The sequence below is a fragment of the Campylobacter sp. BCW_6873 genome (genome assembly GCF_001762365.1).
GTDB classification, from domain to species: Bacteria; Campylobacterota; Campylobacteria; order Campylobacterales; family Campylobacteraceae; genus Campylobacter_D; species Campylobacter_D jejuni.
Map to the genome: position 1 here is coordinate 1 of NZ_MJWS01000033.1, position 57671 is coordinate 57671.

General features: G+C 30.0%; 62 protein-coding genes, 1 tRNA gene and 1 pseudogene (1 of these 64 running past the window's edge). 40 read left to right on the plus strand and 24 right to left on the minus strand.

Annotated elements, in window-relative coordinates:
- The coding region (locus tag AJ932_RS01510) for an autotransporter outer membrane beta-barrel domain-containing protein (protein WP_148123012.1) at positions 1–939 on the plus strand (939 nt) is incomplete at its 5' end.
- A 317-nt stretch (positions 940–1256) separates the two neighbouring features.
- Here the strand turns inward: AJ932_RS01510 and rplT are convergent.
- Together rplT and rpmI are read right to left on the minus strand one after the other, a co-directional pair.
- Positions 1257–1610, minus strand: a complete 354-nt coding sequence (gene rplT, locus AJ932_RS01515; protein ID WP_002851731.1) for a 50S ribosomal protein L20 — start codon at positions 1608–1610, stop codon at positions 1257–1259.
- A 93-nt stretch (positions 1611–1703) separates the two neighbouring features.
- Positions 1704–1895: a 50S ribosomal protein L35 gene (gene rpmI, locus AJ932_RS01520; RefSeq protein ID WP_070233469.1), complete on the minus strand. Its 192-nt coding sequence runs from the start codon at positions 1893–1895 to the stop codon at positions 1704–1706.
- Positions 1896–2050: 155 nt separating this feature from the next.
- Between rpmI and AJ932_RS01525 the strand changes: the two genes are divergently transcribed.
- The 4 genes from AJ932_RS01525 to AJ932_RS01540 all read left to right on the plus strand — a co-directional run bounded on the left by AJ932_RS01525 (position 2051) and on the right by AJ932_RS01540 (position 6097).
- Entirely contained in the window at positions 2051–3217 is a 1167-nt protein-coding gene (locus AJ932_RS01525) for a hypothetical protein (protein ID WP_070233470.1), read from the plus strand.
- Positions 3218–3355: 138 nt separating this feature from the next.
- Positions 3356–3757 (plus strand): hemerythrin domain-containing protein, encoded by a 402-nt coding sequence (locus tag AJ932_RS01530; protein ID WP_070233471.1) that lies wholly within the window; start codon positions 3356–3358, stop codon positions 3755–3757.
- A gap of 177 nt (positions 3758–3934) precedes the next feature.
- A complete protein-coding gene (locus tag AJ932_RS01535) occupies positions 3935–5116 on the plus strand; it encodes a NifS family cysteine desulfurase (RefSeq protein WP_002858709.1) in 1182 nt (393 codons plus the stop codon).
- A 9-nt stretch (positions 5117–5125) separates the two neighbouring features.
- Positions 5126–6097, plus strand: coding sequence for an iron-sulfur cluster assembly scaffold protein (locus AJ932_RS01540; protein ID WP_070278518.1), 972 nt, complete (start codon positions 5126–5128; stop codon positions 6095–6097).
- Between the two features lie 23 nt (positions 6098–6120).
- Here the strand turns inward: AJ932_RS01540 and AJ932_RS01545 are convergent, their stop codons facing one another.
- Both AJ932_RS01545 and AJ932_RS01550 read right to left on the minus strand, forming a co-directional pair.
- Entirely contained in the window at positions 6121–8004 is a 1884-nt protein-coding gene (locus AJ932_RS01545) for a mechanosensitive ion channel family protein (protein WP_044794269.1), read from the minus strand.
- Positions 8001–8636 (minus strand): carbonic anhydrase, encoded by a 636-nt coding sequence (locus tag AJ932_RS01550; RefSeq protein ID WP_002851887.1) that lies wholly within the window; start codon positions 8634–8636, stop codon positions 8001–8003. The genes AJ932_RS01545 and AJ932_RS01550 overlap by 4 nt, the downstream gene beginning before the upstream one ends.
- A gap of 160 nt (positions 8637–8796) precedes the next feature.
- On the opposite strand from AJ932_RS01550, the gene AJ932_RS01555 reads away from it, so the two are divergent.
- The 7 genes from AJ932_RS01555 (at position 8797) to AJ932_RS01585 (ending at position 13956) form a co-directional block, all read left to right on the plus strand.
- The gene (locus tag AJ932_RS01555) at positions 8797–9492 is read left to right on the plus strand and encodes a Bax inhibitor-1/YccA family protein (protein ID WP_002851668.1); all 696 of its coding nucleotides are present in this window, start codon (positions 8797–8799) and stop codon (positions 9490–9492) included.
- Positions 9493–9595: 103 nt separating this feature from the next.
- Positions 9596–9964 (plus strand): preprotein translocase subunit SecG, encoded by a 369-nt coding sequence (secG, locus tag AJ932_RS01560; RefSeq protein WP_070233472.1) that lies wholly within the window; start codon positions 9596–9598, stop codon positions 9962–9964.
- Positions 9965–9973: 9 nt separating this feature from the next.
- Positions 9974–10537: a ribosome recycling factor gene (gene frr, locus AJ932_RS01565; protein ID WP_079460285.1), complete on the plus strand. Its 564-nt coding sequence runs from the start codon at positions 9974–9976 to the stop codon at positions 10535–10537.
- A 2-nt stretch (positions 10538–10539) separates the two neighbouring features.
- Complete coding sequence (gene pyrE, locus AJ932_RS01570; RefSeq protein WP_002854423.1) at positions 10540–11148, plus strand: orotate phosphoribosyltransferase; 609 nt, start codon at positions 10540–10542, stop codon at positions 11146–11148.
- The gene (locus tag AJ932_RS01575) at positions 11149–11559 is read left to right on the plus strand and encodes an RDD family protein (protein WP_002870659.1); all 411 of its coding nucleotides are present in this window, start codon (positions 11149–11151) and stop codon (positions 11557–11559) included. It abuts the gene before it with no gap.
- A 14-nt stretch (positions 11560–11573) separates the two neighbouring features.
- Positions 11574–12596 carry a ribonucleotide-diphosphate reductase subunit beta gene (locus AJ932_RS01580; protein ID WP_002870660.1) on the plus strand — a complete coding sequence of 341 codons (1023 nt, stop codon included), beginning with the start codon at positions 11574–11576 and terminating at the stop codon, positions 12594–12596.
- On the plus strand, positions 12583–13956 hold the full coding sequence (locus AJ932_RS01585) for a nicotinate phosphoribosyltransferase (RefSeq protein ID WP_074470018.1): 1374 nt from the start codon (positions 12583–12585) through the stop codon (positions 13954–13956). The genes AJ932_RS01580 and AJ932_RS01585 overlap by 14 nt, the downstream gene beginning before the upstream one ends.
- Here the strand turns inward: AJ932_RS01585 and AJ932_RS01590 are convergent.
- Positions 13925–14473: a gamma carbonic anhydrase family protein gene (locus AJ932_RS01590; RefSeq protein ID WP_002861022.1), complete on the minus strand. Its 549-nt coding sequence runs from the start codon at positions 14471–14473 to the stop codon at positions 13925–13927. The genes AJ932_RS01585 and AJ932_RS01590 overlap by 32 nt on opposite strands.
- A gap of 88 nt (positions 14474–14561) precedes the next feature.
- Between AJ932_RS01590 and AJ932_RS01595 the strand changes: the two genes are divergently transcribed.
- A complete protein-coding gene (locus tag AJ932_RS01595) occupies positions 14562–15191 on the plus strand; it encodes a protein-L-isoaspartate(D-aspartate) O-methyltransferase (protein WP_002861021.1) in 630 nt (209 codons plus the stop codon).
- Positions 15192–15210: 19 nt separating this feature from the next.
- Here the strand turns inward: AJ932_RS01595 and AJ932_RS01600 are convergent, their stop codons facing one another.
- From AJ932_RS01600 to AJ932_RS01645, 10 genes are all read right to left on the minus strand, one after another.
- Positions 15211–16398, minus strand: a complete 1188-nt coding sequence (locus AJ932_RS01600; RefSeq protein WP_083261778.1) for an aspartate aminotransferase family protein — start codon at positions 16396–16398, stop codon at positions 15211–15213.
- Between the two features lie 3 nt (positions 16399–16401).
- A complete protein-coding gene (gene argB / locus AJ932_RS01605) occupies positions 16402–17247 on the minus strand; it encodes an acetylglutamate kinase (RefSeq protein WP_079396354.1) in 846 nt (281 codons plus the stop codon).
- 3 nt (positions 17248–17250) lie between these two features.
- A complete protein-coding gene (locus tag AJ932_RS01610; RefSeq protein ID WP_070278516.1) occupies positions 17251–17697 on the minus strand; it encodes a GNAT family N-acetyltransferase in 447 nt (148 codons plus the stop codon).
- 9 nt (positions 17698–17706) lie between these two features.
- Complete coding sequence (gene argC / locus AJ932_RS01615; protein WP_070233474.1) at positions 17707–18735, minus strand: N-acetyl-gamma-glutamyl-phosphate reductase; 1029 nt, start codon at positions 18733–18735, stop codon at positions 17707–17709.
- 163 nt (positions 18736–18898) lie between these two features.
- Complete coding sequence (locus AJ932_RS01620) at positions 18899–19990, minus strand: DNA adenine methylase (RefSeq protein WP_070278514.1); 1092 nt, start codon at positions 19988–19990, stop codon at positions 18899–18901.
- 38 nt (positions 19991–20028) lie between these two features.
- Positions 20029–20547 carry a translation initiation factor IF-3 gene (infC, locus tag AJ932_RS01625; RefSeq protein WP_070233476.1) on the minus strand — a complete coding sequence of 173 codons (519 nt, stop codon included), beginning with the start codon at positions 20545–20547 and terminating at the stop codon, positions 20029–20031.
- Positions 20544–22352, minus strand: a complete 1809-nt coding sequence (thrS, locus tag AJ932_RS01630; protein WP_070233477.1) for a threonine--tRNA ligase — start codon at positions 22350–22352, stop codon at positions 20544–20546. Before thrS ends, infC begins: the two co-directional genes overlap by 4 nt.
- Positions 22353–22482: 130 nt before the next feature.
- Positions 22483–23286, minus strand: a complete 804-nt coding sequence (locus tag AJ932_RS01635) for an undecaprenyl-diphosphate phosphatase (protein ID WP_002860630.1) — start codon at positions 23284–23286, stop codon at positions 22483–22485.
- 73 nt (positions 23287–23359) lie between these two features.
- On the minus strand, positions 23360–25357 hold the full coding sequence (locus AJ932_RS01640; protein ID WP_074470014.1) for an OPT family oligopeptide transporter: 1998 nt from the start codon (positions 25355–25357) through the stop codon (positions 23360–23362).
- A 183-nt stretch (positions 25358–25540) separates the two neighbouring features.
- A complete protein-coding gene (locus tag AJ932_RS01645) occupies positions 25541–26887 on the minus strand; it encodes a CitMHS family transporter (RefSeq protein WP_070278512.1) in 1347 nt (448 codons plus the stop codon).
- A gap of 317 nt (positions 26888–27204) precedes the next feature.
- Here AJ932_RS01645 and AJ932_RS01650 point away from each other — a divergent pair, with 317 nt between their 5' ends.
- From AJ932_RS01650 to purF, 5 genes are all read left to right on the plus strand, one after another.
- Entirely contained in the window at positions 27205–27552 is a 348-nt protein-coding gene (locus tag AJ932_RS01650) for a hypothetical protein (RefSeq protein WP_002915799.1), read from the plus strand.
- Positions 27553–27686: 134 nt separating this feature from the next.
- A complete protein-coding gene (locus tag AJ932_RS01655) occupies positions 27687–28814 on the plus strand; it encodes a hypothetical protein (RefSeq protein WP_070278510.1) in 1128 nt (375 codons plus the stop codon).
- Positions 28814–29995, plus strand: a complete 1182-nt coding sequence (locus tag AJ932_RS01660) for a replication-associated recombination protein A (protein ID WP_002861008.1) — start codon at positions 28814–28816, stop codon at positions 29993–29995. The genes AJ932_RS01655 and AJ932_RS01660 overlap by 1 nt, the downstream gene beginning before the upstream one ends.
- Before the next feature lie 62 nt (positions 29996–30057).
- On the plus strand, positions 30058–30786 hold the full coding sequence (dapB, locus tag AJ932_RS01665; RefSeq protein ID WP_002861007.1) for a 4-hydroxy-tetrahydrodipicolinate reductase: 729 nt from the start codon (positions 30058–30060) through the stop codon (positions 30784–30786).
- A 1-nt stretch (position 30787) separates the two neighbouring features.
- Positions 30788–32125, plus strand: a complete 1338-nt coding sequence (gene purF / locus AJ932_RS01670) for an amidophosphoribosyltransferase (RefSeq protein ID WP_070233480.1) — start codon at positions 30788–30790, stop codon at positions 32123–32125.
- Positions 32126–32127: 2 nt separating this feature from the next.
- On the opposite strand, the gene fliI is transcribed toward purF, so the two are convergent.
- Together fliI and folE are read right to left on the minus strand one after the other, a co-directional pair.
- Entirely contained in the window at positions 32128–33513 is a 1386-nt protein-coding gene (gene fliI, locus AJ932_RS01675) for a flagellar protein export ATPase FliI (protein ID WP_002854283.1), read from the minus strand.
- Positions 33513–34085 (minus strand): GTP cyclohydrolase I FolE, encoded by a 573-nt coding sequence (gene folE / locus AJ932_RS01680; RefSeq protein ID WP_002880936.1) that lies wholly within the window; start codon positions 34083–34085, stop codon positions 33513–33515. Before folE ends, fliI begins: the two co-directional genes overlap by 1 nt.
- A 143-nt stretch (positions 34086–34228) precedes the next feature.
- Between folE and tig the strand changes: the two genes are divergently transcribed.
- The 10 genes from tig to AJ932_RS01730 all read left to right on the plus strand — a co-directional run bounded on the left by tig (position 34229) and on the right by AJ932_RS01730 (position 43010).
- The gene (gene tig / locus AJ932_RS01685) at positions 34229–35563 is read left to right on the plus strand and encodes a trigger factor (RefSeq protein ID WP_070233492.1); all 1335 of its coding nucleotides are present in this window, start codon (positions 34229–34231) and stop codon (positions 35561–35563) included.
- The gene (clpP, locus tag AJ932_RS01690; protein WP_002861003.1) at positions 35563–36147 is read left to right on the plus strand and encodes an ATP-dependent Clp endopeptidase proteolytic subunit ClpP; all 585 of its coding nucleotides are present in this window, start codon (positions 35563–35565) and stop codon (positions 36145–36147) included. Before tig ends, clpP begins: the two co-directional genes overlap by 1 nt.
- A gap of 35 nt (positions 36148–36182) precedes the next feature.
- Positions 36183–36710 carry a peptide deformylase gene (gene def / locus AJ932_RS01695; protein ID WP_002861002.1) on the plus strand — a complete coding sequence of 176 codons (528 nt, stop codon included), beginning with the start codon at positions 36183–36185 and terminating at the stop codon, positions 36708–36710.
- The gene (locus tag AJ932_RS01700) at positions 36707–38212 is read left to right on the plus strand and encodes a YifB family Mg chelatase-like AAA ATPase (RefSeq protein ID WP_070233481.1); all 1506 of its coding nucleotides are present in this window, start codon (positions 36707–36709) and stop codon (positions 38210–38212) included. The genes def and AJ932_RS01700 overlap by 4 nt, the downstream gene beginning before the upstream one ends.
- Before the next feature lies 1 nt (position 38213).
- A complete protein-coding gene (locus AJ932_RS01705; RefSeq protein ID WP_002826913.1) occupies positions 38214–38912 on the plus strand; it encodes an NYN domain-containing protein in 699 nt (232 codons plus the stop codon).
- Positions 38896–40266 carry a bifunctional ADP-dependent NAD(P)H-hydrate dehydratase/NAD(P)H-hydrate epimerase gene (locus AJ932_RS01710; RefSeq protein WP_070276464.1) on the plus strand — a complete coding sequence of 457 codons (1371 nt, stop codon included), beginning with the start codon at positions 38896–38898 and terminating at the stop codon, positions 40264–40266. The genes AJ932_RS01705 and AJ932_RS01710 overlap by 17 nt, the downstream gene beginning before the upstream one ends.
- Positions 40257–40823 (plus strand): phosphoribosylglycinamide formyltransferase, encoded by a 567-nt coding sequence (gene purN / locus AJ932_RS01715; RefSeq protein WP_002854200.1) that lies wholly within the window; start codon positions 40257–40259, stop codon positions 40821–40823. The genes AJ932_RS01710 and purN overlap by 10 nt, the downstream gene beginning before the upstream one ends.
- A 71-nt stretch (positions 40824–40894) precedes the next feature.
- Entirely contained in the window at positions 40895–41614 is a 720-nt protein-coding gene (locus AJ932_RS01720; RefSeq protein WP_002851673.1) for a TerC family protein, read from the plus strand.
- The gene (locus AJ932_RS01725; protein ID WP_002854471.1) at positions 41607–41816 is read left to right on the plus strand and encodes an alkylphosphonate utilization protein; all 210 of its coding nucleotides are present in this window, start codon (positions 41607–41609) and stop codon (positions 41814–41816) included. Before AJ932_RS01720 ends, AJ932_RS01725 begins: the two co-directional genes overlap by 8 nt.
- A gap of 9 nt (positions 41817–41825) precedes the next feature.
- Positions 41826–43010: a metallophosphoesterase gene (locus AJ932_RS01730; protein ID WP_002854511.1), complete on the plus strand. Its 1185-nt coding sequence runs from the start codon at positions 41826–41828 to the stop codon at positions 43008–43010.
- A 12-nt stretch (positions 43011–43022) separates the two neighbouring features.
- Here the strand turns inward: AJ932_RS01730 and AJ932_RS01735 are convergent, their stop codons facing one another.
- Together AJ932_RS01735 and AJ932_RS01740 are read right to left on the minus strand one after the other, a co-directional pair.
- Positions 43023–44381, minus strand: coding sequence for a hemolysin family protein (locus tag AJ932_RS01735; RefSeq protein ID WP_002880941.1), 1359 nt, complete (start codon positions 44379–44381; stop codon positions 43023–43025).
- A 98-nt stretch (positions 44382–44479) separates the two neighbouring features.
- The gene (locus tag AJ932_RS01740) at positions 44480–45679 is read right to left on the minus strand and encodes a putative transporter (RefSeq protein WP_070210606.1); all 1200 of its coding nucleotides are present in this window, start codon (positions 45677–45679) and stop codon (positions 44480–44482) included.
- 209 nt (positions 45680–45888) lie between these two features.
- Here AJ932_RS01740 and AJ932_RS01745 point away from each other — a divergent pair.
- From AJ932_RS01745 to AJ932_RS01765, 5 genes and pseudogenes are all read left to right on the plus strand, one after another.
- Positions 45889–46004 (plus strand): annotated as a pseudogene (locus AJ932_RS01745) (hypothetical protein).
- A complete protein-coding gene (locus tag AJ932_RS01750; RefSeq protein ID WP_070278508.1) occupies positions 46001–47005 on the plus strand; it encodes a Fe(3+) ABC transporter substrate-binding protein in 1005 nt (334 codons plus the stop codon). Before AJ932_RS01745 ends, AJ932_RS01750 begins: the two are co-directional and overlap by 4 nt.
- Positions 47005–48621, plus strand: a complete 1617-nt coding sequence (locus tag AJ932_RS01755) for an ABC transporter permease (RefSeq protein WP_070278506.1) — start codon at positions 47005–47007, stop codon at positions 48619–48621. The genes AJ932_RS01750 and AJ932_RS01755 overlap by 1 nt, the downstream gene beginning before the upstream one ends.
- Complete coding sequence (locus AJ932_RS01760) at positions 48605–49513, plus strand: ABC transporter ATP-binding protein (protein WP_083261777.1); 909 nt, start codon at positions 48605–48607, stop codon at positions 49511–49513. The genes AJ932_RS01755 and AJ932_RS01760 overlap by 17 nt, the downstream gene beginning before the upstream one ends.
- A gap of 35 nt (positions 49514–49548) precedes the next feature.
- The gene (locus AJ932_RS01765; RefSeq protein WP_070278505.1) at positions 49549–50754 is read left to right on the plus strand and encodes a saccharopine dehydrogenase family protein; all 1206 of its coding nucleotides are present in this window, start codon (positions 49549–49551) and stop codon (positions 50752–50754) included.
- A gap of 12 nt (positions 50755–50766) precedes the next feature.
- Here AJ932_RS01765 and AJ932_RS10730 read toward each other — a convergent pair whose 3' ends face one another.
- The 3 genes from AJ932_RS10730 to sodB all read right to left on the minus strand — a co-directional run bounded on the left by AJ932_RS10730 (position 50767) and on the right by sodB (position 52189).
- A complete protein-coding gene (locus tag AJ932_RS10730) occupies positions 50767–51129 on the minus strand; it encodes a hypothetical protein (protein WP_002870694.1) in 363 nt (120 codons plus the stop codon).
- 109 nt (positions 51130–51238) lie between these two features.
- A complete protein-coding gene (locus AJ932_RS10735; RefSeq protein ID WP_002857297.1) occupies positions 51239–51457 on the minus strand; it encodes a hypothetical protein in 219 nt (72 codons plus the stop codon).
- A 69-nt stretch (positions 51458–51526) separates the two neighbouring features.
- Positions 51527–52189, minus strand: coding sequence for a superoxide dismutase [Fe] (gene sodB / locus AJ932_RS01780; protein WP_002851662.1), 663 nt, complete (start codon positions 52187–52189; stop codon positions 51527–51529).
- 267 nt (positions 52190–52456) lie between these two features.
- Between sodB and AJ932_RS01785 the strand changes: the two genes are divergently transcribed.
- Entirely contained in the window at positions 52457–52639 is a 183-nt protein-coding gene (locus AJ932_RS01785) for a hypothetical protein (protein ID WP_070210602.1), read from the plus strand.
- A gap of 134 nt (positions 52640–52773) precedes the next feature.
- Here AJ932_RS01785 and AJ932_RS01790 read toward each other — a convergent pair.
- Positions 52774–52848 (minus strand) — tRNA-Glu (locus tag AJ932_RS01790).
- Positions 52849–52995: 147 nt separating this feature from the next.
- Between AJ932_RS01790 and AJ932_RS01795 the strand changes: the two genes are divergently transcribed.
- Positions 52996–53559 (plus strand): manganese efflux pump MntP family protein, encoded by a 564-nt coding sequence (locus tag AJ932_RS01795; RefSeq protein WP_070210601.1) that lies wholly within the window; start codon positions 52996–52998, stop codon positions 53557–53559.
- On the opposite strand, the gene miaA is transcribed toward AJ932_RS01795, so the two are convergent.
- Positions 53545–54414, minus strand: a complete 870-nt coding sequence (miaA, locus tag AJ932_RS01800; protein ID WP_070233486.1) for a tRNA (adenosine(37)-N6)-dimethylallyltransferase MiaA — start codon at positions 54412–54414, stop codon at positions 53545–53547. The genes AJ932_RS01795 and miaA overlap by 15 nt on opposite strands.
- Before the next feature lie 70 nt (positions 54415–54484).
- Here miaA and mqnP point away from each other — a divergent pair, with 70 nt between their 5' ends.
- The 5 genes in view from mqnP to AJ932_RS01825 are tightly spaced (at most 12 nt apart) and all read left to right on the plus strand, a layout consistent with a single transcriptional unit that may run on beyond the window.
- Positions 54485–55369, plus strand: a complete 885-nt coding sequence (gene mqnP / locus AJ932_RS01805) for a menaquinone biosynthesis prenyltransferase MqnP (protein WP_002851905.1) — start codon at positions 54485–54487, stop codon at positions 55367–55369.
- Positions 55360–55857 (plus strand): hypothetical protein, encoded by a 498-nt coding sequence (locus AJ932_RS01810; protein WP_002851641.1) that lies wholly within the window; start codon positions 55360–55362, stop codon positions 55855–55857. Before mqnP ends, AJ932_RS01810 begins: the two co-directional genes overlap by 10 nt.
- On the plus strand, positions 55854–56369 hold the full coding sequence (locus tag AJ932_RS01815; RefSeq protein WP_002851715.1) for a DUF6115 domain-containing protein: 516 nt from the start codon (positions 55854–55856) through the stop codon (positions 56367–56369). The genes AJ932_RS01810 and AJ932_RS01815 overlap by 4 nt, the downstream gene beginning before the upstream one ends.
- A 12-nt stretch (positions 56370–56381) precedes the next feature.
- Positions 56382–57344 carry a GTP 3',8-cyclase MoaA gene (gene moaA, locus AJ932_RS01820; RefSeq protein WP_002868437.1) on the plus strand — a complete coding sequence of 321 codons (963 nt, stop codon included), beginning with the start codon at positions 56382–56384 and terminating at the stop codon, positions 57342–57344.
- A 2-nt stretch (positions 57345–57346) separates the two neighbouring features.
- On the plus strand, positions 57347–57671 hold the start of the coding sequence (locus AJ932_RS01825) for a 7-carboxy-7-deazaguanine synthase QueE (protein WP_002851883.1). The gene runs 419 nt beyond the window's last position; the window shows 325 of its 744 coding nt (coding positions 1–325); the start codon lies at positions 57347–57349; its stop codon lies beyond the right edge, outside the window.

Here is a 57671-nt window from a genome sequence, read left to right on the forward strand (position 1 = left end):
TTTGCTTTAGCTTCTTCAAGTAAATCTCAAAGCATTGCTATGTCTGAAAAGGGTAATTTATATGCAGATGCAAGTGATTATATAAAGAGTGATTTAAATAATGGAAGCTATGGTTCTAATAAAGAACATTCTTTATTCATCCTTCCTTATACTTCTTCACAGAATGTTGAACTTTCTTTAAATGAAGAAAGTAAAGGACACACTAAAGGAACCATTATAGGTTATTCTACTTTAAAAGACAGTGGAATATATGGTGTGTATGCAGGTTATGAAGATACAAGAATGGGTTCAACTTATTTTGATATTAATAATAGAACCTATTATGCAGGTTTAAAATACTTTAATACCTTATTTACTACAGAAAAAGGTCAAGAAGTTTATATCAAAGCTCAAGGTAAAGCTGCTTTGATTAAAAATGATTTAACTAAAAAAATAGGAAATAATGAAGCTAAAGCTGAACCTAATTCTTATGCTTATGGAGTCAATACAGCCTTAGGTATGAATTTTATTTCTAATAAAGATATATTCTCCCCTGAAATAGGTCTTGCTTATGAAGGAGGCTATACTGAAGCTTTTTCTATGAAAGACACTATAGGACAAGCAACAGTTAAGGATGGAGAAAGAACCTATGCAAACTATTTAAATCTTTTCTCTACTAAAACAAGCTTTACTTGGTTTAGAGATTGGTTGCCTAATTTAAAAACTTCAGTAGAACTTGGAGCTAAGTTTAATATCAATCCTAAAGTAGAAGCTGAGGCTAGATTTGGAAATATAAAAGTAAGTGATGAGTTTGATTTACCAAGAATACAAAAATTTGTAAGCACTTCTTTTATCGTTCCTGTTAATGAAGCTTTCTATTTTAGTTTAAACTATAATGGAATGTTTGATAAAGATGGCAATACCCATACAGGATTTGCTCAGTTTAATTATCTTTGGTAATCTTATAAAAGATAATACTTAGTTTAATTAGTTTTTACTCTCCTACTTGTTAAAATTTCATCCTGATAATTTTAAAATTATTAGGATGGATGTTGTTAAAGTCGTTAAATTCTTTTTGGATAATTTAAAAATTACATACTGTAGAATTTAGTCGTTTTAAAAGCTTCAAGGCACAATAAATGTGATTTTATATAAATTCAATGATAAATAAAAAAAATAAAATGTAAAAAAATTTTTGAGAATAAAATTTATGCTGTAAGGTTGTTTAGAATTTTAAGAATTTCAAGATAAAATCTTGAAATTCTTACACTAAAAAATTAAAGTGCTTTTTTTGCGGCCTCTGCAATTTTTGCAAAAGCAGCAGCATCATTCATAGCTAGATCTGCTAGAATTTTTCTATCAAGTTCAATACCTGCTTTTTTAAGACCATTAATAAATCTTGAATAACTTAAATCATTAAGCCTACAAGCAGCATTGATACGCACAATCCAAAGACGGCGAAAGTCTCTTTTTTTGCGGCGTCTATCACGATAAGCATAGACTAGACTTCTTTCTAATTGTTCTTTCGCTTTTCTAAAATGTTTACGGCGTCCACTATAAAAACCACGTGCTAATTTTAAAACTTTTTTGTGTCTGCGGCGTCTAACAACACCTGTTTTTACTCTTGCCATTTTTATTTCCTTTCATAAAGTGGCGTCCAAATTTGGAGCTTACCCTTGAAATTTTATCTCAGAGGGGAGTTTGAATGACTTTTAGTCAAAAACTTAAATTCCTAGCATTTTTTCAACAGCTTTTACATTTGTGTTATGCACATATTTAGCTGTGCGAAGATCACGCATTCTTTTTGCAGGTTTTTTAGTCAAAATATGACTTCTAAAAGCTGAGCCTCTTTTGATTTTATTTTTACCTACTTTGAAGCGTTTAACTGCGCTTTTAACGCTTTTCATCTTTGGCATACGCTTTCCTTATTTAGATAAATTTTTATTTTTCAAATTAAAAGAAAAGCTAAATACTATCAAATGTTTTCTAATTTTTGACTGAATTTAATTTTTAAAAAACTTGGCACACCTTTTGCTTATAAAAAATCAGCAATATTTTGGAAAGATTTAAAATGACTATAAATTCGGCAAATCCGTATCAAAATTTAACCTTATCTAATCCTTTACAGAATAGCTCTGCTCTAAATTTAATTAAAGATAGCAAAGCTTTAGAACAAGAAGGAAATGAAAATAGCTTAGAACAATTAAGTTATATTTTTAATAATACCACTTATGCCAGTGAATTTGGATTTAGAATCAATGAAGAAGGTTTTTTCGATAAAGATTTAAATAAAATTGCCAATATACCAGAATCTTATGATATCAATATTAAAAGCGTTAGAAGTATAGCAAAAGAACTCACGAAACAAGATGAAATTTTAAATTATAATAAAATTGATCTACCTTATCTTTTAAATAGCTATCATAGTTCATTAAAATCTATAAATTCAGAATTTTTACAAGATGATAATGCTTATTTAAATCGCGATTTTATTTCAAAACTATCATCAGGTTTTTCAACAGATAATGGAGAATTTTTGGGCCAAATTTCAAGAATTTACAACAATCAAGAAGAAATTGATTTAGCATTAAGCAATATCACAAATTTAAATACTTTAATGTTAGATAATAAAATAACTAATTTTCATTTTAATAAAGCCATAGAAAATACTTCTTCTAATGAAATTTTAAAACCTTATTTAACTAAAAATGCAGAAGTATCAAAATCTGGTCTTTTAATGAATTTTATCTACCATGATATAAAAACCCAAAATGAAAAAGAATTTAACTTTTTTATGAAACCTGTCACTCTAGAACTGAGCTCTCATCAAAATTTACAAAAAATTCTTAAAGGCGAAATGGATATAGAAGATTATATTAAAAAAGAAAATGAAAAAAAGATGAGTTTTGATCTTTATCTTTATGTTAATGGCATAGATAAAAAAACAAGTACTCAAGACAAACTATCTGTATTTTTTCAACAATATATTAACTACCAAAAAGATATGGATTTAAGAGAATTTGCAAATTCAAGCTCAATATTTCAAATTTATATCGATCAAACTCGCAATGATTTTGATGCTTTTAAAAAACAATATCAAAACCAAAGTCAAGACACGCAAAGATTAGAAGAGGTAAATCAACTACGCTCTAATTCTATAGAAAATTTTCTAGATCGTCGCCAAAAACAAGCAAATATAAATAAAATTCTAAACTCTTATATGTCTGTGATGGTTTAAAATAATTTTTACAAAAAATATATAAATTATAAATATTTCAATAATAATAATTTTTATATGATTAATTAATAAAATTTTAAGTATAATAACATTATAATTCGCCCCCGAAAAAATATAAATATAAAAGCACTCAAAACCATGATTTATAGTGAAAAAATTATTTCAATGAATAATGATCTTTTAGATCATCAACATAAAGAACTTTTTGAAATTTCTAAAAAACTCTCTTTAATGAGCCAACGTCATGTTGAAACAAAAGAATTAAAAATTGTTTTAAGAGAGTTGTTGATAATGATCAATAGACATTTTTCAGATGAAGAAGCCTTTATGAGAGAAATAGAATATCCTTATATCAACCATCATACAAGAATTCACAGAAAAATTATCTTAGAAATTGAAGAAATTATCATCAGTGAAGCTAAATTTGTAAATATAATGACTGAAAAGCTAGATCTCGTTGTTCAAGATTTTATCTTTAAACATACAGTCAAAGAAGATTCAAAAATAGTAAAGTATTACGAAGAAAAATTTAAGAAATAGTATTTCTCATTTTTACTATATAAAATCCACAAAATATTTCACTTTAAAATTTTACTTTAACATTTTATTTTTGTTATAATTTTTAACCTAATTTTTATAAATTTTTGTTATTATCCATTTTCGAATAAAGATAAAAAATATCCTAATTAAAGTTAAGGATAAATTAAGGATTTTAAAGTGAAAGTATATTTAGATAACAATGCAACGACGATGCTTGATCCTAATGCTTATGAGTTGATGCTACCTTTTTTAAAGGATATGTATGGAAATCCAAATAGCCTTCATCAATATGGTAGCGCAACACATCCTGCCTTAAGAGAAGCTTTGGATAAACTTTATGCAGGACTTGGAGCAAATGACCTAGATGACATAGTTGTAACCTCCTGTGCGACAGAAAGCATTAACTGGGTGCTTAAGGGTGTGTATTTTGATCATATTTTAGATAAAGAACGCAATGAAGTGATTATTTCTAGCGTAGAACACCCTGCTGTTACCGCTGCTGCTTATTTTTTAAAAAGTCTTGGAGTAAAAGTCATAGAACTCCCTGTAAATGAAGAAGGGGTTTCTACTGTAGAAGATTTACGTAAAGTGATTAGCGATAAAACAGCACTTGTAAGTGTTATGTGGGCAAATAATGAAACAGGTATGATTTTTGATATTAAAGCGATGGCAGAACTTGCACATGAATTTGGCGCTCTTTTTCATACAGATGCTACTCAAGCAGTAGGCAAAATAAAGGTTAATTTGACTCAAGTAGGAGTTGATTTTGCTTCATTTTCGGCGCATAAATTTCATGGACCAAAGGGTGTGGGTGGACTTTTTATAAAAAAAGGACTTAAACTTACTCCACTTTTACACGGTGGAGAACACATGGGTGGTCGTAGAAGTGGAACTTTAAATGTGCCTTATATAGTGGCTATGGGCGAGGCTTTGCGTATTGCAAATACTATGCTTGATTTTGAAGATTCTCATATACGCCGTTTAAGAGATAAACTAGAAGATCAAATTTTAGCCTTGCCTGATACAACAGTGGTTGGAAAAAGGGAACACCGTGTGCCTAATACAATCTTAGCAAGTATTAAAGGTGTTGAAGGCGAAGCAATGCTTTGGGATTTAAATAAAAATGGTATAGCTGCAAGTACGGGCTCAGCCTGTGCAAGTGAAGCTTTAGAAAGCAATCCTATTATGGAAGCTATCGGTGCGGAGCATGATTTAGCGCATACAGCTTTAAGACTTTCTTTGTCACGTTTTAACACTGAAGAAGAAATTGATTATGCAGCAAAACAAATTAAAAATGCAACACAGAGATTAAGAGCAATTTCTTGTACTTATGCTTATAATCCAAATAATTACAAATAAGGATGAAAAATGGGAAAAAATAGTTTAATTGGTGGATCCATTTGGGATGAGTATTCACAAAAAGTTCAAGATAGAATGAATAATCCTCAACATATGGGAGAATTTAGCGAAGAAGATGCTAAAGCACGCAATGCAAAATTGATCGTAGCTGATTTTGGCGCAGAAAGTTGCGGTGATGCAGTAAGACTTTTTTGGCTTGTAGATGAAAAAACTGATAAAATTATCGATGCAAAATTTAAAAGTTTTGGTTGTGGTACAGCTATAGCAAGTAGTGATACTATGGTAGATCTTTGCATAGGAAAAACTGTAGATGAAGCAGTAAAAATCACAAATTTAGATGTGGAATTTGCTATGCGTGATAATCCAGAAACTCCAGCTGTTCCACCTCAAAAAATGCACTGTTCGGTTATGGCTTATGATGTAATCAAACAAGCAGCAGCTCATTATAAAGGTATAAGTCCTGAAGATTTTGAAGATCAAATTATAGTTTGTGAGTGCGCTAGAGTAAGTCTTGGAACTATTAAAGAAGTGATTAAACTTAATGATTTGCATAGTGTAGAAGAAATCACACAATATACTAAAGCAGGTGCTTTTTGCAAGTCCTGTATCAAACCAGGCGGACATGAAAAAAGAGATTATTACCTTGTAGATATTTTAGCTGAAACCAGAGCCGAGATGGATAGAGAAAAACTCAAAAATACAATGAAAAGTGATGTAGCTTTTGATGAAATGACCGTAGTAGGACAATTAAAAGCAGTTGAAAGTGTTTTAGATGCTGAAATTCGCCCTATGCTTCATAATGATGGTGGAGATTTGGAAGTAATTGATATACAAAAGGCTGAAGGCGCAGCAATTGATGTTTATATTCGTTATCTTGGTGCTTGTAGTGGTTGTTCTAGTGGAAGTGGTGCAACACTTTATGCTATTGAAACAATTTTACAAGAAGAATTAAGTCCAAATATACGCGTTATACCAGTTTAAAAAAATAGCAAGATAAAATCTTGCTATTTTATAGCTTTTGCTTGCAAATCAAGGGGTGGTAAATTTTCTATATAAATACTGCGACTTGGGAAAGCAAAGGTTAAACCATTTTTTTCAATTATACGCATAAACTCAAGCATTAAACTTTGTCTAGCTTCTCTAAAATCTTTTCCACCTATTTCTTTGGTATAAAAATAAAGCTCTATATTAATACTACTATCTGCAAATTCGCTTAAAGCCACATAACAAGCATTTTTATAGCCTTCTAAATCGTTAATAGATACAAGATTTTGACGATATTTTGTCGTATGATCACCATATTTTAATGCACTATCCTCATCGTGAGCTACCAAATCACTTGTATCCAAAAATTCTTTCAAATCTTTTACACATTGATCTAATTTTTCAGGAGTAGCATCATAACCAACACCCAAATACATTCTAACATGGCGACCCATGCGTCTTTTACTCCAATTTTTGATATTAGCTCCCATAATAGTTGAATTTGGTAAAAATACGAGACAATTATCAAAAGTTCTAATAGTAGTTTTTCTAAGTCCTATTTCAACTACTGTTCCTTCTATACCTGAAACCTCTACCCAATCTCCTTGATTAAAACTATTATCAAAAAGTAAAAGTATAGAAGCAAAGAAATTTGCAATTATATCTTTCGCTGCTAAAGCAACAGCTAAACCACCAATTCCCAAAGATGCAATAATAGCTGAAATATTAAAACCAAGCTGAGCAAGGATATATAATAAAGCTATGATAATAATAACAAAATATAAAATTTTAATAATTAAATTTACAACTTCTTTTTTTCCGCTTTTTTGAGCAAGCTTAGAAACTAGTACCATTCCATAACCATCAAGCATTTTTAAAATAAGCCATGCAATCAAAACCGCATAAATTATGTGGAAAAAATTACTCAAATTAATACTTAAAGGTGCAGGATAAGTTGCTATAGTAAGACAAATCGAAATAGCATAAACAATCAGAAAAAAACTCACTGGTTTTTTAATATTCTCAATAAAAATAACTTTAATATCATCTACATCATTTTTATTTCTATAAAAAAGCCGAACAAGGAAAAAATATACTATATTTGCAAAAAAACGTCTTAAAGATATAAAAAAAACTAAAACCAAAGCAGAAATTACTATTTTTCCGATATTAACAAAACTTACCCCAATTGCCTCGTTTATACGATCTATCCAAACTTGAAGCTCAAGTAGTGAAAAAATATAATTACTTTCAAGCAAATCTGCATTTGATCGTAAATACTTAAGAATTTCAGAATAAGAATCTAGAGCGTTACCAATATATCTTTCTTTTAGGGTAATTTTTTCCAATTCTTCTGGATTTGTAATTTTGCTTTTAAAACTATCTAAATTTACACTAGAAGAATTTTGTAAATTTTCCATTGCCTTATCAACAGTAGCAATTAAATCTTCACTACTTGCTGTATTTTTAAAAAGTTTTTCCACTTCAAACAAAGAAGAATAAAAACTTTCCACAATGTTAAAATAAACTAGATTAAGAGTGGCATCTGTATAAATGTAAGGCTTATTAATATTCTTTTTTTGAACATCTAGTAATTTTTCTTTTGCTTTTAAAAATCTAGCCACTGCCTCTTCATTAATCTTTTGTCCTACTATCATATCGGGTATTTTTGCTAAAATAGTCTTTTTGTCTTTTTCAAATTCACTTAAAATACCATTAAAAGTGCTTGAATTTTCATCATTGTTTTTCTTAAATTCTTTAATTTGATTGTTAAGATCAACATATTTTTCAACTAAAGCATAAATTCCTTCATCTTCTTTACTAATATTCGCATCAATAAATTTAAATTCTTGTGCTCCAAGGTATAAAATAAAAAAACATAAACTAAAAATAATTTTCTTCATTGAACTTTCCTATCTTGTATTAAAGTAAAAATTTTTGCTTTAAAATCATACTCATAAATTTCACCTGTCTCTATAATATAATACCAAGCATGTACTTCTATTTTTCCTTCATCTAAAGCTTCTTGCACGCCTGGATAAGTAAGTATATTTTGCAAAGAATTTACTAAATTTAATTTTTCTGTAAGCCATGAACGCATAGCCAAATCGTCTCTTGCAAAAATCATCACATCTTTTTTTATCGGATCTAACATAGTAAGCCATTTTTTCACGTTAGGAATTTTATTTAACTCTTCATCAGAATAATAAAGAGCATTGCAACCTCCACAATTACTATGGCCACAAACGACGATATTTTTAATATGCAATGAATTTAAAGCATACTCTATTGCTGAAGTTGTCGCCAAGTAATCTTCTCCAACGCGATAAGGTGGAACTATATTTGCAATATTTCGTATTACAAAAAGCTCACCTGGACCCGTATTAGTGATCAAATTTGGAATTACTCTAGAATCAGAACAACCTATAAAAAGAGTATGGGGATTTTGCTTATTTTTTAGACTTTCAAAAAGTTCTTCATGCTCCTTAAAGTCTTCTTGCATAAACTTAATCGCACCGCTAATAAGATTTTCCATAAAACCAACCTAAAACTAAAATCTTGAAATTATAACAAAATTTCAGCAAAGATTTCATTTAAGCATTAAGATATTATATAAATTAACTTTTTATTTAGTCTAATATGTTAGATTTCGCTCAAGATTTTAAAAAATCTAACAATTTTGCAAGGAGAATTTTATGAGTCTTTATGATAGAGACTACTCAAGATCAAAAGAATTTGAAAATACACGCTCAAGCGAATTAAGTATTTTTATTAAACAAACTTATCAACTTTTTGCTGCTTCATTATTAGCTGCAACAGTAGGTGCATATGTAGGAATTTTTGCTTTAGCATCATTTTTTATACAATCACAAGTAACTTTTTGGATCCTTTTTGCTGTTGAAATCGGACTTTTATTTGCTTTGCAATGGAAAAAAAGAGAGGCTCCATTAAATCTTGTTTTACTTTTTGGTTTTACTTTCTGCTCAGGTTTAACGCTTACACCTTTACTTATTTCAGTTTTAGCTCTACCAGCTGGAGGAATTATCATCGCTCAAGCTTTTGCTTTAACAACGGTTGCTTTTGCAGGACTTAGTGTATTTGCTATGAATACAAAAAAAGATTTTACTGTTATGGGTAAAGCTTTATTTATAGTATTAATCGTTATTGTAGCAGCATCTTTACTAAACCTTTTCTTCCAAAGCAGTATAGTTAATCTAGCTATTTCAGCAGTAGCTGCAATATTATTTTCATTTTACATTCTTTATGATACGCAAAATATTATCCGCGGAAATTATGAAACTCCAATCGAAGGTGCAGTAGCACTTTATCTTGATTTTGTTAATCTTTTCGTATCTTTACTTAATATCTTAAGAAGCTTCAATAGCAGATAAGTTTTTGTGGGATTTTTCTCACAAAAACTTATCAAGTTTCAAAACTTTTCAAGTTTTATTTAGCTAAAATAATCATTTAAAAATTAACTTTTAGGAATTTTCAATGATCACTCTTTTAATCATTTTACAATTTATCATCGTTGTAGTTATTTGTATAGCAGTTTTACTTCAAAAAAGTTCAAGTATAGGACTTGGAGCTTATAGTGGAAGCAATGAAAGTTTATTTGGCGCCAAAGGACCGGCTGGATTTTTAGCAAAATTTACCTTTATTATGGGAATTTTACTTATTGCAAATACTATTGGTCTTGGTTATTTATACAATAAAGCTAGCAAGGACTCTCTAGCAGAGAAAATTAAAGTAGAAAACAACACTACTATTCCAAGCGCTCCTATTGTGCCTGCTACCCCAAACACAAATTCTATCGCTCCAAGTGCACCACAACTTCCAAGCGATGTTAATTCAAGTAAATAATTAAAGGAAATGATAATGCTAAGTGAAATTTTTAACAAACAAAAAACCCAAAGTGAAAAATCTTTAGAAGCCTTAAAAAAAGACTTCACCACTTTAAGAACTGGAAAAGTTAATACCCATATTTTAGATCATATTACAGTGGATTATTACGGAACTCAAACTCCTTTAAATCAAGTAGCAACTGTTTTAGCAAGCGATGCTTCAACTATTAGCATCACTCCTTGGGAAAAACCTTTACTAAAAACCATAGAAAGTGCTATTGCAGCTGCAAATATCGGTGTAAATCCAAACAATGACGGCGAAAGTGTAAAATTATTTTTCCCTCCGATGACTAGAGAGCAAAGAGAAGAAAACGTAAAGCAAGCTAAAGCTATGGGTGAAAAGGCAAAAGTTTCTATAAGAAATATACGCAAAGATGCCAACGATGCAGTTAAAAAACTAGAAAAAGATAAGGCAATAAGCGAAGATGAAGCAAAAAAAGCTTATGATGAAGTGCAAAAACTTACCGACACCTATACAACAAAAATTGATGAGAGTGTAAAAAGCAAAGAAAGTGAACTTTTAAAGGTTTAACGATGAATTTAGAGCAAATTTATAAAGATTGTGGTGCTTATTTAGAAGGGCATTTTTTACTAAGTTCAGGTAAACATTCGCAATTTTATCTTCAAAGTGCAAAAGTTTTAGAGGATCCAAAATTAGCAGCAAAACTTTGTGATGAACTTGCAAAGATTATTGCAAGCTATAAGATAGAATTTGATAGCATTTGTTCTCCTGCTTTAGGTGGAATTTTAGCAGGTTATGAGCTTGCGAGAGCTTGTAGTAAACGTTTTATCTTCACTGAAAGAGTAAATAAAGAAATGACTTTAAGACGTGGTTTTGAAGTAAAAAAGGGTGAAAAATTTATAATTTGTGAAGATATCATTACTACAGGTGGTAGTGCTTTAGAGAGTGCAAAAATCATTGAAAGTTTAGGTGGCATTGTTGTAGGTTTTGCAGCATTAGCAAATCGTGGTTTTTGTGCGGTAGAAAATCTAAAATCTCCAAGAAAAGATAATGCGAAATTACCTGAAAATTTACCACTCTTTACTCTAGGAAATTTTGAATTTGAAATTTATGATGAAACAAATTGTCCGCTTTGTAAAAAAGGGAGCAAAGCCATAAAACCAGGAAGTCGTGGAAATTAAATGAAAACTAAAGCAAAAATTAGCTCTAGATGGTTAAGATTTAGAGCTTTGCTTATAGATATTTTTCTTATTTATGTTCCTATTTTATATTTATTTTATTTTATATTAGGCTCTAAAGAAGCTTTTTTAAACAACCATTTTATCACAACTTTATGTACTTTTTTATTTGGTTTGATTCAAGCTATTTTTTTAACAAAAAAGGCACAAAGCCCAGGTCTTAAAGCATATGATTTATATCTTATTGATATAAAAACGGGAAAGAAACTAAGTTTTCTTAGAATTTTACTAAGATATGTGATATTTATTATAAGTTTTGGCTTACTCTTTGGTTTATTTGTCAGTTTTGTAAGAAAAGATCGTTTAAATTTACATGATATTTTAACTCAAAGTTGTATAGCCACCAAAGCATAAAGAAAGGTTAAAAAATGCAAAGAAAAAGAATTTACAATCCAAGCTCAAACGAAACCCTAGGAGATCGTAAAGTTTTTGATGGTAACCCACATGGAATTTTAAATTTCACTAAGGCAAAATATACTTGGGCTTTAAAACTTTGGGATTTAATGGAGGCAAATACTTGGTTTCCAAAAGAAGTGGATACAACTAAAGATGCACTTGATTATCGCTGTAATTTAACCACAGGTGAAAAAAGAATGTATGATTTAGTTTGGAGTCAGCTTATTTCTATGGATAGTTTTCAAACCAATAATTTAGCAGATAATATCAACCCTTATATCACAGCTCCTGAAATCAATGCGGTTTTAGCACGCCAAGCTTATGAAGAGGCAAACCATTCAAAATCTTACGCTGTTATGGTAGAAGCGATTTGCGATAATACAGATTTGATTTATGAAATGGAAAAGCATGATGAAACTTTGCGTGAAAAAAATGACTTTATTTCAAGCATTTATGAAGAATTAGCAGGCGATGTAGATGATAATAAACTTCTTTTAGCTATGGTGGCAAATCAAATTTTAGAAGGAGTATATTTTTATAGTGGTTTTACTGCTATTTACGCACTTGCACGTGCAGGAAAAATGCTAGGTTCAGCACAAATGATCCGCTTTATCCAAAGAGATGAAATCACACATCTTTTATTATTTCAAAATATGATCAATTCAGTACGCAAAGAAAGACCTGATTTGTTCCATGATGAAAATATCAATAAAATTTATGATATGTTTAAAAAAGCTGGAGATCTTGAGATCAAATGGGGTAAATACATCACTCAAAATCAAATCATGGGCTTTACTGATGATATCATAGAAGAATATATCCATTATCTTGTAGATCAAAGATTAAGCGCAATCAATTTAGACAAGCTATACAATGCAAAACATCCTATTAAATGGGTAGATGATTTTTCAAAATTTAACGATCAAAAGAGCAATTTCTTTGAAAGTAAAGTAACGAATTATTCTAAGGGTAGTATAAGCTTTGATGACTTCTAAAACTTCTTTAGCCTTACTTTGTGATTTTTATGAATTTACAATGTCTCAAGGCTATTTCAAAAACAATAAAAAAGATCAAATTTGTTATTTTGATATATTTTTTAGAAAAATTCCAGATTCAGGATCTTTTGCTATTTTTGCAGGTCTTGAAGATATTTTAGACTTTGTTGAAAATTTGAGTTTTGATGCAGAAGATATAGAATTTTTAAGAAAACAAGGTATTTTTGATACAGAATTTTTAGATTTTTTAGCTAACTTTAAATTTAAAGGTGAAATTTATGCTATGCGTGAAGGAGAAGTGATTTTTCCAAACGAACCTTTGCTATGTATTAAAGCTACAACCATAGAAGCACAGCTTTTAGAAACTTTTTTACTTTTAAGTTTAAACCACCAAAGCCTTATTGCTACCAAAACCAATCGTATCGTGCGTGCAGCTAAAAACAGTAAAATTTTAGAATTTGGCTCACGCAGAGCACAAGGAAGTGAAGCGGCCTTAAAAGGGGCAAGAGCAGCTTTTATAGGAGGTTGCATAGGAAGTGCTTGTACTTTAGCAGGAAAAATTTATAATATCCCTATCAATGGAACTATGGCACATTCTTGGGTGCAAATGTTTGAAAATGAACTTGAAGCTTTTAAAGCTTATGTGAAAATTTATCCAAAAAATCCTGTTTTTTTGATTGATACTTATGATTGTCTAAATAGCGGACTTAAAAATGCAATTAAAGTTTTTAAAGAATTTGGTATCCAAGAAGGCGGTGTGAGAATAGATTCTGGAAATTTATTTGAGTTGAGTTTGAAAATCAGACAAGAACTTGATCAAGCAGGACTTCAAAAATGTAAAATCATAGTTTCTAACGCCCTTGATGAATGGAGCATTAAAAAACTCAAAGAACAAAACGCACCTATTGATATCTTTGGTGTAGGCGAAAGATTGATCACTGCTTCAAGCGATCCTATTTTTAGTTGTGTTTATAAACTCGCAGCCTTAGAAGATCAAGGTATAAAACCTAAAATAAAAATCAGTGAAAATAACGAAAAATCAACCCTACCTCATTTTAAAAAACTTTTTAGAGTTTATGATAAAAACACGCAAAAAATCCTTTTTGATGAGCTTTATGTTTTTGACGAAAACCCAAATCAAGATGAAAATTTAGAACGCAAAGAACTTTTAGAATTAGTCTACAAAGAAAAAAGACTTCTTAAAAAGTCATCTTTAAATACTATTCAAGATTATACAAAAGAGCAAATCTCAAAACTCGATGAGAGTTTTTTAGATCTTGATCGTTTTGTGAAATTTGAAGTAAAACTCTCGCCTAAACTTCAAAATATCACTGAAGATCTTTTAAAAACTCGTTTTTAAAATCCACATAATTTAAAGCGGATTGTTTTAGAAAGCTTATTTCTTCATCGTTTAATTCACGCACAAATTTTGCAGGATTTCCAAGTATCAAAGAGCGTGGCGGAAATTTTTTACCCTTTGTTACAACGCTTCCAGCACCCACTATGCTATCTTCTTCTATCAAAGCATTATCCATGACAACAGCATTCATTCCGATTAAAACACGATTTTTTATCACACAAGCATGGATAACGCAATTATGTCCTATGGTTACATCATCTCCTATTATTGTAGGAAAACCAGCATCTTTTAACTTTCCTTTTTCGTCAAATTCCCTATGCCAAACATGCACCGTGCTAAGATCTTGAATATTGGTTCTTTTGCCAATTTTTATAAAATTAACATCAGCTCTTAAAACACAATTAAACCAAATGCTACTTTCATCTCCTATTTCTATTTCTCCTATGATTTTAGCTCCCTCTGCAACAAAAACATTTTGACCTAGTTTGGGACTATGATTTTTAAATTTTATAAGCATTTTTTTCCTTTTTATTTAAGTATAGCTAAGTTTAACTCTATTTCAACTTTTTTAGTTACAATTTTTATTTAAATTTATAGGAGAAGTAATGAACGCATTTGAACAAAAAAGATGTCAAAATATGGCTGAAGAAATTGCACAAAAAGTTTTTATCAATGAAGAGCTTTTTAATGCTTTTTGTCAAATTCCGCGTGAAATTTTTTCTCCTTTAAAAGCCCATGCTTATCGCCTTGATGCTTTGCCTTTGGCAAATTCTCAATGGATTAGTTCACCTTTAACTGTAGCTAAAATGACTATGGCTTTAGATTTTAAAAATGCTGATAGTATTTTAGAGATAGGTTGTGGAAGCGGCTATCAAGCTGCGATTTTAAGCAAAGTCATAAGGCGTGTTTTTACCATAGAACGCATAGAAAATTTAGCCAAAAAAGCCGCTCAAACTTTCAGAGAATTAGAACTTTTTAATATCAATGTAAAATTTGATGATGGACAAAATGGCTGGAAAAATTATGCTCCTTATGATAGAATTTTATTTTCTGCTTATGCGACACAAATTCCTGAAATTTTACTCGATCAATTAAGCGATGGCGGGATTTTAGTCGCTCCTATTTTACACAATGGCAAACAATTCATCACACGCCTTAGAAAAAATGGCACAAATTTACAAAAAGAAATTTTAGAAGAATGTTTATTTGTGCCTATAGTAGATGGAAAAGAATAAACTTTTTTTACAAAATTTATTAAAAACTCTTTAGAGCCTTTCTTAACTTTTCACTCATTTCATCAATATGTTCTTTTTGCGAAATCAAAGGAGGTAAAAATCTCAAATCATTCTCCCCGCAACTTATCAGCAAAAGTGCATTTTCTTGGCATTTTTGAATGACCTTGGACACTTTTACACTTTTATCAAGACTAAGCCCTTGCATAAACCCTAAGCCTTTGCGTTTTTTACAAAAATCAAATTCTTTTATCAACTCATCTAAACTTTGCTCTAAATAAGGCGTGAGTTTATTGACATTTTCTAAAATTTTTTCTTCTTTAAAAATTTCAAAAACTGCATTCACTCCTGCGCAAACCAAAGGATTTCCCCCATAAGTGCTACCATGATCGCCTGCTTCTAAAGAATTGCTTGCTACTTTTTGATTTATTACAAAAGCACCCACACTAAGCCCACAACCTAAGGCCTTAGCTGAAGTCATAATATCAGGCAAAATTTGTGCGTGCTCATAGGCAAAAAATTTTCCACTTCTACCCATGCCACATTGAATTTCATCAGCGATTAATAATATATCTTTTTCATCGCAAAGCTTTCTTAAGGCTTTGTAAAAATCTTTATTTGCAGGATTTATCCCACCTTCTCCTTGCACGCTTTCTAAGATAATGGCGCAAGTTTTTTCATTTACTAGTTTTTCAACGCTTAAAATATCATTATATTTTGCAAATTTAACCCCTGAAATTAAAGGTTTAAAAGGCTTTTGATATTTTTCATTAGCAGTAAGCGATAAAGCCCCTAAAGTACGCCCATGAAAAGAATGCTTAAAAGCGATAAATTGTCCGCCCTTAATACCTTTGTTAAAGGCGTATTTTCTAGCTGTTTTCATCGCTCCTTCTATACTTTCTGTGCCAGAATTTGTAAAAAAAACACGCTCTAAAGCACTAGCTTTGGCTAAATTTTTAGCTGCAGCGGCTATGTTTTCATTATAATATAAATTGCTAGTATGTAAAAGCTTATCCACTTGAGCTTTGATTTTAGCATTAAATTTAGCATGATTATATCCTAAAGCACAAACGCCTATACCACTTGAAAAATCAAGATATTTTTTAGCCTTATCATCAAAAAGATAAACCCCCTGCCCTTTTTCTAAAACTATATCAAAACGCTTATAAGTAGGGATAATATGACTTTGTTCTTTATAATCCATTTTCATTCTTTAACCCACCAAAGTGCCTATACCTTCATCAGTAAAAAACTCAAGCAACAAAGAATGCTTCACGCGCCCATCTAAAATATGCACCTTTTTAACTCCATTTTCACAAGCATCAATGCAAGATTTTAATTTTACATGCATACCGCCTTCTATTTTAGGAGCTAAAATTTTAGCTTGTTCAAGACTGATTTTAGAAATCAAAGAATTTTTATCATTAAAATCCTCATAAAGCCCTGCAGTATCGGTTAAAAAAGCAAGTTTTTCAGCCCTTAAAGCCTTAGCAATCGCACAAGCTGCGTCATCAGCGTTAATATTATAAGTATTAAAATCCTCATCCATGCCAATAGGAGCAATGATAGGTAAAAAATCTTTTTCTAAAAGCTCTTCTAAAATTTTCGAATTTACCTTTTGTATCGTGCCAACAAAAGCTAAATTTACATCTTTTTTCACACATTCTAAAAGTGCACCATCTTTACCACAAAGCCCTATGGCTTTAACTCCTAAATTTTGCAAACTATGAACTAAATTTTTATTGATATGATTTAAAACCATGCTTGCTACTTCAGTAGTGGCTTTATCACTAACTCTAAGACCGTTTTTAAACTCACTCTTTACGCCTAATTTTTCACACATAGCAGAAATATCTTTTCCTCCGCCATGTACAATGATAGGCTTTAAACCCACGAGTTTTAAAAGAGCTATATCTTGCATCACACAATGCTTTAGCTCTTCATCTTCCATAGCTGATCCACCGTATTTTATAAGTATAATCTTAGAATTAAATTTGCGTATATAAGGTAAAGCTTCGATTAAGACATTGGCTTTTTCTAAATATTTTTGCATGATCATTCCTTAAACATTAAAGCTAGTTTGATTATACTCATTTAAAGAAAGATCGTAATAATTCGCATCTTCTCTTAAAGTAAAACCATAATGTTTCCAAAACTCATTGCCCAAATCATTGTTTTTAAAGGTGATTAAGGCGATTTTATTGATCTTTTGAGCTTTTAAAGCCTCAAGACAAAATTTCGTCATCTCGTGTGCTATACCCTTTTTTCTATGATCTTTATGTACACATACATGATAAAATCCCCCTGTGCGTCCATCATGCCCGCAAAGTATACTTCCTACAATTTCTTCATCAATCACTGCTACAACGCTAAGATTTGGGTTTCTATCTAAAAAATTTTCTATATTTTCTTTGCTATCATCAATGCTTCTTATCCCAAAGCCTTTTATCTCGCACCAAAGCTTATAAACGACTTCATAATCGCTTTTTTGCATAGCTCGTATTAACATTTTTATCCTTTACAAATTTGCAAAGAATTTAAGTCCTTCATCTTCATCAAAATCAAACATTAAATTCATATTTTGAACAGCTTGTCCTGCTGCGCCTTTAATTAAATTATCAATAGCACCAAGCACAATAACACGCCTTGTGCGTTGATCTATACTAACATTGATATCCGCAAAATTGCTTGATTTAACCCACCGAGTCTGCGGAAACGACTGCGGCGGTAAAAGCCTTATGAATTTATTGTTTTGATAGTATTTTGTATAAATATCGCGTATATCTTGTTCTTGCAAATTCTCTTTTAAATTTGCATAAGCACTGATTAAAATTCCTCTTTGCATAGGTACAAGATGAGGGGTAAATTGTAAAGTGATTTTCTCTTTGGCCGCATAGCTTAAATGTTCTTCAATTTCAGGAGTATGACGGTGTGAAGCCAAACCATAAGCTTTGATATTTTCATTAACTTCACAAAAAAGATTTTCCACCTTTGCACTTCTTCCTGCTCCGCTTACCCCACTTTTTGCATCAATAATAACTGAGTTAAAATCAATGATTCTTTCTTTAAAAAGCGGATAAAGACTTAAGATCGAACAAGTGGTATAACAACCTGGATTTGCCACTAAACTTGCTTTTTTTATCTCTTCTTTATAAAGCTCGCAAAGTCCATAAACCGCATTTTGCAAAAGCTCTTGATTAGGATGAGTGAATTTATACCAAAGCTCATAATCTTTAGGATTTTTAAGACGAAAATCTGCGCTTAAATCAATGATTTTCATCTTTTTTAACAAATTCTCATTTAAAAGCTTAGCGCTAAATTCATGCGGAGTAGCCAAAAACAAAAGATCAAGTTCAAGCTCATCTAAATTTTTATTTTCAAAACATAAATTTAAAGGGATATTAGGATAAAGATCTTGATAATTTTGCCCCACGCTAGAACTCGAACATAGATAAGAAATTTCAACTTTGGGATGATTAAGCAAAATGCGTACAAGCTCATTACCTGCATAACCACTCGCTCCTAAAATCCCAACTTTTATTTTCATCTTTATCCTTCAAATGTAAAAGCAAGTATTATAAACAAAAAAAGTTAAAAATTTTAACTATTATTCTCTTTAACCTTATCTTTATTGCTCGAAAATCAAAACATCTGAAAAAATAAAATTAATTTAATCATGCAAAATAAAAAATAATTTTAGCAACAAGAATTTAATTTTTAACTAAAATATAAAGTTGTTCATGAAGATGGATATTACGATTTTTAAGATTGCGAGAAGCTCTAAAAGTATTATATTTTTGTTCTAAAATCCGACATTTTCCAAGAGTACTTAAACGCTTTAAAAAAATTTCTTTTTTTACAAAACCTTCACAATTATAAGAAAGTAAAATCACTCTTGCTTTTAAATCATTAATAAGTTCAAATAAAGCATCTTGGGCAAATTTTGACTTATTAAAAGTACTACGATTCCAATCTTTTGGAATGCCACTGATTTTAGAAATTTCTTCAGGTTTTTTATAATTTGCGATTAAATTTAACATAAAGTAATTAGAGCTATAAGGATGTTGATTATAAGGAGGATCAAGATAAACCACATCAAAAAAATCAAGTTCTTTTGCAAGCATGCTTGCATCCTTTTGCATCACTTCAAATTCACAAGAAAAATTTGAAAAAATAGGCATTTTAAGCTCTATTTCCCCTTTAATGCGTTTAAGTGCATTTTGTCCTTCGCCACCAAATTTTCCGATGCCATCCTTACCCTTATAAAAACCTTTAAAAACTCCACTAGTATTTGAATGCACACTAGCTTCATAAATTAAAGGGGCTATAAAAAAATGCTTTAATTCTTTTGGAATTTCATTTTCAATTCTTTGTCTCATAGTATCAAGATATAAAGCATTTTTAAAAGTATAAAAAACCCTTTCATTTTTTTTAATATTATCATCATCTTTTGGAGCATAAAGCTCACTGATAAAACCTTTTTGAAAATCTAAATTTTGGGTTAAATTTTTATAACACTTTTTTAGATTTTGGAGCAAATCTTTATCTTTATTAGCAAGATAACACTTATTGATAAGTTTTGAATAATCTTCTAAATCATTAGCTAAAATATAACTCGAGTATGCCTTTGCAAAACGACTGACAACACCTGAGCCACTAAACATATCACAAAAACTAAATTTATCCTTGCCGAGTTCTTTTTTAGCTACATTAAAGCCCTTATTTAAAAAACTTAAAAGTGCTCTTTTATTTCCAAGATAAGTTATGATTTGCTCTTTTAAAAAAAAAGGATTTTCTTTCAAAATTTAAAACCTTTAAAAGCTTTATCCACAAAAATGGATTAAGCTTTTTTTGGAGTTACAAGCATATTTACATAGCGACCTTCAAAATTTGGCTCTTTATCACGATTAGCTTCATTTTCTATCATGATCCAAATTTTTTTAAGTAAGGCTACACCTGCTTCAGGAGTTGCCATTTCACGACCTTTTAAGAATACACGAAATTTCACATGCTTACCTTGTTCTAAAAATTCTAAAGCATGTTTTACCTTGTAATTAATATCATTTTGAGCAATTTTTACAGAAAGTTTGATTTCTTTTATATCAATCACTTTTTGTTTTTTCCTTGCTTCTTTTTGTTTTTTCTCTTGTTGATAACGGAATTTACCATAGTCCATGATCTTGCAAACAGGCGGCTTAGCGTCCGCGGCTATCATTACAAGATCAAGCCCTAAACGGTTTGCAATTTCTAAAGCTTCATTGCTACTGATAATACCATAAACCTTACCATCATCGCCAACACATCTGATTTCATCCGCTCTTATTTCTTCATTAAGCAATACTTCTTTTTCCTTACTCAAAAGTGCACCTCACTCATTTTCTCCTTAACTAATTTAATAAATTCGTCCAAGCTAAGATTTTTTTGTTCTTTAGCTCTTCTATCTCTTAAAGCAACGCTACGCTTTGTCACCTCATCATCACCTAAAACTAGAATCATAGGTAATTTTTGTTTTTCAGCGATACGAATTTTTTTACTCAAGCTCTCATTTTTTTCATACACCTCACTATCGATATTAAGCTCTAATAATTCTTTTTGAATTTCTTTTGCATAAGCAATATGTGCTTCGCCTATTGGTACTATACCCACAGCAGTTGGTGCAATAAAAAATGGAAACTCGCCCGCACAATGCTCGGTTAAAATTCCTATAAATCTTTCAAAAGAACCTAAAATCGCACGATGCAACATTACAGGTTGTTTTTTTTCATTATCACTATCAGTATATTCGAGTTTAAAACGACTTGGCAGGTTAAAATCTACTTGTATGGTTCCGCATTGCCACTTTCTTTTTAAAGCATCGGTGATTTTAATATCGATCTTTGGACCATAAAAAGCCCCACCACCTTCGTCAATACCGTATTTTAAACCTTGTTCATCTAAAGCTTCTTTTAAAGCCTTAGTTGCTACTTCCCAAATTTCATCATCACCTATGGCTTTTTCAGGTTTAGTTGAAATTTCCATCTCATAGCTAAAATCAAATAATTTCATCAAATTATCCACAAAAGCTAAAATTTCTAAAACCTGCTCTTTAATCTGACTTGGCATACAAAAAATATGTGCATCATCTTGAGTGAATTCTCTCACTCTAAAAAGCCCATGCAAAACCCCACTTTTTTCATGACGATGTACCACGCCATATTCAAAAAATTTCAAAGGCAAATCACGATAACTTCTTACATCACTTTGATAAATTTTAATATGTCCCACACAGTTCATAGGCTTAATGCCATATTCTTGTTCATCAATTTGTGTAAAATACATATTTTCTTTATAGTTTGCATAATGCCCACTGATTTTCCATGCATCTGCTTTTAAAAGTTCAGGCCCACGCACAGGCTCATAACCATGTAAACGATGGATCTTATAAAGCATATGTTCAAGTTTAGATCTAAGTCTTGCACCGTTACTCAACCAAATAGGAAGACCTCCTCCGATCTCATCATCAAAAGTAAAAAGCTTAAGCTCTGTTCCAAGCTTTCTATGATCGCGTTTTTTAGCTTCTTCGATAATGGTTAAATACTCTTTTAAACTTTCCTTATCTGCAAAAGCGGTACCATAAATTCGAGTAAGCATTTCTCTTTTTTCATCGCCACCCAAATACGCTCCTGCAACACGAGTGAGTTTAAAAAAGCGTAAAAATTTCGTATTTGGAACATGAGGACCACGACACAAATCTTCAAATTCACCTTGTTTATAAATACTTACAGCTCCATCAGGAATACGCAATAAAACTTCTTGTTTTAAATCATCATTTTGAAATTTAGCCAAAGCTTCGTTTTTTGTGATTTCATATTTTAAAATTTCAATCTTTGCTTCAGCAAGTTCTTTCATCTTTTTTTCAATTTTTACTAAATCTTCTTCGCCAATCTTACTTTCCACACGAAAATCATAATAAAATCCATCTTCTATAACAGGACCAACGAAAAATTTAGCCTCAGGATACAAACTCTTAATCGCCTGTGCCATTAAATGCGCACAAGAATGACGGATTACTTCTAAACTTTCTTTAGAATTATCAAAATAAATTTCTTTTAAATTTGTATTTTTCACACTTTGAGAGTCAATTATTGTCTCATTGTCCAAATACGCAATAACTTCTTTTTCCATATTTTTAACCCTTTGTCGCTCACTTACCCTGTGAGTGTTTATAAAGTTCTAATTTTAACTTTCTAAGACTTAATTATTTTTGAAATTCAGCTTATTTTTAAAAAAATCTTAGAATAAATTTAATATTTATTTATAGCTTAAATTCACTTCCAGCATTTAAAATCCCACTATAATACAAATAAAAGAAAACAAATCCTAAAATAATACGATAAATTCCAAAAGGGATAAAGTCGAATTTAGAAATAAATTTTAAGAAAAATTTTATAACTAAAACTGCAACAATAAAAGCAGTGATAAAACCTATGCCTAAAGGAATTAAAGAATTTGCATTGCTAAGAAGCTCAGGCTCTTTATAAATGCTATAAGCTGTAGCGATAATCATCGTTGGAATGGCAAGCAAAAAACTAAACTCAGCCGCAACTTTTCTATTAAATCCTAACAAAAGCCCACCAATAATACTTGCTCCACTCCTTGAAGTGCCAGGAATCATGGCTAAAGATTGAAAAATACCTATACAAAAAGCTTGTTTAAAGCTTATTTCTTCTAAAGAATTGATACGATATTGTTTATTTTTGTGCGCAAGTTCTATAAGAATAAGCACAACACCACCAAAAATGAGCATTCCAACCACAACCCAACCATTAAATAAAGCATTTAAGTATTTTGCCACAAAAAGCCCTATAACTCCAGTAGGAAAAAATCCCACTGCAAGTTTTAACCAAATATCAAGCCCTTGAAACAATTTACGCCAAAATACAAAAATTACCGCCAAAATAGAACCAAGCTGGATAATAATCAAAAAACTTTTCCAAAACTCATCTATATCAATACCTAAAATAGTCGTACCTAAAATCATATGTCCTGTTGAAGAAACAGGTAAAAACTCAGTCAGACCTTCTATAATTCCAAGTATTAAAGCATATAAATTTTCCATTTTAATCCTTGAATGATAATTGCAAAAGAAAAATTATATCAGAATGGATTAAATGGGGTTTTAACCCCAAAAATTAAGCATCTTTTTTAACAATACGCTTAATGAAATATAATACAACTCCCACAAAAAAGATAAGTGCTAAAAGCTCGCTATCATGAAAATTTGTTAAATTTAAAGCTAAAGGATTTTCACTACCACCCATGCTTACTGAAAATACAGTAATTCCTGCGATAATTACCCCAAAAATACTTTCACCCACTATAAGCCCTGAAGCAAAAAGCGTGCCTCTTTGCTCACAACTTGCAAGTTTTTCTTCTTTATGAGAATTTTTTGCATATTTTTTAGTTAAGTATTGCATTACAATATATTTTAAAATTCCGCCTATAACTAAAGGTATATTTACAGCAGGTGGAAGGTAAATACCTATTCCAACGGCTAAAGGTGGCAAAGACATCTTCTGTGTTCTTCTTAAAATTTTATCTATAATAATCATTAAAATTCCTACAAATACACCAAAAGCCATATAACCCCACTCTATATTGTGATGAAAAATTCCTTGAGCGATAGTACTCATTAAATTCGCTTGCGGTGCTGCTAAAGCCGATGAAGCATCCATACCTTCTCTTGGCATTGCCCCAACAAAACCATAGGCTTGATAAAGCAAATTTAAAACAGGAACTATAGCCAAAGCACCAAAAACACAGCCTACAAGTAAAGCAACTTGTTGCTTCCAAGGAGTAGCTCCGACTAAATGCCCTGTCTTTAAATCTTGTAAATTGTCATTCGAAATAGCAGCTGTAGCCAAAATAACACTAGTAGTAAAAATAGCTAACGCTACTGCAAATTTAGAAAGCATAGGATCTTGAAAAAGTTCCACACCTAAAACCAAAAAAACAATAGAAGAAATAATAACACCAATAAGTCCGATTCCAGAAATAGGACTAGAAGAAGATCCTACAAGTCCTGCCATATATCCGCAAGCTGCTGCAACAAAAAAACCTATTAAAACAGAAACTAAAGTTCCAACAAATGAAAATAGCATTTGATAATAAATGCTTAAGTTAGCATCTTCAACAAAACTATAAAAAGTAATAAATAAACCCACAACCATTAAAACAAAAAGTATAAAAATACTTTTTAAAGAAAGATCTATATTTGTTCTTTCATTTTTTTCTTGATTAGTAATTTTAACATTTTTAACAATTTCTTTAATACCTTCAATAACGGGTTTTAAAAGTTCTATTAAAGTCCAAAGCGCTGCTATAGCAATAGCTCCTGTTCCTATAAGCCTTACTTTAGAACTCCATACACTAGAAGCTAAATCTACGGCATTTTTTGCACTATCGAATTCAAAATTTGAAAGATAAGGAGTAAAAATACCCCAAGCTAAAAACATACCTACAAAAAGAGCTATAGCACCTGCTAAACCGACTAAATAACCTGCTCCTAAAAGTGCCAAAGAATATCCCATAGAAAAACCAAAAGCCATTTTATTCCAAATGAAAGCAAAATTACTCTCACTTGCAGTGAGTTTAAAACCATTGCTTAATAAACTAAAAATAGCAGCTATAAAAGAGCCTAATGCTATTTCTTTAATACCTTGTTTTCCTTTTTTATTACTCTGATCTTTATTGGCTACTTTTAAAATTTCAGCTGCGGCCCTACCTTCAGGATAAGCAAGTTTGCTTTCAACTACCATAGCCCTTCTTAATGGTATAGTAAAAAGCACTCCAAGTCCACCACCACAAAGACATATCATAAAAGTTTGCCAAAGTGGAAATTCACTCCAATACCCACACATAAAAAGTCCTGGGATAACAAAAATAACTGATGATAAAGTTCCTGCTGCTGAAGCTTGAGTTTGAACCATATTATTTTCTAAAATATTTGAAGTCTTAAAAAGACTCAAAACCGCCATGGAGATGACCACAGCTGGAATTGATGATGAAAAAGTAAGTCCCACTTTTAACCCCAAATATACATTTGAAGCTGTAAAAATAATAGTTAAAATACTTCCCAAAATCAAACCCCTTAAGGTAAGTTCTGGTAAATTTTGTTTTTTGTACATCATTTCTCCGTTTTAAAATTTACTTTCAACGTTAAAAAATATTCTTATAAGTTTAAATTTATAATTTTTCTCTAAAGCAAAATAAAATAATACAAAAAAACGCTTATATTTTTATAAATTTTTGACTCAAAAATATCATAAAACAATGAACCAATCATTGAAAAATCAAAAGTTTTTTTATTTTAATTATATTATCCCAGCTACCTCAGCAAAAATCAAGCAAATAATACTTATACCCCATATATAAAAAAAGCTTCTTTTGATATGATCTTTAATATTAACCTCTGCTAAACCGCAACCTAGCAAAGTTGCAGGCACAACAGGAGAAATAAATGTCGCACAATTTCTTGCTATCACCATGATAATAGCTATAGTCAAAGGTTCAGCGCCAAAAGCCTTAGTTACACTCAAAACTATAGGCATCACTCCATAAAAATAAGAATCTGTACAAAAAATAATTGCCATTGGAACAGCTAATATCCCTACCATCAAAGGAATATAAGCGCCTAAATAATCTGGAACAAAATTTAAAATCAAAACACCCATTTTCTCCATAATACCACTTTTATCAAATACGCCTATTAATATCCCAGCACCAATTAAAGTAATATACATAAGCATTGCACCAGCACTTGCACGATCTAAAACTTTTTTAGCTATTTTTAAATTAGGATAATTAAGCGGTAAAATTATTGCAAGTCCTATCATAAAGCAAATATAACTAGGAAAAATACCACTAATTAAAAGCCCAATAACCCCAATAGCTACAAGTAAATTTAACCAAAACCATTTTTCATTATGGTGTTCGCTTTTTTCTATATTTAAATTTATTCCCGACAAGTTACCTGCGCCTGCACCTCTTTTTATTTCTATCTTAGCAATCCAAATTGCCAAAAGAAGGGATAATACCAAACCTACAATCTGAATAGGTATAATATGGTGCCAAAGCAAATTTGCATCCATTCCTATATTAGTAGCCGCTCTTAAAGTAGGACCACCCCAAGGAATAACATTCATAACCCCCATAGCCGAAGTAATAATCAATAACATTGAAGTCTTTCTTATACCTAAACGCTCATAAATAGGTAATAATGCAGGTATTACAATAAGAAAAGTAGAAGCACCTGAACCATCTAAATGCACAGCAGCAGCAATAAAAACAGTAAGAATGCAAACTTGATATACATTAGCTTTCATTTTTGATAAAAATGCATTTAAAATTTTAGTAAAAAAACCACTTGCATTTAAAACACTAAAAAAGAGTATAGAAAAAACAAACAAAGCTGCCGTATCCGTTACGCTTTTGACTCCATCTTTAATAAAAGCAACCAATGTTTTAATATCAAAAACACCTCCTTTAACCCCTAAAGCTGCACCCACGCCAAAACCAAGTTGTTCAAGAATAAGTAAAATACAAGCTACACTAATACTTACACTTATAAAAGCTAATGCTGGAGTAGTATAATCTTTTAGCAAAAGCCAAACTATCAATCCTAATGAGAAAAAACCCAATAAAGCTAAAAAAATTTCCATATCCTATCCTTTTGTATCATTTTTATTCGATAATAAAATAGGATATTTTAAGTCCAACTTATATGTGTTTAAATTTATAGCTTTTTGGAAAAAATATATTTTTTAATGTAACCATTTTAAACAAGAATAAAAAAATAATTTTTAATTATTTTTGATAAAGTATTCACTCTTTTAAATTTACAACTAGAAGTAACGATAGTCAAAATATAATAAGTTGCATAATATTATCAAAACTAAAAAGTCAAAATTTTAACTTCACATTCACTTCACTTAAAAAGTTTATAATGTTATCACTTTACATTGAAGGAGAAATAATTATGAAAAAAAGTATTTTATTTGCATCAGCACTTTTAGCTAGCTCAATGCTTTTTGCAGATAGTCTAAAACTTGAAGGTACTATTGCACAAATTTATGATAACAATAAAACCTTGCTTATTGACTCGATTTATGGCGGACAAATGGCTATAAAAGTTCTACCAAATACCGAAATAGAAATGGATGATTGTGGTATTTTTGGAACAGATAAAGATGGAACTTTTAAAGATTTAAAGGTTGGAAATTTTTTAGAAAGTAAAATTTCTTATGGAACACCTGCTACGCCAAATACTCAGGCTATTCCAGTAGCTAGAAAAATTGAAATTCAATGTTATAAAAAAGCTTATTAATATAAATCCCTTAACAAGGGATTTATAAAAATCATTCTTTACTAAACTACTTCATCACTCTTAAATAAAAATTTAAACTCTTTTTTAACAAGCAATTTATAAAATAACACTTATATTTTCATCTAAGGCAAATAATGAAAAAATGGATTTTTATTGTTTTTTGTTTTATATTAGGTTTTATTATTCATATATTTTATATAGGATACACTAACGAACTTTTATTTAATAAATTTATTAAAAACAGCAATCCTGATTATACAATTACAGATATTTACTTCAAAAAAGGTTTTTTAACTTCTAAAGGAAGTTTTACTTTAAATCACTCTCATACACAGCTTTCAACCAAAATCAACCTTAAATTTAATAATTATTTTTTCTTAAATAAAATTATAAAAGGAAATTTTACAAATCCTTTTGATTTTTTAGATGAAGCATTAAAAAACAATAAATTAGGAACTTTTACTCTTAAATTACACGATAACAACTCTAAAATATTTCTAAATATTAAAGATATAAATTTAAGCAATGAAGGTGGAGATACCATCATAAACGGCGGATATATTGAAGCTTTAATGAATAAAAATTTAGAAATTAAAAACATTAAAATACATTTTGATATGATTGATTTTTCTCAATTTTATACTAAATTTGTATTGCAAAATTTAAATTACGAACAATTTTTTAACAATCCTGTACAATTTTATGAGTTAAATTTATTTAGCGATAGCCAACAAGAGATCAACTTTGATTATCTTGTGCTAGATAACAATAAAATCAATTCTTTTTATAGCAAAAACCAAGTAAATTTTAATGAAGAAAATTCAGCAATAAACTTAAACATACAAGGAAAATCCAATGAAATTAATATTGATCTTAAATCTTTATTGGGTCAGAATTTGAATTTTAACAAAACAAAATTTAACATAACCATAAATAAATTTCTTAACTCAAATTTCAATATCTCTCATTTTATTCAAAAAAATCTTGATCTAAAAATACAAAATTTAATTCTTGAAAAAAATAAACAAAATATCAGTCTACAAGGCAATTTAAATATTAACAACTCTTATCAAGCAAAATTACAAGTTATCAGTTCAGATGAGCCAGATGAAATTTTTCCTTGGACAAAGGATTATGGAGGTTTAAATCAATATTTTTTAAAAGAAAATAATAACTTTTTTCTAAATTTATCTTATGATAGCTTAGCCAATCCTCAGCTAAAAATTAATGGTAGTGAATTTTCAAATATGGATTTAAATTAATGAGCCTAGCTTTAACCTTTCGCCCTGAAAATTTTGATGATATTTTAGGACAATATGAGCTTATAGAAATTTTCAAAAAATTTACTGCTTTACAAAAACTTCCTCATAGTATTTTTTTTGGAACAGCAGGTTCTGGAAAAACAACTTTTGCTAGAGTTGTAGCCAAAGAATTTGGCTTAGATTTTTATGAATTTGATGGAGGAAATTTTAAACTCGAAGAACTAAGAAAAATTTTAGATAATTATAAAAATAGTCTTTATAAGCCTTTAATTTTTATTGATGAAATTCACCGCCTTAGCAAAACCCAACAAGAAATGCTTTTAATTCCTATGGAAAATTACCGTTTAATTTTAATCGGCGCAAGCACTGAAAATCCCTATTTTGTTTTAAGTTCTGGCATAAGAAGTCGTTCCATGCTTTTCGAATTTAAATCTTTAGGGGTAAAGGAACTTGAAACTTTACTTTTGCGTGTACAAGAAAAAATGAAATTTAGTATTGATAAAGAAGCTAAAGATTTTCTACTTAAAAGTGCTGATGCAAGAGCTATGCTAAATTTGCTTGAATTTGTCTTGGTTTTAGATGAAAAACATATCAGTCTTGAAAATCTTAAAAAACTTCGCAACACCATAAATAGTGAAGGTGTTAGCTCAAAAGATACACATTATATTTTAGCAAGTGCAATGATAAAAAGTTTACGCGGAAGTGACGTTGATGCAGCTATTTATTATCTTGCAAGACTTATTGATGCAGGAGAAAGTGCGGATTTTATCGCTAGGCGTTTGGTGATTTTTTCAAGTGAAGATGTCGGAAATGCCGATCCAAATGCTTTAAATTTAGCGGTTTCGACTCTAGAGGCTGTTAAAAATATAGGTTATCCTGAAGCAAGAATTATCCTAGCCCAATGCGTAGTTTATTTAGCAAGCACAATCAAATCTAATGCAAGCTACAAAGCTATCAATGAAGCTTTAAACTATGTAAAAAATAATGAAGCTTTAGAAATACCTAATTATCTTAACAACAATCATCAAGAAAAACAAAACTATCTTTATCCACATGATTTTGGTGGCTGGGTAGAGCAAAAATATCTTAGTAAAAATTTAAAATTTTATCATAGCAAGGGCTTAGGAGAAGAAGCAAAATTGTTAGATAATTTATATAAATTAAAAAATTATAAAGCTTAATTTTATTATTTAAAATTTACAAAATAAATGCTAAAATCAATATTTTATTTTCAAGGAAAAAGATGATTAAAATAGGAATTTATGGCGCTAAAGGACGCATGGGAAAACAGATTGAAGAATGTTTAAAAAGCGAAACGCAAGCACAAATTTCGATACTTTATAATAAGGGTGGAAATTTAGAAGAGCTTTTTGAAAAAAGCGATGTGATTATTGATTTTTCTTCCCCAAGTGGAACTCATGAGCTTTTAAATTATGCAAGAACTATGCCTAAACCTTTGGTAATAGGTACAACAGGACTTGATGAGAAAATTTTACATTTGATGCAAAGTGCTAGTGAAGTGATGCCGATTTTTTATGCGACCAATATGTCTTTAGGTGTTGCAGTTTTAAACTATCTTGCTAGTAAAGCCAGTCAAATGCTAAGAAATTTTGATATAGAAATTTTAGAAATGCATCATCGCCATAAAAAAGATGCACCAAGTGGTACGGCTATGACTTTAGCCCAAAGTGTAGCAAAAGCTAGAAATTTAGAACTTGAAAAAGTAAGAGTAAGTGGAAGAGATGGCATTATAGGTGAAAGAAGCAAAGATGAGATTGCCGTGATGAGTTTAAGGGGTGGCGATATAGTAGGACGTCATACAGTAGGTTTTTATGAAGATGGGGAATTTTTAGAACTTAATCATACCGCTACTTCAAGGGCGACTTTTGCTAAAGGTGCGATTAAAATCGCTATTTGGCTTAGTAAGCAAGAAGCAAAAATGTATTCAATCAATGATTTTTTAGGAATTTAAAATGTGTGCAGTTGTAGGAGTTATCAATTCAAAAAATGCTAGCACTTATGCGTATTATGCGCTTTTTGCTATGCAACACCGTGGGCAAGAAGCAAGTGGTATTAGTGTGAGTAATGGTAAAAATATTAAGACTATTAAAGCTAAAGGTGAAGTGAGTCAAATTTTTAATCCTGATAATCTAAAAACTTTAGAAGGTGAAATCGCTATAGGGCATAATCGCTATTCTACAGCAGGAAATTCAAGTTTAAACGATGCTCAGCCCATAGTGGCTACTTCAGTTTTAGGTGATATTGCTTTAGCACATAATGGAAATTTAGTCAATAAAGAAGAAGTAAGATCAAGACTTATTCAAGATGGGGCTATTTTTCAAACCAATATGGATACAGAAAATGTTGTTCATCTTATTGCAAGAAGTAAACAAGAAAGCCTAAAAGATAGATTTATTGAGAGTTTAAAAGAATGTATAGGGGCTTATTGTTTTGTTTTAGCAAGCAAAGATAAACTTTATGTTGTAAGAGATCCTCATGGGGTGCGTCCTTTATCTTTAGGCCGTTTAAAAGATGGAGGCTATATAGTTGCTAGTGAAACTTGCGCTTTTGATCTTATAGAGGCTGAATTTATTCGTGATGTTAAACCAGGGGAAATGCTTATTTTTACTCAAGGAAATGATAAATTTGAAAGCATAGAACTTTTTTCTCCAACTCCTAGAATTTGTGCTTTTGAATACATTTATTTTGCTAGACCTGATAGCATAGTAGAAGGCAAAAGCGTGTATGAAGTGCGTAAAAAAATGGGTGAAACTTTAGCTAAAAAATTTACTTATAAAGCAGACTTTGTTGTTCCCGTGCCAGATAGTGGAGTAAGTGCAGCTATAGGTTTTGCACAATATTTACAAATCCCTCTTGAAATGGCAATAGTAAGAAATCATTATGTAGGAAGAACCTTTATAGAGCCAACTCAAGAGCTTAGAAATTTAAAAGTAAAATTAAAGCTTAATCCTATGCGTAAAGTTTTAGAAGGTAAAGAAATTGTAGTCATTGATGATAGCTTGGTGCGTGGCACTACTTCTAAAAAAATAATTTCTTTGCTTCGTGCTGCAGGAGCAAGCAAAATCCATCTTGCCATAGCTTGTCCTGAGATCAAATTTCCTGATACTTATGGCATAGATACTCCAACTTTTGAAGAACTTATCAGCGCAAATAAAAATACTGAAGAAGTGCGTGAATATGTAGAAGCTGATACGCTAAGTTTTTTAAGCATAGAAGAATTAACCCAAAGCATAGGCGATGAAAGGAAATATTCTTTAATCAGTTTTGATGGAGATTATTTTATTAAATAATTTTATTTTAAATTAGGATTAGGCAAGGTTGCACTTGCACTTCCTACATTTATATTTTGAGTTGGTGGCAAAGGAGTATTTGGTGTATCAATTTGACTTAAAAGCTCTAAAGTTTGATTAAATTCAAAACTTTCTTCAGGATTTTGCCCTAAGAATTTTTGCATAAATTCTTTTTTAGAAATAGCTTCATCAAGTTCTTTATCACTTCCTTTTTGATAGGCGCCGATGCGAAGCAATACTTCATTTTCTTTTAAAAGCGAGTTTAAACGCTTAAATTTTCTTGCCCAAAGTTTATGCTCAGGACTTATAATATCGCTCATTACCCTTGAAGCGGAGTTTTGTATATTGATAGGAGGATAAATTCCAAAGTCTGTTAATTCACGACTTAAAACAATGTGTCCATCTAAGATAGAACGACTTTGATCGGCGATTGGATCACTCATATCATCGCCATCCACCAAAACGGTAAAAAAGGCCGTTATAGTGCCTTTACCTTCTTCTTTACCCGTTCTTTCCATGAGTTGAGGCAAAAGACTTAAAACACTTGGTGGATAACCTTTGGTTGTAGGAGGCTCCCCAAGAGCTAGTCCTATTTCTCTTTGCGCCATAGCAAAACGTGTTACACTATCCATGATAAAAAGTACATCTTTACCTTGTTCTTTAAAGTACTCTGCCACACTCATTGCGCAAAAAGCACCGTATTTACGCATTAAAGCACTATCATCACTTGTAGCAACAATAATCACTGTATCATCGAGCTTTCCACCTAAATTTTTTTGTATAAATTCAGGAATTTCACGCCCCCTTTCTCCTATGAGTGCCACTACTTTTATAGGAGCTTTGGAATTTTTAACTATCATTCCCATAAGAGTGGATTTTCCCACTCCGCTTCCTGCAAAAATACCAAGTTTTTGCCCTACACCACAAGTTAAAAGTGCATCTATGGTTTTAACCCCAACAGGAAAAACTTCTTCTATAAGCCCTCTTTTCATCGCATCAATAGGTGCACGCATTATAGGCATATATTTACTTACTTCTATAGCTCCTTTACCATCTTTTGGACGCATAAAAGGATCTACTACCCTGCCTAAAAGTTCATCGCTAACGCCTATTTGCATACCTGCATCACTTATGAAAGCACGATCGCCTATTTTAAAACCTTCTATAAAAGAAAAAGGGCTTAAATAGCTAAATTGTTCTTTGATTTCTACAACCATAGCTAGAGTGTTTAAATTTTCATTTTCATTGGAAACTAACTTCACTATATCTCCAACCCCTGTTTTAAGCCCACGAATTTCTATACTTGTAGCAGAAATTTTTGTAATCTCTCCAAAAATAGCACTTAAATTTTCTTTACCAAGTTTGGAACGTAGTTTTTCAAGATTCATTAAAATCTTACCTGTTTAGCAGAGTTTATGAGAGAAAAAAATTCCTCTCTAGTTTTTTCATTTTTCAAGAAAATTCCACGCAAAGCTGAAGTTGTAGTGGTGGAATTAGCTTTTTGTACTCCACGCATTTCAACACACATATGTCTTGCTTCTATGACTACACCCACACCTTTTGCATCGACATTTTCCATTAAAGCTTGTGCGATTTGTTCGGTAAGTTGTTCTTGAATTTGAAGTCTTCTTGCAAACACTTCTACAAGGCGTGGAATTTTGCTTAAACCTACTACTTTTTTATTAGGGATATAGGCTACATGAGCACGCCCAAAAAAAGGTAAAAGATGATGTTCGCAAAGACTGTAAAATTCTATATCACGCACCAAAACCATTTCATTATTAGAGCTTTCAAATAAAGCATTATTTAAAATATCTTTGACATTTTGCGTATAACCACTAGTAAGAAATTCATAAGCTTTAAAAACACGATTTGGTGTTTTAATCAGTCCTTCACGATTTGGATTTTCTCCTATAATTTCAAGCATAGTTTTAACACAATCTTCAAATTTTTTTTGCAAACTTTTCTCCAAAAATATTTTTATTATTTTAATAATAATGTAATATTGCAATTTTATCATAAATTACTTTAAAATTTTATGCAAGTAATAAGGAAAAATTTGCTATGATTGAAAGCAAATTTTATTTTATAAGGAAAAAAACTATGGAAGTAAAGGCAAAGCAACTAGATTCTGTTAATGCGACTGCTAGTGTAAAAATTCCTTCAGGAATCATTAAAAATGAAGTAGAAAATTTAGCAAAAAAAGCTTCTAAAAGCGTAAAAATGGATGGGTTTAGACCAGGAAAAGTTCCTGTAAGTGCTGTGCTTAAAAGATATGAAAGAGAACTCACTCAAGACGCGGAACAAAATCTTTTTAAATCTGCTGTAAATAGTGCTTTACAAGAACTTAAAAAAGAAAGTAAAGAGCTTGTAGGTGAGCCATATTTTGAAAAATTTGATCGTAAAGATGGAGAAATTATTGCTGAGTTAATACTTTCTTTTAAACCTGAAATTAAACTTGAGGGTTATGAAAAACTCATCCCTGAATATCAAACTCCAAAAGTAAGTAAAAAAGAAATTGATGAGAAAAAAGACGAACTTTTAAAGCGTTTTGCTACTCCTGAAGCTATAAAAACAAAAAGAGCTTTAAAAGAAGGTGATTTTGCAAAATTTGATTTTGAAGGTTTTGTAGATGATAAAGCTTTTGAAGGTGGTAAAGCTGAAAATTATGTTTTAGAAATTGGTTCTAAGCAATTTATTCCAGGTTTTGAAGATGGTATGATAGGAATGAAAATAGGTGAAGAAAAAGATATCAAAGTAACTTTCCCTAAAGAATACGGTGCAGCGCATTTAGCGGGTAAAGATGCGGTATTTAAAGTAAAACTACATGAAATTCAAGAGCTTAAAATTCCAGAGCTTGATGATGAAATGCTTAAAAAACTTTTACCAGGAGAAGAAAAAACTAGTGTTGAAGTTTTAGATGAAAAATTAAAAGAGCAAATCAAAAATGAAAAACTTTTTAAACTTGTAAATGACGAATTAAAAGGTAAATTTGCAGATGCTTTGATTGAAAAATATAATTTTGATTTACCTAAAGGGATAGTAGAACAAGAAACTGATATGCAAATGCGTGCAGCTTTTAATACTTTTAGTGAAAAAGAAATTGAAGAGCTTAAAGCAAGTAAAGAAAAATATCAAGAAAAACGTGATTCTTTTAAAGAAGAAGCGCAAAAAAGTGTAAAACTTACTTTTATTATTGATGAGCTTGCAAAATTGCGTAAGATTGAAGTAAATGATCAAGAATTGATCCAAGCGATTTATTTTGAAGCATATCGCTATGGTATGAATCCAAAAGAGCATTTAGAAAACTATAAAAAACAAGGAGCTTTACCTGCTGTGAAAATGGCTTTAATTGAAGAAAAACTTTTTAATGATATTTTTATGCCAAAAACAGAAAAATCGGAAAAAGCGAGCAAAAAAGAGAAAGAAGATAAATAATGTTTATTCCTTATGTTATTGAAAAATCCAGTCGTGGTGAAAGAAGTTATGACATTTATTCACGCCTTTTAAAAGATAGAATTATTATGCTAAGTGGCGAAATTCATGATGAACTTGCTGCTTCTATCGTAGCACAACTTCTTTTTTTAGAAGCTGAAGATCCTACAAAAGATATTTATCTTTATATTAATTCTCCAGGCGGTGTCATTACAAGTGGTTTTAGTATTTATGATACTATGAACTATATCAAACCTGATGTTTGTACGATTTGCATAGGACAAGCTGCTTCTATGGGAGCATTTTTGCTTAGTTGTGGCGCAGAAGGAAAACGTTTTGCTTTGCCTAATTCACGCATTATGATTCATCAACCTTTAGGTGGAGCTAGAGGTCAAGCCACAGATATTGAAATTCAAGCTAAAGAAATTTTAAGACTTAAAACTATACTTAATGATATTTTGGCAAAAAATACTAAGCAAAAAGTTACAAAAATAGCAAAAGATACAGAAAGAGATTTTTTCATGTCAGCACAAGAAGCTAAAGAATATGGACTGATTGATAAGGTTTTGGAAAAAAGTTTTAAATGATTTCTTTGGAGATCATTTAAAACAAAGGTTTTTTAATGGTTAGAAAAATTATCACTTATCCTAATCCTAGACTTTTTTTAAACTCTGAAATTGTAAATAAATTTGATACAGAACTTCACACCTTGCTTGATGATATGTATGAAACTATGATAGCAAGTAATGGAGTAGGTTTAGCAGCTATTCAAGTGGATATTCCTTTGCGTGCTTTACTTGTGAATATTTTTGATGAAAATGATGAACAAAAAAAAGAAGATTTGCTAGAGATTATTAATCCTGAAATTATTCCTTTAGATGAAGAAATGATCACTTGCACAGAAGGGTGTTTGAGTGTGCCAGATTTTTTCGAAGAAGTAAAACGCTATAATCATATCTTACTTAAATATCAAGATCGCTTTGGAGAATTTAAAGAGCTTGAAGCAAAAGGTTTTTTAGCTGTGGCCATTCAACACGAAAATGATCATTTAAATGGACATTTATTTATAGAAAAAATTTCTTTTGCTAAGCGTCAAAAATTCGATAAAGAATTTAAGAAAAAGAAGAAAAATCATAAAAAAGAGAAATGAAAAAACTAAAGTGCATAAGCTTTCATGAAGGCTTAGACATTATAGAGGTAGAATCCACTTTTACAAGAGGTTTGCCAAATTTAAGCATAGTAGGACTTGCAAGTGCAGCGATTAAGGAAAGTATCGAACGCATCAAAGCCACGCTTTTAAGTTGTGATTTTGCTTTTCCTGCTAAAAAAATTACTATCAATCTTAGTCCTTCAGGCATCCCAAAAAAGGGATCGCATTTTGATTTGGCTATTGCTTTATTAATCCTTTTGCAAAATGAAGAATTAGATGACTTTTTTGTAGTAGGAGAATTAGGACTTGATGGAAGTATTAAAAGCACAAATGAGCTTTTTTCTTTACTTTTGTTTCTCTCTGCTAAAATTAAAAAAGCTAAAATCGTTGTTCCAAAAAGCATAGCGCAAAAAGCTTCCATGATACCAAATTTGGAGGTTTATGGACTTGAAAATTTAAATGAAGCAATAGAGTTTTTTAAAGAAAAAAATTATGAAAATTTTCACTTCTCGCACAATCATCCTTTATTTACAAACCCTTTGCAAATAGAAAATGAAATTTTTTTACAAAATATGGATTTTAAACTTGATTTTAAAGACATCAAAGGGCAGGAAAAGGCTAAAAGAGCTTGTATGATAGCTGCTTTAGGTATGCATAATATCTTATTTGAAGGAAGTCCAGGAAGTGGTAAAAGTATGTGTGCTAAACGCCTTGTTTATATCATGCCTCCTCAAAGTTTAAGTGAAATTTTAATGCAAAATGCTTATATGTCTTTAGATTCAAAAGATTGTGAATTTACTAAAATTCGTGCTTTTCGTCATCCTCATCATACTTCTACAAGAGCAAGTATTTTTGGCGGAGGAACAAAAAATGCTAGAATTGGAGAAGTCGCACTTGCAAATGGTGGAGTATTGTTTTTTGACGAATTTCCACATTTTAACAAGCAAATCATAGAGAGTTTAAGAGAGCCTTTAGAGGATCATAAAATTCATATTTCAAGAGTAAATTCCAAAATCACTTATGAAACAAAATTTAGCTTTATAGCTGCTCAAAATCCTTGTCCTTGCGGAAATTTATTTTCTAAAAATCTTTCTTGTGTTTGTAGTGAAAATGAGATTAAAAAATACAAAAATCACATTTCAGCTCCTATTATGGATAGGATTGATCTTTATGTAGCTATGGATGAGATTAGTAAGGATGATAAAACAAGTATAAGTTCTAAAGAAATGAGTGAAAAAATTTTGCAAGCTTTTATTTTTGGTAAAAAACGAGGGCAAAAAGAATTTAATGGGAAATTAAAAGATGAAGATTTAAGTCGTTTTTGTGTATTGGAAAAAGATGCTAAAGATACGCTAGATTTAGCAATTTCACGTTATAATCTTTCTTTGCGATCGCTCAATAAAATTTTAAAAGTTTCAAGAAGTATAGCGGATTTAGAACAAAGTTTTAATATTAACAAAACCCATATTTTAGAAGCTTTAAGCTTTAGAGCAAGGAGTTAAAATGGAAAATAAAAGTATAGCTATCTTTATAGATGCAGAAAATATCCCTGCAAAATATGCTAAAAGTATTTTTGATATTGCTTCAGATTACGGAGAGGTTATCATTAAACGCATTTATGGAGACTGGACTCAAAAAAATATACAAGGTTGGAGAGAGCAAATTGCTGAATATTCTTTAATCGCTATGCAACAATTTAATTTTGCAGCCAATAAAAACTCAAGCGATATGTATTTAATCACTGAAATCATGTCTATATTTTATGAAAAAAACATAGATATTTTTGTTATTGTTTCAAGCGATAGTGATTATACTTCACTTATTCAAAAATTAAGAGAAAATAAAAAACAAGTTATAGGAATGGGGCTTGAAAAGTCTATAAAATCCTATGTAAATGCTTTTAGTGAATTTTTTTATTTAGATAAAGATGAGAGTAAAAAAGAAGATATTTTAAGTAAGGATTATTTAAGAGCTTTAATCAATATCACCGAACAGCTTATCGATGAAAAAGGGCGTGCCGAATACGCACAAATCCGCACTAATATGAACCGCAAATACTCAGATTTTCATCCGCAAAATTATGGTTTTAAGAATTTTCGTGCTTTGATCCAGAAATTTTTACCTAAAATGAAAAAATTTGAAGAAGAAAGAGAAAAAAATATATATTTTTTGGTGAAAAAAGATTATGAAAGCTATTATTGATAATATAAAAATTTTAGAACAAAATGCTATAAATAAAGGCTTAGATGAGCTTATTTTAATGGAAAATGCAGGATTAAATTTAGCCAAGCTGATTAAAAAAGAAGCTAAAAAAATCTGCATTCAACGCAAGATTAAAAAAGTAAAAATACTTTTTTTATTAGGCGGGGGTAACAACGCTTCAGATGGCTTGGTGGCTTTAAGAAATTTAAAACACGCTAAAGCTTATAAAATAGGCTTTAAAGAAAATACGCTTTTTAAAAAACAAGAGCAAATTTTACAAAATTATGCTTTTAAATTTTGTAAAAAAGAACCCAATTTTAAAAAATTTCATATTATTATTGATTGTATTTTAGGCACAGGCTTAAATCGTTGTTTAGATGAAAAAACAAGTTTAATAATTCAAAAAGTTAATCAAAGCAAGGCTTTAAAAATAGCTTGTGATATGCCTACAAATTTGGGATTTTATCCTTGTTTTAAAGCTGATATTACACTTTGCATGGGAGCTTTAAAGGAAATTTTACTTGAAGATTTTGCTAAGGAATTTGTAGGAAGGATTAAAATAGCCAATTTAGGCATTAGCTCTAAGAAATTTTACCCTAATTCTCAAGCTTTTTTGCTTGAAAAAAAAGATTTAAAAACTATAGATAGAAAAATCAACGCTAATAAAGGAAATTTTGGCCATATTTATATAGTTGCCAATGCAAGCGCTGGAACTTTAGCAGGACTTGGAGCCTTAAATTTTGGAGCAGGTCTTGTTTCTTTAGTAGCACAAAAAAGCTTCTCACCTCTTTTGATGTTAAAAGAAAAAATTGAAAATAATGCAAGTGCTATTGCTTTAGGTATGGGGCTTGAAAATTTGGATTTTCTAAAAGATGAAATTTTGCAAAACACTCCTTTGATCTTGGATGCAAACTGCTTTTTAAGTGAAGCTTTGCTTTGGTATTTAAACAGAAAAGATATTGTTATAACCCCTCATCCAAAAGAATTTATAAAACTTTATAAAATGTGCTTTGATGAGAATTTAGATATAGAAACATTGCAAAAAAATCGCTTTTTCTATGCTAGAAAATTTTCACAAAATTATGATTGTGTTCTTGTTTTAAAAGGAGCAAATCCTATTATTGCACAAAAAGAAAAATTATTTGTTGTAAATTTAGGAAATCAAGCCTTAGCTAAAGGTGGGAGTGGAGATGTTTTAAGTGGAATGATTGCTGCACATTTAGGTTTTGGTTTTAGCGCTTTAGAAGCAGCAAAAAATGCTACTTTAGCTCATGGACTTGTTGCAAAAAAATATAAATTTAATAAAAATAGCTTTGACGCTTTAAAACTTATCAAAGGATTAAAATGCTTGTAAAATTAGCTGTACTTTTTAGTGGAAATGGAGGTAATTTAGAAAATATTTTAGAAAAACTTCATAAAAAAACCATAGGGGAAAATACCTATGAAGTAGTACTTTGCCTTTGTAACAAAAAAGATGCTTTTGGTATACAAAGGGCAAAAAAATTTGGTCTTGATACTGCCATTGTTGATCATAAGGCTTATAATACTCGTGAAGAATTTGATACGATTTTGGTACAAAAAATCAAAGAAAGTGGAGCAAATCTTACTGTATTAGCAGGTTTTATGAGAATTTTAAGTCCTGTTTTTACAAAAAATATTAAGGCAATTAACCTTCATCCTTCTTTATTACCCCTTTTTAAAGGAGCACATGCGATTAAAGAAAGTTATGAAAGTGATATGAAAGTGGCTGGTGTGAGTGTGCATTGGGTCAGTGAAGAACTTGATGGTGGAATGATTATAGCTCAAAAAGCTTTTGAAAAAAGAAATTTGAGTTTTGAAGAATTTGAAGAAAAAATTCATAGCCTAGAACATGAAATTTTACCCTTAAGTGTGATTGAAATTTTTTCTTAAAGAATTAAAGGTATTTGCTTTAAAACTATAAAATATCGCTTTAAAAAATTTTAAAATTTTCAAGGAAATTTATGTTTGAATGGATATTTAGTATTGATGCTTGGATTACTTTAGCTACTTTAAGTGCTCTTGAAATTGTACTAGGGATAGATAATATCATTTTTTTAGCTATTTTAGTAAGCAAACTACCCCCTGAACATCGTGATAAAGGACGTATCTTAGGTTTAGCTTTTGCAATGATTACAAGAATTTTACTTCTTTTATCTCTTTTTTGGGTGATGAAACTTGTAACACCTTTGTTTAGTGTATTGGGCAATGAAATTTCAGGAAGAGATCTAGTTCTTTTACTAGGTGGGCTTTTCTTGATTGTAAAGTCTATTAAAGAAATTAAAGAGCAAATTTCTCATCAAGAAGAAAGTCAAAGTCATTTTAAAGCAAGCAATAAACTTTGGATAGTTGTAGCTGAAATTGCTGTGATTGATATAGTATTTTCACTTGATAGTGTTATTACCGCAGTAGGAATTGCTCAAGATGTAACCATCATGATTATCGCTGTTATTATCGCAGTAGCTGTGATGCTTTTTGCTTCTAAACCTATAGCAGATTTTGTTGAAAAATATCCAAGCATTAAAATTTTAGCCTTAGCTTTTTTGGTGTTAATAGGCGTAGTTTTAGTTGCTGAAAGTTTTGATATTCATATTGATAAGGCATATATTTATACTGCTATGGCTTTTGCTTTAGTGGTGCAAATTTTAAATATTTTAGATCAAAGAAAGGAAAAAAATGGCTAAAGACGCTAATGGAACAGAACTTAACGCAGGTAATAGCGTGAGTGTAATAAAAGATCTTAAGGTTAAAGGCGCAAGTACAACTTTAAAACGTGGAACTACTATAAAAAATATTAAGCTCACTTCTAAAGAAGGTGAAATTGAGGCTAGAGTAGATAAATTTGGCGTTATTGTTTTAAAAACTGAATTTTTAAAGAAAATCTAGGCAAAGAATGTGCGAATCTTACTTGTTTTAAGAGGGAATTATTACGCAGGACAAGAAGAATTTATCAAAAATAATAAACTTCAAAATTATACACTTGATTTAAATGCTTTGCGTCTTTTATCAGGAAGCGTTAAAAATATAGTCAGTGAATATAAAATTTTAAATGTTAAAAATGATGAAGATTTGAGTAAAATTTTACTCAAACTTCTAGAAATGCGTATGCAAAAAGGTGAGTTTTGCATCATAAACGCTTACAATGAAACATTAAAAATTTACAAAGACTTAGCTAAACAATATCGCTATAAAATGTATGTTATTGTTTTTGATAGCTCTTTAAAACAATGTCAAGAAAAAAATCTTTTAGAAGCTAAAAAAAATGGATATATCATCCCTTATGCTCTTTTGGAAAAAACTCAAGATTTACTCAAAAAAAATCCAAAAAAATACCCAATTTTAGACTCGAGCGACTGGAAAAAATGTCTTTACCAAATGCCAAATTTAAGCAAATATAAAAAAATTCATCATATAGGAGATTTACAAGGTTGTTATAGTGTTTTAAAAGAATACATTAAAACAATCAAAGAAGATGAATTTTATATATTTTTGGGAGATTATATCAACAGAGGTATAGAAAATGGCAAAGTAATAAAATTTCTTTTAAAAATTTGCGAAAAAGAAAATGTATGCTTATTAGAAGGAAATCACGAAAGACATCTTATAAAATGGGCTAATGGAGAATTGTCAAATTCCAAAGAATTTAATGAAAATACTTTAAAGGACTTTAGAAAAGAAAAACTTACTCCAAGAGATGCTAGAAAACTCTATCCTCATCTAAAAGAATGTTTATACTACAAATTCCAAAATAAATTCATATTTTGTTCACATGGAGGAGTAAATTTTATACCCTCCAAACCTGAAAAAATAAGTTTTATACCAAGCCATGATTTTATTTATGGTGTAGGTGGATATGAAGACAGTCAAAAAGTAGCAAATCAATTTTGTAATTTCACCTCGGACAATCTTTATCAAATCTTTGGACACAGAAATAAAGAAAAACTTCCTATGAAAATAGCCAAAAGAGTATTTTTATGCGAGGGTAAAATAGATGGTGGTGGATATTTACGCGTAGTTACACTAGATAAAAAAGGTTTTGAGTGTATAGAAATTAAAAACCAAATTTACAAAAAGAAATAAGCCTAAAGAGGCTTATTCTTCATCTTTATTTGTTTTTTTAACCACCTTAACACGCTCTATAGAATTCCCGTCCATTTTTTTAACTTCATAGTAACAAAGTTCATCTTCAATGCGATCTCCTACCATAGGCAAGCGTCCTAAAAGATTAAATACATATCCACCTATAGTAACTTGTTCTAAATCCTCATCATAGTTTATTACAAGCATTTCTTCAACAGTTTCTATATCGCATCGTCCTTGAAATTCATAGATATTTTCAGCAAGTTTTTTATAGCTGTCTTCTTCATGCTCGCTTTTAATTTCGCCAATAATTTCTTCCATGATATCTTCCATGGTTAAAATTCCAGCAGTTCCACCATACTCATCAACTACTAATGCAGTATGAGAGCGTTCTTTATTCATCATTACAAGTACTTTTGAAATACTGATATTTTCAGGAACCAAAATCAAAGGTTTAACAAAAGTATCTAAATTTTGACTTTTATGGCTTAATTCATTTTGTATTATATCTCGTATGTGTATCATCCCTAAAATAGTATCTTTAGAACCGTCAATATAAGGAAAGCGAGTATGTTTATATTCACAAATGATTTGCATATTTTCTTCGTAACTTTTTTGTTTATTTAGACAAATCATATCTTTTCTAGGAGTCATAATCTCTTTAGCAACAGTATCTGAAAAATCAACAGCATTGCGTATGATCTCTGTTTCAAATTCATCTAAAACTCCACCTTTTTGACTCTCACTTGCTATGATTTTAATTTCTTCTTCGCTATGAGTTAGCTCGCTTTCTTTAGCAGGTTTTATTCCAAAAAGTTTCAAACTTATAGCTGCTAAAAAATCGAAAATTTTAATACAAGGCAAAAAGAGTATCCAAAACCAATGAAGAGGTCTAGCTATAAATAAAACCGCTTTATCTGCAACTGCAATAGCTATACTTTTTGGCACAAGTTCTCCTAAAACCACATGTAAAAGAGTAATAATACTAAAAGCAATAATAAAAGCTATAGTATGGATAATAACAGTGCTAAAACCAAGATTAATAAGCGGAATTTCTAGCATTTTTGCAATAGCAGGCTCACCTATCCAACCAAGAGCTAGAGAACTTAAAGTGATTCCTAATTGACAAGCACTAAGATAAGTATCAAGTCTTGAAGTAACCTCCAAAGCTTTCTTGGCACCAGCTTTTTTTTCTTTTACCATCTCTTCAAGCTTGGAACGACGTACTTTAACAATACTAAATTCAGACAAAACAAAAAAACCATTTAAAAACACTAGAGCAAGTGCAACAACAACCATAAGTATAGAATATCCTGCATCAAAAGATGCTGTAGAAGTTTGGTTTAAATCCAAAACCTGACTGGGGTCCAATGAAGCTCCTTAAGAAATAAAATATTATTAAACCTTATTATACACAATTAAAAGTAAATTTAATATTTGAATTTTTTCTTGTATTTTATAAGAAAAAACTAAGACTTATAAGAAATATTTTTCTCAAATTCTTTTAAACGCTTATATATACTTCTAAGTTGAGTGATAGTTGTCCAGTTTGTGATAAAAACACTAAAAGAGCTTCGTACTTGATCAAAAGCATTGTTAATCTGCATTACAATACCAAGTCCTATAGCTCCAGCAAAAAGCCCTGGTGCCATGATTAAAAATGGCACTATAACTATCATTTGCTCAAATAAAATGAGCCAAATATTAAAATATCCATAATGTAAAAAAAGTCTTTTATAGTTAAATTTAAGCCCTGTAAAAAGCTCTATCATAGTCTCATTTTTAGCGTATTCTTTGCGATTATCCTCAGCATAAACAAGCTCTTTTCTAAAAGCTGCTTCAGCTTTTTGATTGTTATATTCAAGTCCAGGAAGTTTAATACCTACAAACCATGACACAACCAAGCCTCCTAAAGAAATCAAAAGTGCAACATAAACAAGCAAACCATCAATATTTTTTAAAAAATAAAAAGAAGAATTTTCGCTTAAATTTGCAAATAAAGCTTTACTCACAACATCACTTAAACTCCATAAAATCGGAATAAATGCTACAAGGGTCATCAAAGCTTTTATAAAACTAAGTCCTAAACTCTCTACGATTTTGGAAAAATTATAAGTATCTTCTTGAATTCTTTGCGAACTTCCTTCTATATTGTCATCTTTATTTTTCCAAAATTTTAAATAAGAAAAAGTCATAGCCTCACGCCACTTAAAAGCATAGACACTAGCAAAATAGATATTAATCGTAGCGATTAAAACATAAGGAATAGCAATAGCCAAAAAAACTAAAATCAAAGCATAAAAATCATTTGCTGAATAATTTGGCTTTTCAATCATAGCCCTAGAGTTGAAAAAATATTCTAATAAATTTTGATAATAATACAATGCGCCTTTATTGATAAAATTAGCTTTTTGGAAATTTTGCTCAGCTCTTTGATTAGCCTCTTGGATTAAAGTGGCATTATTTTCGAAATTAGTTTCTATTTTTTGCGTAGAATTAGAATCCAAAAGTTCTATTTTTGGCTTTTGTAAAACATTGTAAAAATCACTATACCATGAATTTATAGCAACATTAAGACTTGTTTGAATAAAAAGAAAAAATAAGAGTAAAAAAAGTCCTAAATAAGCCCATAAAGCCCATTTTTTACTTTTAAAAAATGAAGAAAACATGCTACCACCTTTTAAAAGAAAAATTTTAATCAACTTTATTTAATCAAGAGTTTATTAAAAATCATAAATTTATCAATATATGTGTCAAAAATAAACCTCTTTATTCTTTAAAGAAATATAAAAATATAAATATTACGTCATATTTACTTTTTAATATTAATATTTCTTATCAAAATATCTAAAAAAGGAATTAATGTCTATGAAAAAAAATAATTTTATTTTTACTATGCGTTGGCTTTGCTTTTGCTTGCTCTGAACATTCTCATACTGATTTTAAAGATCTTAATAAAACCAAGTATAATTCTCAATAAAGGATAAAATATGAAAAAAATCTTCTTTATGTTTTTAACGGCTTTTTCATTGTTAGGTGCTAGCGAGCTTAATATTTACTCAGCAAGACATTATGATGCTGATTTTGAAATCATAAAAAAATTCGAAGAAAAAACAGGCATTAAGGTCAATCATACTCAAGCTAAAGCTTCAGAACTTATTAAAAGGCTTTCTCTTGAAGGAAATAACTCTCCTGCTGATATTTTCATCACAGCTGATATTTCAAATCTTACAGAAGCTAAAAATTTAGGACTTTTATCCCCTGTTTCATCAAAATATTTAGAAGAATTTATACCTGCTCATTTAAGAGATAAGGATAAAGAATGGTTTGCGATTACAAAAAGAGCAAGAATTATTGCTTACAATAAAAACGCAAATATCGACATTATCAAAATGAAAAATTATGAAGATTTAGCAAAAGCTGAATTTAAAGGAGAAATTGTCATGAGAAGTGCTACAGCTCCTTATAGCAAAACTCTTTTAGCATCTATTATAGCTAATGATGGAAGTAAAGAGGCTAAAGCATGGGCTAAAGGTGTACTTGAGAATCTTGCGACAAACCCAAAGGGTGGGGATAGAGATCAAGCCAGACAAGTATTTGCAGGCAAAGCTAAATTTGCAGTTATGAATACTTATTATATAGGGCTTTTAAAGAATTCTAAAAATCCAAAAGATGTAGAAGTGGGGAATTCTTTGGGTATTATTTTTCCTAATCAAGACAATAGAGGAACGCATATTAACATTAGCGGTATTGCTATGACAAAATCAAGTAAAAATCAAGATGCGGCTAAAAAATTTATGGAATTTATGTTAAGTCCTGAAATTCAAAAAATTCTTACTGATAGTAATTATGAATTTCCTATAAGAAATGATGTAGAATTAAGCCAAACGGTAAAGGATTTTGGAACTTTTAAAGAAGATCAAATTCCTGTGAGTAAGATAGCAGAAAATATTAAAGAAGCTGTTAAAATTTACGATGAAGTCGGTTTTAGATAATGTATAAAACCTTAAAATACTATAAACTCGGGGCAATTTTACTTGCCCTTTTTCTTGCTTTGCCTATTTTTGGTATTTTTGCTGAACTTTTTTATATTTTATTTCAAAATTTTAACACAAGTGATTTAACCCAATTTTCATCTATTAAAGAAAATTTGAGTCATTTTTTTGATTATTTATTTTTAAAATTCATCAAAGATACTTTTATAATTAGCGTGGGAGTATTGTGTTTAAGCTTGATTTTGGGTGTGAGTTCTGCTTATTTGATCGCAAATTATGATTTTTATTTCTGTAAAATTTTAGAAAAATTACTCATTTTACCCTTGGCCATACCTGCTTATATTTTAGCCTTTGTTTATGTGGGAATTATGGATTTTCAAGGATTTTTTCATGAAAATTTTGGCTTTAGGATAGATTTTTTCAATCATTATGGTGTTATTTTTGTTTTGGCTATTTCTTTATATCCTTATATTTATTTATTTGCTAAAACAGCTTTTAAAAGTGAAGCTAAAGAGGCTTATGAAGTAGCTAAAATCATGAAATATTCTGAATTTAGAATTTTTACACGCGTGGCACTTTTGAGTGCAAGACCTGCCATTTTTTCTGGAGCTTTATTGGTTTTAATGGAAACTTTGAGTGATTATGGTGCAAGTGCTTATTTGGGAGTGGATACTTTTTCGGCTGGAATTTTTAAACTCTGGTATGATTTGAATGATTCTTATTCTTCTAGTGTTTTATCGGGTATTTTAATGCTTTTTGTATTTTTGATTATGTATGTGGATTATTATTATAAAAATAAACATCATTATAGTTTTAATCAAAATTTAGCTCTTTTTATCAAAAAAAGAAAATTAAATCCTATTAAACAAATTCTATCCTGTATTTATTGTTTTATGATTGCTTTTGTAGGTTTTATTTTACCTTTTATTTGGCTAGTTTATTGGGGACTAAAAGATCATAAGCTTTTTGAATCGCAATTTTATATTATCAGTTTTCAAACTATAATCTTAGCTTTAATCACTGCTTTAATTACCACTTTTTTAGCTTATTTTTTGATGTTTAGCTCTAGGATAGTTAAAAATCATTTTTTTAATTTATTTATTTTAAAAATAAGTTCTTTGGGTTATTCTATACCTGCTGCTGCTTTAGGGATTAGCATTATAGTGCTTTTTGTATTTTTGGATAAATTTTTTCACATGAGTTTATTGGAAAATTCTTTACTTGTTCTTGTTTTTGCTTATATAATTCGTTTTTTAGCGAGTGCAATTTATTCTTTAGAGGGAGGATATAATAAAATTCATCTAAATATTGATGAAGCAAGTTTAAATTTAAGAACGAGTTATTTTATTTTATTTTTTAAAATTCACACACCTTTAATGAAACATTTTTTATTTTTGGCTTTTATTATTGTTTTTATTGATACGATTAAAGAACTTCCTTTAAGTAGAATTTTAGCACCTTTTGGCTTTGAAACTTTAAGTGTTAAAGCTTTCTGGTTTGCAAGTGATGAAAGAATTTATGATGCAGCTTTGCCTTCCTTGTTTATCGTTTTTCTTTCTTTAATGGTTGTTGTTTGGATGGATAAAATCACAAGGAAAGATGATGTTAGAAATTAAAAATTTATCTAAAAATTTCGGAAAAATACAAGCTTTAGAAAATATCAATCTTCATATCAAAGAAGGAGAATTTTTAAGCATTTTAGGAGGTAGTGGAAGTGGAAAAAGCACGCTTTTAAGGATTATTGCTAAGCTTGAACAAGCTAGTTCTTATGATTTGTTTTCTTGCAAAGGTGAAGTGGCTTTGATGTTTCAAAATTATGCTTTATTTCCTCATTTAAATGTTGAGAAAAACATACTTTTTGCACTTTACGATAAAAAAGATAAAAATCAAATTTTAAATCATTTGCTTAAAACTTTTGAAATTGAAGATTTAAGATATAAAAAAATCGATGAAATTTCAGGAGGGCAAGCGCAAAGAGTGGCTTTTGCTAGAGCTATAGCAAGAGGATGTCAGCTTTTGCTTTTAGATGAACCTTTTTCTAATTTGGATCAAAATTTAAAACAGGATTTAAGAAGAGAATTGAAAAAAATGATAGAAAATCAAGGCATTACGGCTATTATGGTAACTCATGATATTGAAGATGCTTATTGTATGTCTGATCAAATCGCTTTTTTAGAAAAAGGAAAAATTTTAGCTCATGCAAATCCTAAAGAGCTTTATTTTAAGCCTGATTTTAAAAGTGCGCAAATTTTACCTGATTTAAATATCATAGAAGAAAAACTTGATTTAGAAGATGAATTTTTTGCTTGGATAGCTTCAAAAAATTATATTTTTGGTTATGCAGAACTTAAAATAGGAAATCGCTTTGAGGCTAAAATTTTACAAAAAGAATTTTTAGGGGCTTTTTATAGACTTAAGTTAAGATATAAAAATATAGAATTTTTTATGTTATTAAGCTCAAATTATAACTTAGAAGAAAAAATAAATTTTGATATTATCAATTTTTAGTTAAAATTCCTAAAAATCTTTTAAGGACAAATTTCATGAAAAATCTTTTAATCATAGGCGCAGGTGGAGTAAGTCGTGTGGCTACTGTAAAATGCGCAATGAATTCTGATACTTTTAGCAAAATCACTTTAGCTAGTAGAACAAAAAGCAAATGTGATGAAATCGCTACTTTTATCAAAGAGCGTTTAGGGGTTCAAATTGAAACAGCGCAAATTGATGCTGATGATAGCAATGCGGTTGTAGAACTTATCAAGAAAATAGGAGCGCAAATTTTACTCAATGTTGCTTTGCCTTATCAAGATTTGAGTTTAATGGATGCTTGTATAAAAGCAGGGATTGATTATATAGATACGGCAAATTATGAACATCCTGATTTAGCTAAATTTGAATACAAAGAGCAATGGGCGAGAAATGATGAGTTTAAACAAGCAGGAATTTTAGGACTTTTAGGAAGTGGATTTGATCCTGGTGTAACTAATGTTTTTTGTGCTTATGCACAGCAAAATTTATTTGATGAAATTTCTTATATAGATATTTTAGATTGCAATGCGGGTGATCATGGCTATGCTTTTGCGACCAATTTCAACCCTGAAATCAATCTACGTGAGGTTTCTGCTAAAGGGCGTTATTGGGAAAATGGCAAGTGGATAGAAACAGAGCCTATGGAAATAAAAATGGAGTGGGATTATCCAGAAGTAGGTGTGAAAGATAGCTATTTGCTTTATCATGAAGAACTTGAAAGCTTGGTAAAAAATATCAAAGGTTTAAAAAGAATACGCTTTTTTATGACTTTTGGACAAAGTTATTTAACTCATATGAAATGCCTTGAAAATGTTGGAATGCTAGGGATTAAACCTGTGATGCACCAAGGAAAAGAAATCATTCCTATAGAATTTTTAAAAACCTTACTTCCTGATCCTGCAAGTTTGGGACCACGCACTAAAGGTTATACCAATATAGGTTGTGTGATTCGTGGTAAAAAAGATGGAAAAGACAAGCAAGTTTATATTTATAATGTTTGCAATCATGAAGAATGTTATAAAGAAACTGGTGCACAAGCTGTGAGCTATACTACAGGTGTTCCTGCTATGATAGGTACGAAATTAATCGCTAAAGGGATTTGGCAAGGAAAAGGCGTGTTTAATATGGAAGAATTTGACGCTAAGCCTTTTATGGAAGAGCTGAATTCTCAAGGACTTCCTTGGAAGATTATCGAAATGACTCCAAGCTTAGGAGAGTAAGTGCTAGAGCACTTACTTTTGTCCTATATAAATAAAGTGCTCCACACTGCCTTCAAAATTATATAGATTAATTAATTCATAATCTCCCCAAAATAAAGGTTTAAAAGGTTTAAAATCTTCTTTTAATTCTTCTATGTCTTTAGTAAAGCGTATATATGAAGAACCGCTCAATCTACCACTTGGACATCCTTTTACTTCACGTAAGCCATTATCCATAAGTTCTCCTCTTTCATACATACTATAGCCTTTATCACTCATCATAGTTGCAAATATAATAGCTCCTTCATTGCATAGTTCATAAAATTCTTGCACAGCTTCTTTAAAAGCTTGTTTTGTAAGATAATATAAGCTTTGATTTGCAAATATAAAATCCATTTTTGTATTGAAGAGTTTTTTAAAGCTAGAATTAGGAGATATGATGTGAAAATTTTTAGAATCTAAGCAAGGATCTTTTTCCCAAACTTTTTTTAAACTAGGAACTATATCAATGCCATAAGGCTCTATACCCCCCCCCCGTTATATTTTTAAAATACTTAGAATGCACTCCATTTCCACAACCAAAATCAAGTAATTTTCCACTTGTTTTACTTAGTTTGTATTTTAAGATTCTCTCGTAAAATCTTATAACATGACCATCAGGATATTGAAGTCCATAACCTTCTTTGTCATATTTTTGAGTATATGCAGATAAGGAATTATCCATTTTTTGCTCCTTTTCGTATAGAATTTTGACATTAAGCCAAAATTCATTCTAACACAAAAAGGATTAAAATTATTTTACAGGGTGAAGTTCATTTGCATAAAAACTAACTGATCCCATACCTTCTTTTAAAGCCCATTCATAAGCTTTTGCAACAAATTCCCAATTGATATGAGCATAGAATTTCTCTAAATAAGCAGGGCGTGCATTACGATGATCTACATAATAAGCATGTTCCCAAACATCTACAACAAGTAAAGGAACTTTATCTTCAGTAATCGGTGTAGCTGCGTTTGAAGTGCCTACAAATTCTAGTTTTTGATTTTTAGTATTATAAACTAACCAAAACCATCCTGAACCAAAAACTCCTGTAGCACCTTTGATGAATTCAGCTTTGAAATTTTCTAAAGATCCAAATTCTTTTTCTAGTGCCGCTTGTAAATTAGCATCTATACTTTGACATGAACCGCCACAACCACAGCCTGTACTTGGCTTAATGCAATCAAAATAAAAATCATGATTATAAACTTGAGCTGCGTTATTAAATACGCCCCCATTTGAAGTTTTGATAATACTTACAAGATCTTTACCTGCAAATTCAGTATCTTTAATAAGATTATTTAGATTTGTAACATAAGTATTGTGATGTTTTCCATGATGATAGCTAAAAGTTTCAGCACTCAAAAAATCACCAAAAGCATTGGTATCATAAGGTAATTTTCTTAATTCAAACATAATTTCTCCTTTATTTTTAGTTTGATATTGAAAATATTACCATAATAATATTAAAAAGAGTAAAAATATCTTAAAAGCTTAGTGGGTAAAATTTCTATTTATTTAATCTAAATAAAATAAGATATATTTATAATATATTTTAATAATAATTTAAATGTATATAAAAAATTATATTTTTTTGAAATATTTTTACAAAAAATATCTATTTGTTGGTTTTTAATAATTACAATTAATTTGCAACTAAAAATTATTCATAAGGAGGAAAATATGAAAAAAGTTGTACTAATCTCAGCATTACTAGGTGCTCTCGTAGCTAATGTTTTTGCAGCTAATACTCCAAGCGATGTGAATCAAACACATACAAAAGCTCATCATTCAAAAGCTAAAGCTGATAAAAAACATGAAGCTAAAACTCACAAAAAAACAAAAGAGCAAACACCAGCTCAATAATGCCCAGCCTTGATATAAGTCTATAATAGACTTATATCAAAAGCTATCCGTATTCTACAAAATAAATTATTAATATTTATTAAATTTTAATAGAAAAATGAAAAAATAGTTATTTTAAAAGAAAAATTAAAAAGTGGTGACCCATACGAGACTCGAACTCGTGTTACCGCCGTGAAAGGGCGATGTCCTAACCGCTAGACGAATGGGCCACTTTTAAGGAGTAAAAAATAAAAATGAAATTGAATTATATATATTTATTTCTTAAAATTTAATTAAATATATCAAAATTATGTGATTTTTATCTTTGTTTGATTATAATTTCATCTTCAATTTTTTATAAAATTTTAGGATTTATTATGGATTTTTATAGTCTTATTTTTTTATCCTGTGCTTTAGGAATGGATGCTTTTGCTGTATCACTATGCAAAGGTTTTAGTGTTAAAAAACTACATTTAAAACATTATCTTATTGTTGGAATTTATTTTGGTGGATTTCAAGCCTTGATGCCAACTATTGGTTATTTTATAGGTATAACTTTTGCATCTTTTATTGCGAGTATTGATCATTGGATAGCTTTTATTTTACTTTCTTTAATAGGATTAAAAATGATCAAAGAGTCATTGGAAAATGAAAATTGCGATAGTAATGCCAACCAATTTGGCTTTAAAACCATGCTAGCTTTAGCAATTGCTACGAGTATCGATGCACTAGCAGTTGGTGTGAGTTTTGCATTTTTAAATGTAAATTTATTATTAGCCATATTTTTAATAGGTATTATTACCTTCATTTTATGTATCATTGCTCTAAAAATAGGAAATAAATTTGGAATTTATCTTAAAAATAAAGCTGAACTTTTAGGCGGATTGGTTTTAATTATATTAGGAGTAAAAATTCTAGTAGAACATTTATTTTTCGATTGAAAATTTCATTCTTAAAGTAGCTAAAGCTTTATCAAATTCCAAGGCTTTACTTTGAAATTTTTTATTAAAAGTTCTTTGTCTTTTGGCAAGTTGCGTAGTATGTATCGTGATTAAATTTTCAAGCTCTTTAAAGGAAATTTCTCCATCTAAATATTCTTTACACTCTTTCAAACCTATAGAATTTAATGCTTTAAGCTTATGATCAAATTTAGAAAAAAGAATTTTTGCTTCATCTAAAAGTCCATTATCAAGCATTTCTTTTGTTCTAGTTTGAATACGTTTTTTTAAAATTTCTTTATCCCACTCAAGCTCATAAATTTCTATATCTTTAAGCACCCCAGTTTTTTGTGTTCTTTTTAAAAATTCACTAGGAATTTCTCTTGTTTGCTCATAAATACCCAGCCATTTTTTTAATCTATAAGTATCATTTTTTTCTATTTTATAGTTTGGATCAATATTTAATAAAAGAGCATAAATTTCATCGTTATTTAAAGAACTCTTTGACTCTAAGGTTTTTTCACTTAAACCATCTATCATAGTTTTTAAATAAAATCCAGTTCCACCTACTATAATTAGAGGTAAATTTCTAGCTAAAGCAAATTCTTTTGCTTTTTGATATTCTCTTATGAATAACTCAACATTAAAATGTTCATTCACGCTCAATAAATTTACCCCAAAGTATTTTATACTCGCAAGATCATCTTGTGAAGGCTTGGCACTTGCTATATTAATCTCTTTATAAACACAAAGACTATCAAGACTTAAAACAACAGCATTAAATTCTCTTGCTAAAGTATTGGCTATGTATGTTTTTCCACTCGCGGTTGTTCCTATTAATGCTATTTCAAAAAACATTTTAATATTTATCCTAAAATTTATAAAAATTTTAGTAAAATCATAGCAAAAAATATTTTAAAGTAGAAAAATGAACACATTCTGGATAAAATTTAAAGATATTTTAGAACTTGTAGTATTTAAGCATTCTATTTTTGCTTTGCCTTTTTTATTTTCCTCTATGATTGTAGCATCAAAACTTGCAAATGACACTGCTTGGTTTGGTTTTAAGGCGTTGATTTTAGGCATTATTTGTGCAGTAAGTGCAAGAAATTTTGCCATGGCTACAAATCGTTTAATGGATGAAGATATAGATAAGGATAATCCTCGTTGTGCAAATCGCCCTAATGTCAGTGGAAAAATAGGTAGAAAAAGTGTATGGATTTTTATTATTATTAATGCACTTATTTTTATATCATGTTCTTATTTTATTAATACCTTGGCTTTTTATTTGTCTTTTCCTGTGCTTTTGGTATTGGCTATTTATTCAGCTTTTAAGCGCTTTAGTTCTTTAGCACATTTAGTTTTAGGATTTTGTTTAGGACTTGCGCCTATTGCAGGAAGTGTTATAATTATGGGTGAAATTCACATTTATAGCGTTATTTTATGTTTAGGTGTAACTTTTTGGACAGCTGGGTTTGATCTGCTTTATTCTTTACAAGATATGGAGTATGATAAAAAAATAGGACTTCACTCTATTCCTGCTAAATTTGGTTCAAAGGCTACTTTATTTATATCATCTTTTTGCCATATTTTAGCGGTATTATTTTGGCTTCTTTTTGTGTGGGAAGTTTGGGGTGTAGCACTTGGAAAAATAGCACTTATTGGGGTAATTATAAGCGGTATTATTTTAGCCTTGGAACATAAAATTGTTCATAAGAATTTTGCTCATATTGATAGAGCATTTTTTACTCTAAATGGTTATTTAAGTATTATCTTTTTTATTTTTATTTGGATTGATTTATTATGGAATTAGCACTTTTTAAAGCAGGATTTGAAGCTCATTTAGAATGTTGTGAAATAGAAAATAACCGTTTTCTTGGAGAATACCTAAAACTTGGAGCAATTTCTCAAATTTTAAAATGGAAAAAACTTGCTTTACGCATTGATTTTGACGAGGGTGAAAAAATTATTTTTGATCTTCTTTTAAGTCTAAAAGAAGATATTTTAAGACTTGAAAATTCTTTAGATAAAAATAAAGAACTTATACCACTTAAGCAAAAAGGGGTAATAGAATCTTTAAATTTTGAGTATCTAAATTTTTTGGATACTATTTTAGAAGAAGATAAAGAATATTATTTAAGATTTGATTTAAATAATCAAAAAATAGCTATTTTTATCAAAGCTCAAAGTCAAACATTGGCAAAAATTATCAAAATTAAGCCTGAAGACAAAATGGCTTTTGATGCTTTTGTTGTTGAAATCCAAAGAAATATGATAAGAAATAAGAAAGGCCAAGAATGAGTGATGATGTACTTTATTTAGTTTTTATAATTGTGCTTTTAATTGCAATGCTAGCCTACATGAATATCAAAGAAAGAGAAAATAATGCAAAAATAGCAAAACTTCAAAATGTGATAGAAGATATTACCAAAGAACTTCATTATTTTCGTAAAGAATTAGGAGTTAAAGATGATAGCGAAGAGGATGAAGACTATAAAACCTCTCTTTTAAAAGAAGAAATTATGATTGAACTTGATAAACAAATCAGTTCAAAAATCACTCCTGTTTTAAGAACACTAAAAACTATGGAACATATCATAGAAGATTTTCAAAATGAACAACAAAATCGTCTTTTAAATTTGGAACAAAAAGCACAAAGCATGGCTAAACTTACACCAAATTACGATACAGAAGAACAAAAAATAGAAAATCTTTTCAAAGAAGGAAAAAGCATAGAACAAATCGCTAAAGATTTACGCATTGGCACTGGAAATGTAGAACTTGTCTTAAAATTTAAGAAATTAATAAAATAGAATGGAAAATAAATGCTTATAGATCAATTCGGTAGAAAGATAAATTATCTTAGAATTTCAGTTACACAAAGATGTAACTTTCGCTGCCTTTATTGTATGCCAAAAATTCCTTTCGATTATCAGCCAAAAGAAAATTTATTAAGCTTCGAAGAACTTTTTTTATTTGTTAAAGCAGCTATAGACGAAGGAATTGAAAAAATCCGTATAACAGGTGGAGAACCTTTATTAAGAAAAGATTTAAGTATTTTTATAAAAATGATTAGCGATTATAAAAGCGATATTGACCTTGCTATAACTACAAATGGATTTTTACTAAAAGACTTTGCTAAAGACCTAAAAAATGCTGGACTTAAACGACTTAATATTTCACTTGATACCCTAGATCACAAAAAAGCAAAAACTCTTGCGCAAAAAGATGTATTAGATAGTGTTTTATCTGGAATTGATGAAGCTTTAAATCTAGATTTGAAAGTAAAACTTAATACTGTAGCTCTTAAAAATTTAAACGATGATGAACTGATATCTCTTTTGGAATTTGCAAAATCAAAAAAAGCTCAAATTCGCTTTATAGAATTTATGGAAAATACTCATGCTTATGGTAAATTACAAGGATTAAAAAGAGATGAAATTATACAAATTTTGAGTCAAAAATATCAAATTCAACTTATAAAAAAAGATGAAAAAGCACCTGTGAGTATTTACAAGGCAGATGATTATGAATTTGGAATTATAGATCCTCATAGCCATGAATTTTGCGATTCTTGCAATCGCATACGCTTAAGTGCTGAAGGCTTGTTAATACCTTGCCTTTATTTTGATGAAGCATTAAGCATAAAAGAAGCGGTTCGAAAAGGTGATATTAAAGCCGCTGTAGAAATATTACAAGAAGTATTAAGAAATAAACCAGAAAAAAATAAATGGAGTGTTGTTGATAATGAAACCTCATCTCGTGCTTTTTATCAAACTGGAGGTTAATTTTGCAACTTGTTGAAAGTTTCTTAAGCATTCAAGGAGAAGGCAAATATAATGGAAAATTAGCTATTTTTATGCGTTTTGCTGGTTGCAATTTCAACTGTTTAGGTTTTAATGTAAAAATATCAAAAAACGATAAAACTCTCATTGGATGTGACACGATAAGAGCTGTTTTCACAAAAGATTTTAAAGAAAGTTATGAAACTTTAAATGCTAATGAACTTTTAAAAAGAGTGATAAAATTAAAAAAAGACTTTGATCCTATAGTTGTTATCACAGGTGGAGAGCCATTAATCCATTATGAAAATCCTGAATTTATAGAATTTATCC

Bases quoted from the DNA above. Each gene is read 5' to 3' on its own strand.
- rplT (WP_002851731.1), bottom strand. From the start codon at position 1,610: ATGGCAAGAGTAAAAACAGGTGTTGTTAGACGCCGCAGACACAAAAAA.
- rpmI (WP_070233469.1), bottom strand. From the start codon at position 1,895: ATGCCAAAGATGAAAAGCGTTAAAAGCGCAGTTAAACGCTTCAAAGTA.
- AJ932_RS01525 (WP_070233470.1), top strand. From the start codon at position 2,051: ATGACTATAAATTCGGCAAATCCGTATCAAAATTTAACCTTATCTAAT.
- AJ932_RS01530 (WP_070233471.1), top strand. From the start codon at position 3,356: ATGATTTATAGTGAAAAAATTATTTCAATGAATAATGATCTTTTAGAT.
- AJ932_RS01540 (WP_070278518.1), top strand. From the start codon at position 5,126: ATGGGAAAAAATAGTTTAATTGGTGGATCCATTTGGGATGAGTATTCA.
- AJ932_RS01545 (WP_044794269.1), bottom strand. From the start codon at position 8,004: ATGAAGAAAATTATTTTTAGTTTATGTTTTTTTATTTTATACCTTGGA.
- AJ932_RS01550 (WP_002851887.1), bottom strand. From the start codon at position 8,636: ATGGAAAATCTTATTAGCGGTGCGATTAAGTTTATGCAAGAAGACTTT.
- AJ932_RS01555 (WP_002851668.1), top strand. From the start codon at position 8,797: ATGAGTCTTTATGATAGAGACTACTCAAGATCAAAAGAATTTGAAAAT.
- secG (WP_070233472.1), top strand. From the start codon at position 9,596: ATGATCACTCTTTTAATCATTTTACAATTTATCATCGTTGTAGTTATT.
- frr (WP_079460285.1), top strand. From the start codon at position 9,974: ATGATAATGCTAAGTGAAATTTTTAACAAACAAAAAACCCAAAGTGAA.
- pyrE (WP_002854423.1), top strand. From the start codon at position 10,540: ATGAATTTAGAGCAAATTTATAAAGATTGTGGTGCTTATTTAGAAGGG.
- AJ932_RS01575 (WP_002870659.1), top strand. From the start codon at position 11,149: ATGAAAACTAAAGCAAAAATTAGCTCTAGATGGTTAAGATTTAGAGCT.
- AJ932_RS01580 (WP_002870660.1), top strand. From the start codon at position 11,574: ATGCAAAGAAAAAGAATTTACAATCCAAGCTCAAACGAAACCCTAGGA.
- AJ932_RS01590 (WP_002861022.1), bottom strand. From the start codon at position 14,473: ATGCTTATAAAATTTAAAAATCATAGTCCCAAACTAGGTCAAAATGTT.
- AJ932_RS01595 (WP_002861021.1), top strand. From the start codon at position 14,562: ATGAACGCATTTGAACAAAAAAGATGTCAAAATATGGCTGAAGAAATT.
- AJ932_RS01600 (WP_083261778.1), bottom strand. From the start codon at position 16,398: ATGAAAATGGATTATAAAGAACAAAGTCATATTATCCCTACTTATAAG.
- argB (WP_079396354.1), bottom strand. From the start codon at position 17,247: ATGATCATGCAAAAATATTTAGAAAAAGCCAATGTCTTAATCGAAGCT.
- AJ932_RS01610 (WP_070278516.1), bottom strand. From the start codon at position 17,697: ATGTTAATACGAGCTATGCAAAAAAGCGATTATGAAGTCGTTTATAAG.
- argC (WP_070233474.1), bottom strand. From the start codon at position 18,735: ATGAAAATAAAAGTTGGGATTTTAGGAGCGAGTGGTTATGCAGGTAAT.
- thrS (WP_070233477.1), bottom strand. From the start codon at position 22,352: ATGGAAAAAGAAGTTATTGCGTATTTGGACAATGAGACAATAATTGAC.
- AJ932_RS01635 (WP_002860630.1), bottom strand. From the start codon at position 23,286: ATGGAAAATTTATATGCTTTAATACTTGGAATTATAGAAGGTCTGACT.
- AJ932_RS01640 (WP_074470014.1), bottom strand. From the start codon at position 25,357: ATGATGTACAAAAAACAAAATTTACCAGAACTTACCTTAAGGGGTTTG.
- AJ932_RS01645 (WP_070278512.1), bottom strand. From the start codon at position 26,887: ATGGAAATTTTTTTAGCTTTATTGGGTTTTTTCTCATTAGGATTGATA.
- AJ932_RS01650 (WP_002915799.1), top strand. From the start codon at position 27,205: ATGAAAAAAAGTATTTTATTTGCATCAGCACTTTTAGCTAGCTCAATG.
- AJ932_RS01655 (WP_070278510.1), top strand. From the start codon at position 27,687: ATGAAAAAATGGATTTTTATTGTTTTTTGTTTTATATTAGGTTTTATT.
- AJ932_RS01660 (WP_002861008.1), top strand. From the start codon at position 28,814: ATGAGCCTAGCTTTAACCTTTCGCCCTGAAAATTTTGATGATATTTTA.
- dapB (WP_002861007.1), top strand. From the start codon at position 30,058: ATGATTAAAATAGGAATTTATGGCGCTAAAGGACGCATGGGAAAACAG.
- purF (WP_070233480.1), top strand. From the start codon at position 30,788: ATGTGTGCAGTTGTAGGAGTTATCAATTCAAAAAATGCTAGCACTTAT.
- fliI (WP_002854283.1), bottom strand. From the start codon at position 33,513: ATGAATCTTGAAAAACTACGTTCCAAACTTGGTAAAGAAAATTTAAGT.
- tig (WP_070233492.1), top strand. From the start codon at position 34,229: ATGGAAGTAAAGGCAAAGCAACTAGATTCTGTTAATGCGACTGCTAGT.
- clpP (WP_002861003.1), top strand. From the start codon at position 35,563: ATGTTTATTCCTTATGTTATTGAAAAATCCAGTCGTGGTGAAAGAAGT.
- def (WP_002861002.1), top strand. From the start codon at position 36,183: ATGGTTAGAAAAATTATCACTTATCCTAATCCTAGACTTTTTTTAAAC.
- AJ932_RS01700 (WP_070233481.1), top strand. From the start codon at position 36,707: ATGAAAAAACTAAAGTGCATAAGCTTTCATGAAGGCTTAGACATTATA.
- AJ932_RS01705 (WP_002826913.1), top strand. From the start codon at position 38,214: ATGGAAAATAAAAGTATAGCTATCTTTATAGATGCAGAAAATATCCCT.
- AJ932_RS01710 (WP_070276464.1), top strand. From the start codon at position 38,896: ATGAAAGCTATTATTGATAATATAAAAATTTTAGAACAAAATGCTATA.
- purN (WP_002854200.1), top strand. From the start codon at position 40,257: ATGCTTGTAAAATTAGCTGTACTTTTTAGTGGAAATGGAGGTAATTTA.
- AJ932_RS01720 (WP_002851673.1), top strand. From the start codon at position 40,895: ATGTTTGAATGGATATTTAGTATTGATGCTTGGATTACTTTAGCTACT.
- AJ932_RS01725 (WP_002854471.1), top strand. From the start codon at position 41,607: ATGGCTAAAGACGCTAATGGAACAGAACTTAACGCAGGTAATAGCGTG.
- AJ932_RS01740 (WP_070210606.1), bottom strand. From the start codon at position 45,679: ATGTTTTCTTCATTTTTTAAAAGTAAAAAATGGGCTTTATGGGCTTAT.
- AJ932_RS01750 (WP_070278508.1), top strand. From the start codon at position 46,001: ATGAAAAAAATCTTCTTTATGTTTTTAACGGCTTTTTCATTGTTAGGT.
- AJ932_RS01755 (WP_070278506.1), top strand. From the start codon at position 47,005: ATGTATAAAACCTTAAAATACTATAAACTCGGGGCAATTTTACTTGCC.
- AJ932_RS01760 (WP_083261777.1), top strand. From the start codon at position 48,605: ATGATGTTAGAAATTAAAAATTTATCTAAAAATTTCGGAAAAATACAA.
- AJ932_RS01765 (WP_070278505.1), top strand. From the start codon at position 49,549: ATGAAAAATCTTTTAATCATAGGCGCAGGTGGAGTAAGTCGTGTGGCT.
- AJ932_RS10730 (WP_002870694.1), bottom strand. From the start codon at position 51,129: ATGGATTTTATATTTGCAAATCAAAGCTTATATTATCTTACAAAACAA.
- AJ932_RS10735 (WP_002857297.1), bottom strand. From the start codon at position 51,457: ATGGATAATTCCTTATCTGCATATACTCAAAAATATGACAAAGAAGGT.
- sodB (WP_002851662.1), bottom strand. From the start codon at position 52,189: ATGTTTGAATTAAGAAAATTACCTTATGATACCAATGCTTTTGGTGAT.
- AJ932_RS01785 (WP_070210602.1), top strand. From the start codon at position 52,457: ATGAAAAAAGTTGTACTAATCTCAGCATTACTAGGTGCTCTCGTAGCT.
- AJ932_RS01795 (WP_070210601.1), top strand. From the start codon at position 52,996: ATGGATTTTTATAGTCTTATTTTTTTATCCTGTGCTTTAGGAATGGAT.
- miaA (WP_070233486.1), bottom strand. From the start codon at position 54,414: ATGTTTTTTGAAATAGCATTAATAGGAACAACCGCGAGTGGAAAAACA.
- mqnP (WP_002851905.1), top strand. From the start codon at position 54,485: ATGAACACATTCTGGATAAAATTTAAAGATATTTTAGAACTTGTAGTA.
- AJ932_RS01810 (WP_002851641.1), top strand. From the start codon at position 55,360: ATGGAATTAGCACTTTTTAAAGCAGGATTTGAAGCTCATTTAGAATGT.
- AJ932_RS01815 (WP_002851715.1), top strand. From the start codon at position 55,854: ATGAGTGATGATGTACTTTATTTAGTTTTTATAATTGTGCTTTTAATT.
- moaA (WP_002868437.1), top strand. From the start codon at position 56,382: ATGCTTATAGATCAATTCGGTAGAAAGATAAATTATCTTAGAATTTCA.